A 55,884-nucleotide genomic window follows, 5' to 3' on the forward strand; every position below is an offset into this window, starting at 1 on the left:
CGCGAGTGCTTCGGCGTAGCGGGGTGAGGTATTGGGGTCGCCATGGCCGTCGATCATGACGTACTGCAGGTCGGGCACATCGACGATCCGCAGGCTGTCGCGTCTCGCCCGGTAGGCGTCGACGGTCTTCTTGAAGTCGGTCTTCGTGGAGCCGGTCTGCTCGGAGTCGCTCTTCGCTGTCATCGGGCACCTGGACTCGGTGGACGAGCCGCGACCTTTCTGTTCCGTTGCCGTGGGAGCCGCCTCAGAGGGTCCCGAGTGTACGAACCTTCGATCTGAGAGTTGACTCTCACATATTGTGAGAGGACACTCTCACGCCATGGGCTCCCCTAATCGCCTGGGCGATATCGAGATCACCGATCCGCAAGCGATGCGCGCGCTGGCGCATCCGGTGCGGCTCGCGATCCTTGACCATCTGATGCGCCAAGGCCCCTCGACGGCGACGAAGCTCGCGCCCGATGTCGGTGCGACGCCGTCGGTGACCAGCTGGCATCTGCGGCATCTGGCCGGGTTCGGACTGGTGAGGGACAGTGAGCCCGGCGCGGACCGGCGTCAGCGGACGTGGGAGGCGGTGGGGCGGGGCTTCCGGTTCGAGGCGCCGGAGGACCCGGCGGACGAGGCGGGGGCGTCCGCGGCGCGGCTGCTCTCGCAGCAGATGTTTCTGCGGTACGCGGACCGGCCGAGCCGGTGGGCCGCCGAGGTGGAGCCCCAACTCGACGCGCAGTGGCGTCAGTTGTCCGGGCTGGCACACACCCGGCTGGTCCTCTCCGCCGAGGAGCTCGCCGCCGTCGAGGACGGGATCGAGCGCCTTCTCGCGCCGTACGTCACCCGCGCCCCGGCCGAACGGCCGGCCGACGGCCGAGGCGTCCAGTTGATGCGTTACGTCCTGCCGGAAGCCACCGCGGAGCATGCGCAAGACGCCCAGGACCAGGCCGAGAACAGGAACCGGGCGGAAGACGCCCACGAGCAGGCCGGGGAGTCGGCGTGAAGGACATGGGCGGAACCGCGGAGATATCGCTGTGGCGGGATCGGAGGTTCCGTCGCTTCTGGGCCGGCAACACCGTCTCGCAGTTCGGCGACCGGATCACCGAGCTGGCCCTCCCCCTGATCGCCGTCAGCGCCCTGAACGCCTCGGCCAACCAGGTGGCCTGGCTGACGGCCCTCATCTGGACCCCGAACCTGCTCGCCATCCTCCTCGGGGCCTGGGTCGACCAGCGGGCCCGTAAACGCCGTCTGATGATCCTCGCCGACCTGGTGCGCGCCGCGGTACTGCTGAGCGTCCCGGTGGCCTTCCTGTTAGGGGCGGTGACGCTCGGTCAGCTGTATGTGGTGGCGGTGCTGACGGGTGCGGCGGGGGTGCTGTTCAACACCGCCTACCCGCCGTTCTTCGTGGGCCTCGTGCCCCGCGCCTCCTATGTCGACGCGAACAGCAAACTCAGCGCCAGCCGATCCGTCTCGTACGTCGCCGGGCCGGCCGTCGGCGGCGCGCTGATCCAGGCGCTGACCGCTCCCGTCACCCTGGTCCTCGATGCCCTGAGCTTCCTGGCGTCGGCGGTCCTGATCAGCCGGGTGTCGGTCGACGAGGCGCCGGTCGCGGCCGACACCGCCGCTCCCCCGCTGTTGCGGCGGGCCGGGGAAGGGCTGGCGCTCGTCGTGCGGCATCCGGTGCTGCGGGCCAGTCTCGGCTGCTGTGCGACCGTCAACTTCTTCACCTTCCTGGCGGGCAGTGGGCTGCTGGTCCTGTTCGCCAGCCGGGACCTCGGTCTGTCCGCCGGGGTGATCGGTGTCGCGTTCGGCATCGGCGCGACGGGTTCCCTCCTCGGCGCCGTGGTCGCGCCACGCCTCTCCCGGCGGTTCGGAGTGGGGCGCAGCATCATGGTGGGTGCGGTGCTCTTCCCCGCGCCGATCGCCATCGCCGCGGCGGCGGACGGTCCGTTGTGGCTCCGGGCCGGGGCTCTGGCCGCGTGCGAGTTCTTCTCAGGCTTCGGGGTCATGCTGTTCGACGTCAACCTCAACGCCCTTCAGGCCGCGGTGATCCCGGACGGGCTGCGCAGTCGGGTGGCGGGCGCCTACAGCACGATCAACTACGGGGTACGGCCCATCGGCGCCGTCGTCGGCGGCCTGCTGGCCACTGCCGTCGGGCTGCGGGCCACTCTCGTCGTCGCCGCCGTGGGCGGGGTCCTCTCACTGCTCTGGCTGCTGCCGTCGCCGATACCTCGCATCCGCACCCTGACGCCGGATCAGGAGGCGAAGGACGCGGAGGCGGAGGCGGAGAGGGTTACGGAGAAGGCCGGTTGAGCAAGGCCGGTTGAGCCCCTCACTCCTTCAGCAAGGCAACCCCCGGCCCCGCGAGTTCGCCCAGTACGGCGTGCCGCCCGGAGACCGCGAGCAGCAGGGCGAGTGCCGGGCCGGTGACCTCCGGGCCCGATCCGATCGCAACGTCGGCGTCCGTCGCGGCCAGGCGGACCCGGGAGGTCAGTTCCTTGGCGCCGCCGAAGGAGGCCGAGGTACGGGTCTGCAGCCGGAGCGCCCTGGTCACGGCCTCCTGCGGGTAGGCGCGGGTGAGGCCCAGCGGGCGACGGATGTCCTCGCCGTGCACGACCTCCTCGACGAACCGGGTGTCCAGCGGAGCCGGGGGCGCCGATGTGCGCGGGGCCACCTCGCGGAGCCGCTCCAGCGTCTGTGCCGGGGTGGCCCCGCGTTCGCGCCGTACCCCGTCCTCGTTCTGCCGGTCGAAGTCGAAGCGTGCCCGCACCATGCCGACGACGAATCCGGTGCGGGTCGTGCGGGCGCTGTCGACCAGGTGGGCGACCACGTCGTGCACGGTCCAGCCGTCGCACAGGGACGGCTCGTCCCACTGCTCGGCCTGGAGGTGTGTGAGGTCCTCGATCAGCGCCGCACGCTCCGTGTGCACCCTCGCCCAGACGTCGTCCGTCATGTCCGTTCCCTTCGCTCGACCGCTCGTTCACAGTGTCGTCGGGTAGGACTCGCCCGGCGCCCGGAACTCATCGCCGCGCCGGCTCCACCCGCCGTGGCGTCGCCCCCGCCCGGTGGGTAGGCTGCGCGGCTATGACTACCGGGACGGCCTCGCGCCACACACGGTTTGGTGACCCGGTGCTCTGCTGAGCGCCGTACGGGCCGGAGCGGGCCCGCTGGTCGAACGGGGATCCGACGCTGTCGCGCGGGCTCCGCCTCCGTCGTGAGGGATCACAGGTGTGGCTGTTCGCCTCGGCCCACCCCGATCCACCTCAACTCACGCATTCGCGAACTCACGACGGAGACCATCCATGCTCACCACGACACTGCTGATTCCCACCGAGGACGGCCGGGCCGACGCCTTCGCCGCCTTCCCCGACGACGGCGCGCCGCACCCCGGGATCCTCATGTACCCGGACGGCTTCGGCATCCGGCCCGTAATCCGGGAGATGGCCCGCGAGTTGGCGGGGCACGGGTACTACGTGCTCGTGCCGAACATCTTCTACCGGCACGGCCCCGCACCGGTGATCGCTCTTCCCGAACACATCGGGGAAGAGGCGCGGCCCGCGCTCATGACCCGGTTGATGGCATTGATCAAGGAGCACACACCCGAACGGTTCCTGCGGGACGCCGACGCCTACCTCGGGTACCTCACCACCCGGCCCGAGGTGGCAGGCGGACCGGTGGCGGTGACCGGTTACTGCATAGGCGGGATGCTGGCGCTGCACACCGCCGCGGCCCACCCCGGCCAAGTGGCCGCCGTCGCCGGATTCCACAGCCCCGTGGGCGCCGAGGGGGACGAGCGGCACCGTCTGCTCTCCCGGCTCACCGCCCGGGTCCACCTCGGGCACGCCGCATCCGACCTCACCCCCGAGGCGCTCGGCGAACTCAACGAGGCCCTGGACGCCGCCGGCGTCGACCACACCTCCGAGATCTACCCCGGCACCGTCCACGGTTTCACCATGTCCGACACCGGTGCCTTCGCCCCCGACGGCCTCAGGCGCCACTGGGAGCGTCTGCTTCCGCTGCTGGCCGGCACCCTGGCCAACGGCTAGCGCGTACACGGGTGGGGGCAGGACTCCCTCAGCCCAGCCGGCGCAGCGAGGAGTCGACGGTCGCGGCAATGGCCTTGCTGTAGCGCTCGATTCCCGGTGAGGGTGCCGGGCAAGGCTGTGGCTTCGGAGTGGTCGGGGCGCGGCAGAAGTGCAGCGGATCGTCCTCGCGGTGCATCAGGGCCAGTCCGTTGTCGCAGGCCTGCCGCACCGCGCGTTCCTCCGCGTTGCAGGGCAGTCGCTGCTGCCAGACGTACCGTTCGCCCGGTGCGCTCACCGCGCGTCCCGCGTCGGCGACCGTGTCGCCCGCGGCCGACGCCTGAGCCCGGTAGAGGTCGTTGACCCGGCTCGTGCGGTCCGTCGAGAACGCGTCCGGCCCCTGGAGCACCCAGACGATCCGTGGCCGGGGGATCCGGGCCGCCCGCGCCGCGGCCGCGATCTGCGCGGTGAGGGTGCGGGCGTCCTGGATGTACCGCTCGTAGTACTCCGCGCTGCCCTGGACGATGTTCTTCATGCACGGGGTGTAGCCCCAGGAGTTGCCCCAGAACTGGAGGACGACGACGCGTGGCCGCTGTGCCCCGACCAGGGCCGCCGCCTTGTCCTGCGGCGGTACGAGGGAGCGGACGGCCGGAGCGGTCAGGTAGTCGCAGAGGGTCGTGCCCGAGTACGGCGCACTGTGCACGGTCGCCCGGCCGGACTCCTCGATCCGCCTGCCGAGCACCTTCTGGTTCTCCATCGCGAGCGAATCCCCGAGATAGAGCACCGGCGACTTCTCGCGTGGCTCGGACGGTGCTGCGGGTGAGGTCCGAGGTGCCCGGTTGGGCCGTGGTACGTCGGTCGGGCGGGCAGGCGCCGAGGTCCGGGGCGGCGCCCCGCCGGGTTGGGCTGCTCCCACCACCTCGGGGACCGGCGGCAGATTGCCCGGCTCGTCCTCCGGGTTCGCGCAGCCGGTGGCCCACAGCAGGGTCAGTACGCCGACCACGGCGACGTATCGAAAGCTTCCCGGCCGCCCGGCCGCACCCCGGAAACCCCCGGAGCGACGGCCACGCCGGAGCTGTCGTCTTCTTCCCACTGCCGGGCCGCCTTCCGCACGAGCACGAGGAGGAGCGACCACCCTGACCGCAACGGGCCGCGATATCCAGTGACCTGAGTGACAAAAACGGGGGCAATGTGCCTGGGACCGCGTCACCGGCCACCGGGGCGTGGCGCTCGGCGCGACCTGTCGGGTGCCGGTCCGGCGGCCTGGCATCCTGAGTTTCATGAAGATCGCAACCGCCCAGTTCACCTGTGTCCCCGCCGACGTGTCCGCGAACGTGGAGCAGATGGCCGCACTGATAGCCGAAGCACGTACGCAGGGCGCCGAGTTGGTGGTGTTTCCCGAGCTCGCGGTGACCGGCTACGAGCTCGAAGCCGTGATCGCCCGGCGTGATCTCTGGGTGCGGGCCGACGATGTGCGGCTGGACCCGATCCGGGCGAGTGGTGTCGCCTGCGTCGTCAACTGCGCGGTGGCCGCCGACGAACAGCGGCCCGCCATCGAGACGCTGGTCTTCGGGGCCGACGGCGAACTGATCACCACGTATCGCAAGCAGCATCTGTTCGAGCACGAGAAGGAGGTATTCGCGGCAGGGCGGCGCGACGGGCGATTCGAGCTCGGAGGGCTTCGTTTCGCGCTGGCCACCTGCTTCGACAACCACTTCACCGAACTGGTCTCCCGTGGCGCCGCCGAGGGATGTGAAGTGCACCTGGCCAGCTCGCTGTACGGCACGGGCGGCGGCGTAAAGGAGCTGGCGACGGTGTATCCGGGCATCGCCGCGGACTTCGGCCTGCATGTCGTCGTGGCCAACCATGTCGGTCCGGCCGGCCCGTGGACCGGCTGCGGCCGCTCCGCGGTGTGGGCCCCGGGCGGAGCCCTGCTCGCGGAGGCCGATGCTGACACGCCCATGGTGGTCACCGCCGAGGTCGGACAGCCGGCGGTCGACTGGTCGGCGACCGGCCGGCCGGCGGCGGGCTAGTCGGCCACGTCGGTCACGGCGAGGGCCTTGGCGACCTTGACGCGGACCAGTAGCTCGCCGGGAACTCCGTTGCGTGCGCCGTAGCGTTCGGCCTGGTCAGCGCCCATGTAGCGGGCCGCGATGCGTGTCGCCCAGTCCCGTACCCGCGGCAGATCGTCCTCCAGGTGGGCCACACCGGTCAGGACCACGAAGCCGAACGGCGGCCGTTCGTCGTCCACACAGAGGGAGACCCTGCCGTCGCGCGCGAGGTTGCGCCCCTTGACGGTGTCCGCCCCCGTGTTGAACACGAGGTCGTCCCCGTCCAGCAGGAACCACACCGGCGCCACGTGCGGGCTGCCGTCCGCACGCACCGTGGAAAGCTTGGCGGTCCGGGTGCCCTCGGACAGGAAGGCCTGCCACTCGTCCTTCGTCATCTTGCGCATGCGGGAATCGTGCCAGACCACCGGTGGTTTTCGGGGGCGGTGGGGATCATCAGCGGCGTGCCGCTTTCCGGGTCCTCGATGATGCGGCAGGGGGAGGCCGGAGACTTCCTCGACCGGTTCGGCGGAGATGACGGTGGCGGGTGGGCCTCGGCGGCGATGGTGCCGCCGGGGCGCATCACGACGAGGTGGGTGGCGTGGCGGCAGGCCCGGTCGAGGTCGTGGAGGACGGCGACGACGGTGTGGCCCCGGCCACGAGGACGGCGGCGAGCCGGTCGAGGAGGGCGGCCGCCCGGGGATGGGGGTCCCGGCGCGGGGTGAGGGCGTGGATGCCGCGGGTCGGAGGGTCGACCAGGGACACCGTGGTGACGTCGGCCCGCAGGGCGCGCGTCAGGATGCGGGGGATCAGCGCGATGGCGTGGCCGGTGGCCACCAGCGCCAGCTTGCCGTGCAGATCGGCGGCGGGGAGGTCGACACGGACGGCGACGCCGGCTCGGGCGGCGTGCCGGCGCAGGAGTGCGGCGGAGCCGTCGTTGTCCTCGGCCCAGGTCTGATCGGCCAGGGCGCGGATGTGCACCGGGTCGTCCCCGGCCAGCGGGTGGCCGAGGGGCAGGACGACGACCATGTCGTCCAGGCCGAGGAAGTGCTGCTCGACCCTTGGGTCGTGGGGCAGCCCGGGAGGTGCGTCGGTGACGACGGCGACATCCAGTTCGCCGGTGGTCACGCGCTGGTGCAGCGGGGCGCTGAGGTCCGGGAGCAGGTTCCAGCGGAGGTCGTCGTCCTCTTCCAGCAGGCCCCGGATCGCCTCGGGGACGATCCCCGCGGCCAGCGAGGGCGTGGCTCCGACGGACAGCGGGCGGCTGAACGCCCCGTCGTGTACGTCCCGAGCGGCGCGTACCGCCCGGTCGGCCTCGTGGAGCGTCACCAGCGCGTGGTGCCGGAACGCCTCGCCCGCGGGTGTCGGACGCACCCCTCGCGCGTGACGCTCCATCAGCGGCACGCCGAGCTCCCGCTCCAGCCCGGCGATCTGCCGGGAGACCGCCGATTGGGTGTGGTGGGGTTCGGCGGCCGCCGCCGACAGCGAGCCGAGACGGCACACGGTGACGAAGGTCTGCCACACGGTCAGTTCCACGACGTCAGTATGACCGGCAGATATGCGTGACTCGCAGGGGTGGCCTGCGAAATATGCGCTTGTCGCAGCTGTCCGGGCGCACCATCGTGGTGCGCATGACCGCAGCAGATCTCTCGCACACACTCGCCGTCCTCGGCCTGGGGCGCATGGGCGACGCGCTGGCCGCCCGACTGGCCGGCCGGGGCTGGGACGTCGTCGGCTGGACCCGGTCCGGGCGGGGATCCACCGCCGTGGAGGTGGCCGGGGATGCCGGCACCGCCGTGGCGAAGGCCGATGTCGTCCTTCTGTCCCTGTTCGACGGGGCCGCTTGCCGGCAGGTACTCGACGAGGTCCGTGGCGCGCTGCGCGCGGGCACGGTCCTGGTGAACACCAGCACCGTCAGCCCCCGCGAAGCGGAGGAGCTGGCAGCGGAGTTCGGCTCTTCCTATGTGCACGCGCCAGTACTCGGATCCGTGCCCGCGGTGACCGCGGGCGCCTTGCAGGTCCTCGCCGCCGCCGACCAGGACGTGCTCGATCGGGTGCGGCCGGTTCTGGAGGCGCTGGGTACGGTACGGCCTGTCGACGGCGCCCGCACCGCTGCCTCGCTCAAGCTGATCGCCGACAACGGCCTCTCCGGAGCCGTCCTCGCCCTGCGCGACACACTTTGGCAGGCCGACGCCCTCGGCCTGCCCCGCGCCCAGGTGCTGGACATCCTGGAACTCGGCCAGCTCGGCACCCTCGTGGCCCGCAAGCGGCGCTTCCTCGACGGTCAACCACCGTCGGGCGACGCCGAGTTCACCATCGGCGCCTTGGCCAAGGACATGGCCCTGCTGGCCGCCACGTCGAGCGTCCCCCTGCGCAGTGCGGCCCAGCTGGCCGACTCCCCCGCCGACCCCGGGGCCGACATCGCCGTTGCCGCCACCACCCCCGCCGTCCCGGCCGCCGTGCTCGCACCACTCCACGCCTATCTCCGGGGCCATGCCACCGGCGACCCCGCCCACTTCCGTGACGCGTTCCTGCCCTCCGCCCACATCGAGGGGATCCGGGACGGCGCCTTCGTCTCGTGGCCCCTGGACCAGTACTGCGCCCTCTTCCACGGGCGGCCCGCCTCAGACGAACCGTCCCGTTCCCGCCGTATCGACGCCATCGACGTCCACGGCACCGTCGCGACCGCCACCATGACACTCCGGCACGGCACGGACACCTTCACCGACGTCTTCCTGCTGACGCGTGTCGACGACCGGTGGCACATCGCCAACAAGGCCTATCACCGGCACGTCTGATGACGGGTACGTCTGATGACGGGTACGTCTGGCAACAGGTACGTCTGACAACACGTACGTCGGATCACCGGTACGGCGTCTCGTAACGCCCGTATGAAGGCGCGTTACGGCTGTTTGTCGTGAGGGGAGATGTCGTTGACTCGGCTTTCCGGGGCTGGCTACCTTGCAGCGAGGACAGGCCGGGGGCGTTGACGCGAAACCCCGGCTCGCAGGTGTGAGGCCCCTCGGGGGCGGAATGGTGACGGTGGACGCGATGTACGCAGCTGAGGGGATGACCGTCTGGCGGTCCCACGGCTGCGTTCCGCTGTGCGCGGACCGTGTCGTCGACCTGCTGCGGGTCAACAGCGCGATGTGTAGGGCTGCTTGACGCGCCACCGCCGGGCTTGACGCATCACCGTCGGGCCTGAAGCTCCACTGCCGGTGCGCGCGCCTTCCTCGCCCAGCCCTTCACCCGCTTCCCCGCTGGAGCCCTGCATGCCGTCTTCCCGTGAGTCCCCGGGCGCCACGGTGTCCCTCGCCGACGTACCCGAACCCCAGACCGCGCCACCCACGGACCCGACCGCCGAAGCGTCGAGACCCCGGCCCGCACAGCGGGTCCTGCCGCTGCGGCATCCCGGCCGTTGGATCGTCACGGCGGTGGTGCTCGTACTGGTCGCCCAGATCGTGCACGGCCTGGTGACGAACCCCTTCTACCAGTGGGACCGGTTCGGGTACTGGTTCCTGCGCCCGACCATTCTGGAAGGGCTGCTGGTCACGCTCCAAGTGGCTTTGTACAGCGCCCTGTTGGGACTTCTGGGCGGCGTCCTGCTGGCGTTGGCGCGGCTCTCGCCGAGTCCGGTGCTGCGGACGGTGAGCTGGGTGTACATCTGGCTGTTCCGGTCGGTGCCGTTGATCGTCGTGCTGTTGTTCCTCTACAACTTCAGTGCGCTGTACGCGACGTTGAGCCTCGGCATCCCGTTCGGCCCGGCCTTCTTCACCTTCGACGAGAGCCGGCTCGCCACCGACATGGCCGTCGCCGTCGTCGGCCTGAGCCTCAACGAGGCGGCGTACGCCTCCGAGGTGGTGCGCGGCGGGATCCTCTCGGTGGACCAGGGGCAGCACGAGGCGTCCGCCGCGCTCGGGCTGCCGAAGCGGTACCAGTTCGTGCGGATCGTGCTGCCGCAGGCGCTGCGTTCGATCGTGCCGAACTACGTCAACCAGCTGATCGGGCTGGTCAAGGCGACCTCGCTGGTCTTCTACGTCTCGCTGCTCGATCTCTTCGGGGCGGCGCAGAGCATGGGCAGCACCTACCCCGGCGACATCGTGCCGCTGCTGCTGGTCGCCACCGCCTGGTACCTGATCCTCACCAGCGTCGTCTCCGTCATCCAGTTCTACGTCGAGCGGCGCTACTCGCGGGGCGCGCTGCGCACCCTGCCGCCGACCCCGCTTCAGAAGCTGCGCACCGGTCTGGGCGAGTTGCGGGCCCGGGCCCGGAAGGAGATCGCGTGATGAGTCTCATGGGTACCCGGACCGGCGCGGAGCCCCGTACGGAGAGCTTGGAGGTACGCCCGGCCGCCGTCCAGGTGCACGGGGTGTCGAAGTGGTACGGGGTCCAGCGCATCCTGGATGACGTCGAGTTGACCGTACGTCCCGGTGAGGTCACCGTCATCGTCGGTCCTTCGGGGTCGGGCAAGTCCACTCTGCTGCGGGTGATCAACCATCTGGAGAAGCCGGAGGCCGGTCATGTCAGCCTGAACGGCGAGCCGATCGGTGTGCGTCGGCACGGTGAGCGTCTGAAGGAGCTGGGCGAGCGGGCGATCCTCGCCCAGCGCAGCCGGATCGGGTTCGTCTTCCAGGACTTCCACCTCTTCCCGCATCTGACCGTGCTGGACAACGTGGCTGCCGCACCGGTGGCCACGGGCAAGCTGACAAAGCCTCAGGCACGGCTGCTCGCAAGGGAGTTGCTGGCCACGGTGGGTCTCGGTGACCGCGCTGGAGCGTATCCGCGGCAGTTGTCGGGCGGTCAGCAGCAACGGGTGGCCATCGCCCGCGCCCTCGCACTGCGGCCGGGCGTGATTCTTTTCGACGAGCCGACGTCCGCGCTCGACCCCGAGCTGGTCGGTGAAGTCCTCGCGGTCATCAAGGACCTGGCCCGCAGCGGTACCACCCTCGTCATCGTCACCCACGAGATCGGCTTCGCCCGTGAGGTGGCCGACCGGGTGGTCTTCCTGGACGAGGGCCGGATCGTCGAACAGGGGCCGCCCGCACAGGTGCTGGACCGCCCGGAGCATCCCCGCACCCGGGACTTCCTCAGCAAGGTGCTCTGACCGCACGGCCCGCCGCATCGCCCCGCGCCACCTCTCTCCCTCTGTGTCACCACATCTGACAAGGACAGCCATGCGCACCCTCAGCCAGCAGAGCCCTCGCGGTCACCGCGGCACCCGCAGCCGTCGTCGCCTCCTCGCGCTCGCCGCCGCCGTCACCCTCACCTCCTCGCTCGCCGCGTGCGGCGGTGACAGCAGCGCCGCGACCGGCAGCGCCCCCGACGGCACGGTCGTCGTCGGGGCGGTCTCCAACGGCGCCGCCAAGGAGACCCCGCTCAAGGTGTCCGAGGTGAAGGCCCTCAGTGACCGGTTGCCCAAGAGGGTCGCCGAGCGCGGCACGCTGGTGATCGGCGTGGGCGCACTGCCCGCCGGGGCCGCGCCCCTTTCGTACGTCGGCGGGGACCAGAAGACCCTCACCGGCGCGGAACCCGATCTCGGCCGGCTGGTCGCCGCGGTCCTCGGCCTGAAGCCCGAGGTGAAGAACTCCACCTGGGAGAACATGTTCGTCAGCCTCGACAGCGGCCGGACCGATGTGCTGTTCTCCAACGTCACGGTGACCGAGGAGCGCAAGAAGAAGTACGAGTTCGGCTCCTACCGGCAGGACAATCTGGCCTTCGAGACGGCGAAGAAGAGCACCTGGGAGTTCGGCGGCGACTACCGGAACCTGGCAGGCCGCACCATCGCCGTCGGCGCGGGCACCAACCAGGAGCGGATTCTCCTGGAGTGGAAGGCGAAGCTGGCGAAGGAGGGCAAGCCCCTCACCGTCAAGTACTTCCAGGACTACAACGCCACCGCGCTGGCCCTCTCCAGCGGCAAGATCGACATCTATCTGGGCCCCAACCCCGCCGTCGCCTACCACGTCGCCCAGACCGCCAAGTCACCCAGGCCTACGCGCAACGCGGGCACCTTCTCCGGCGCGGGCACCTCGCTCCAGGGCCTGATCGCGGCCACCTCGAAGAAGGACAGCGGACTCGCCGAACCGGTCGCCGCAGCAATCAACCACCTTATCAAGAGCGGGAGTTACGCCAAGTGGCTCGCGGCCTGGAACCTCTCCAACGAGGCCGTACCCAGCTCGCAGATCAACCCGCCGGGCCTGCCGCTCGACAACTCCTGAGGTCCCCACTCCGCCGGTTCCCGCACCACACGCACTCGCGAAACCACGGCTACTCCCGCCACCTCCGCCACCTCCGCCATCTTCGCTACTCCCGCCACTCCCGCTACGGAGACAGAGCCCCACCATGGCCCTCACCGTTCCGCCCACCCCCGCCCCCGCCCCACCCCCGGCCCGCACCCCCGCCGCGCCGCACCTCCTCGACAACGCCGCCTGGGCCGCGCTGACCGGCCCGCACGCGCACTTCGCCGAGCGCATCGGCCGGGCGGCCCGCTATCCGGCCGACATCTCCCCGTTCACCGCACTCGAAGACCCGTCGGACCCCCGCGCCTGGGCCGATCTGGCCCGGCTGATCGGTCCCGGTGACACCACGGCGGTCACCGGGGTCCGCGAGGTGCCCGAGGGGTGGGAGATCGTCGAGAGCGGGGAAGGCGTCCAGTTCACCGACACCGCGCTGCGTGCGGAACCCGCCCCGGAGGCGGTACGGATCGGGCCCGCCGATGTGCCGGAGGTGCTCGAACTGGTCGGGCTCACCCAGCCGGGCCCCTTCCGCCCGCGCACCGTCGAACTCGGCACCTACCTCGGCATCCGGGAGAACGGCGGCCGCGGCCGCCTGATCGCACTGGCCGGTGAGCGGCTGCACCCACCGGGCTGGACCGAGATCAGCGCCGTCTGCACCCACCCCGACCACCGGGGGCGCGGACTGGCCACCCGCTTGGTGCGCGCGGTGGCGGCGGGCATCCGCGAGCGCGGGGAGACCCCCTTCCTCCACACGGGTGCGCACAACACCTCGGCGATCCGGCTGTACGAGTCGATCGGATTCACCCTGCGCCGCCACAGCCGGTTCCTCCTGGTGCGGGCTCCCGGCCTCGCCTGACGCAGCACTCCCCTGCCCCGACTCCTGGTGGGCGGTACGTCGTGCCCCTCAGGACCTCCTCAGGAAGGCCCCCCGTGTCCCCTTCGCACCTGCATCTCGCCGTCGCCCTGGACGGCGCCGGCTGGCACCCGGCCGCCTGGCGCGAGCCGGTCTCCCGCCCCGGCGAACTGTTCACCGCCGCCTACTGGGCCGATCTGGTCGCCGAGGCCGAGCGCGGTCTGCTCGACTTCGTGACCATCGAGGACGGTCTCGGGCTCCAGTCCGCGCCCACCCACCCGTACGACGCCGGACCCGATGACCGGGTCGACCAGGTGCGCGGGCGGCTGGACGCCGTACTCATCGCCGCCAGGATCGCGCCGCTGACCCGGCACATCGGCATCGTGCCGACGGTGGTCGCCACCCACACCGAACCGTTCCACCTCTCCAAGGCGATCGCCACCCTCGACTATGTGAGCTCCGGCCGCGCGGGGCTGCGGGTGCAGGTCAGCGCACGGCCGGGCGTGGCCGCGCACTTCGGCCGCCGTACCTTCCCGGCCCTCGGCGACGAGGGCTTCGACTCGCCCGCCGGGCAGGAGCTCGCCCACGAGCTGCTGGACGAGGCCGCCGACTACGTCGAAGCGGTGCGCAGGCTCTGGGACAGCTGGGAGGACGACGCGGAGATCCGCGACGTCGCCACGGGGCGGTTCATCGACCGCGAGAAGCTGCACTACGTCGACTTCTCGGGCGAGCGCTTCAGTGTGAAGGGGCCTTCGATCACGCCCCGGCCGCCGCAGGGGCAGCCGATCGTCAGCGCCCTGACCCACGGGAGTCTCGCGAACCGGCTGGTGGGGCGGGCCGCCGACATCGGTTACGTCACGGTGGGCGACCAGGACCGCGCCCGTGCCGCCGTCGCGGAGATCCGCGAGGAACAGGCGGTGGCGGGCCGGGCGAAGGAGACCCTGCACATCTTCGGCGACCTGGTGGTCTTCCTGGACGACGAGCCGGGCGCGGCGCAGGCCCGGCGGGAGCGGCTGGACGCGCTCGCGGGCACCCCGTACACGAGCGACGCCCCGGTCTTCGCCGGAACCCCGGCACAACTGGCCAGCCTGCTGGAGAAGTTGAGCACCGCCGGGCTGACCGGATTCCGGCTGCGGCCCGCCGTCCTCGGCCATGACCTGCCCGCCCTCACCCGGCGGCTGGTGCCGGAACTCCAGCGCCGGGGCGTCTTCCGGAAGGCGTACGAGGCCGACACCTTGCGCGCTCTGCTCGGGCTCCCCCGGCCCGCAAGTCGTTACGCGGCCACCGCCGCCTCCCCCACCCGCTGAGCCGGAAGGACCCCGACCATGAGCAAGCCACTCAAGCAAGTCCACCTCGCGGCGCACTTCCCCGGCGTCAACAACACCACCGTGTGGAGCGATCCCGAGGCCGGCAGCCATATCGACTTCGGTTCCTTCGCGCACTTCGCCCGCACGGCGGAGCGCGCCAAGTTCGACTTCCTGTTTCTCGCCGAGGGGCTGCGGCTGCGTGAACAGGGGGGCCAGATCTACGACTTGGACGTCGTCGGGCGCCCCGACACCTTCACCGTCCTGAGCGCGCTCGCCGCCGTCACCGACCGTCTCGGCCTGACCGGCACCATCAACTCCACCTTCAACGAGCCCTATGAGGTGGCCCGCCAGTTCGCCAGCCTCGACCACCTCTCCGACGGGCGCGCCGCCTGGAACGTGGTCACCTCCTGGGACGCCTTCACCGGGGAGAACTTCCGCCGGGGCGGCTTCCTGCCGCAGGAGGAGCGCTATTCGCGGGCCAAGGAGTTCCTGGCCACGGCGAACGAGCTGTTCGACTCCTGGCGCGGCGACGAGATCGCCGCTGACCCGGAGGCGGGTGTCTTCCTGCGGGACGCGAAGGCGGGAAGCTTCGAGCACCGGGGGCAGCACTTCGACGTCCACGGGCAGTTCAACGTTCCGCGCAGCCCGCAGGGCCGACCGGTGATCTTCCAGGCGGGTGACTCGGAGGAGGGCCGGGAGTTCGCGGCCGCGCAGGCGGACGCGATCTTCAGCCGGTACGCGACCCTGGACGAGGGCCGGGCGTTCTACGCCGACGTCAAGGGGCGGCTCGGCCGTTACCGGCGTACCCCCGACGAGCTGCTGATCCTGCCCGCCGCGACCTTCGTCCTCGGCGACACGGACGCGGAGGCCCAGGAGCTGGCCCGGGAGGTACGCCGCCGCCAGGTCAGCGGCGCCACCGCCCTCAAGCATCTGGAGTTCGTCTGGAACCGCGACCTCTCCGGCTACGACCCGGATGGGCCGCTCCCCGACATCGACCCCGACCTGGGCGAACACACCGTGGCCCGGGGCCGCGCCCAGGTCCGGATGTACCGCGACCCGCTCGCCGTCGCCCGGGAGTGGCGGGAGCGCGCGGCCGCCAACAACTGGTCGATCCGGGACCTGGTCATCGAGACCGGCAACCGCCAGTCCTTCGTCGGCTCCCCCGGCACGGTCGCCGAGAAGATCAACGCACTCGTCCAGGCGGACGCCTCCGACGGCTTCATCCTGGTCCCGCACCTCACCCCGGGCGGCCTGGACGTCTTCGCCGACACCGTCGTCCCGCTGCTCCAGGAGCGCGGCGTGCACCGCACCGAGTACGAGGGCACCACACTGCGCGATCACCTCGGGCTCTCCCACCCCGACGTGAGGGAGCAACAGGCTTATGCAGAGGGCCAGTTGCCGGTATCCGCCCACTCCTGAAACGCGCACTCCTGAAACGCACACTCCTAAACGCATACTCCTGAACCGCACCGAGGAGACCTGCCCCATGTCCGACATCCCCCTCTCCGTCCTGGACCTGATACCGATCTCGTCCGGATCCACGGCCAGCGAGGCGCTGCACCGCTCCATCGATCTTGCCCAGCAGGCCGAACGCTTCGGATACGCCCGCTACTGGTTCGCCGAGCACCACCTCAACCCGGGGGTGGCCGGAACCTCGCCCGCCGTGGTGCTCGCCCTGACGGCCTCCGCGACCTCCACCATCCGGCTCGGGTCCGGCGCCGTACAACTCGGCCACCGCACCGCCCTGTCCACGGTCGAGGAGTTCGGGCTGATCGACGCGCTGCACCCCGGGCGCATCGACCTGGGGCTCGGCCGTTCCGGGGGGCGCCCGCCCGGCAGCACTCCTGCCGCGCCGGTGCCGTCGGCGACCCCGGTGGTCGACGGGTTCACCCCGGGCGGCCTGCACATCCCGCCCCGCTTCACCTTCGAGCACCTCCTCGGCTCGCCCCGCGTCGCCCTCCAGCGCACCCTCCTCCAGCAGCCGCACGCCGAATCCCAGGACTACGGCGAGCAGGTCGACGACATCCTGGCCCTCCTCGCCGGTACCTACCGCAGCGCGGACGGCATCGCGGCACGCGCCGTGCCGGGTGAGGGCGCCGACCTGGAACTGTGGATCCTGGGCAGCAGCGGCGGCCTGAGCGCGGAAGTCGCCGGGCGCAACGGGCTGCGTTTCGCAGCGAACTACCACGTCAGTCCCGGCTCGGTACTGGAGGCGGCGGAGGGCTACCGGGCGGCGTTCCAGCCCTCCGACGTACTCGAAAAACCGCATGTCATCGTGTCCGCGGACGTAGTCGTCGCCGAGACCGACGAGGAGGCCCGCGAACTCGCCACCGGCTACGGCCTGTGGGTGCGCAGCATCCGCAATGCCGAGGGGGCGATCGAGTTCCCCACCCCGGACGAGGCACGGGCGCACGCCTGGTCGGACGCGGACCGCGCGCTGGTGCGGGACAGGGTCGACACCCAGTTCGTCGGCTCCCCAGGCCGGGTGGCCGACCAGCTGTCCCGGCTCCAGGAGGCCACCGGAGCCGACGAGTTGCTGATCACCACGATCACCCACGGGCACGCGGAGCGGGTGCGGTCGTACGAGCTGCTGGCGAAGGAGTGGGGCGGGCGCGGGTGAGGGCGTGGGGATACGGGGCGGGTGCGGGTGGCCCTCTTGCAGGTGCGGGGCGGGTGCGGGTGACGCTCGTGCGGGTACGCGGTGGGCGCGTCGGTGTTGTGAGGCGCGTCACCGTCCGGGGCTGCCGGCTCGGGCGTGCGTGATCATGACCGGATGAACTCTCGTTTCCTCGGCATCCCCGAGTTGGCCGAAGTCCCCTCCGTCGCGGTCGTGGTCGATGTGATGCGCGCTTTCACGGTGGCGGCCTGGGCCTTCGGCCAGGGGGCGGAGAGGATCGTTCTCGCCGAGTCGCTGGACGAGGCGCTGGCACTCAAGACCCGCCACCCGGACTGGGTGGCACTCAAGGACGGCCCGCCCGCGCCCGGCTTCGACACCGTGAACTCACCGGGGATGCTGCGGTCCATGGACCTGGGCGGACGGACCGTGGTGCAGAAGACCACGGCGGGGACGGTCGGCGCCCTCGCGGTCAAGGAGGCGTCGCTGGTGCTGTGCGCGGGCTTCGTGGTGGCCGGGGCCACGGCTCGGGTGCTGCGCGCACGCGCGTGCCCGGACGTCACGTTCGTGGTCACCGGCGAGGACGGACGCGCCGACGAGGATCTGGCGTGTGCCCAGTACATCGCCCGGAGGGCTACAGGTACCGGGGCCGATGCGACCGATTTCCTTCGCCGCGCGGGCGAGTCACGCGCCGCCGCCGAACTGGCGGAGGGGGTACGCAAGGGGGTCCACCCCGACGACATCGCGCTCTGCCTCGAACTCGACCGGTTCCCCTTCGCCATGGTGGCGGCCTTGGAGGACTCGCTCATGGTGCTCCGCCGGTACACCGGGCCCTCGTCGGCCGGGCCGTCGCCGTCCGAGGGTGCTTCGGTCTGAGGGCGGCTCCGGTCTGAGGGCGGCTTCGGTCTGAGGGCGGTTTCGGTCCAAGGGATTAGCGGACCGCGTATCCCAGATACGTCACCACCGGGCTGCCCTCCGGTTCGAGCACCATGCCGACCAGCTCCGGCAGTTGCTCGTCGGTGAGGGTGCCGCGCCTGCGGCCTCGGGTCGCGCTGACCAGGCTGCGTACGCTGCGCGGCTTGAAGGACGAGACGTCCTGCGGGGACAGCCCCGCCCGGTCGAGGGCCCTGGCCAGGTCCGCCGGGCGGCGCAAACGTGGGGCGGCGTAGCGGCCGCGGGGCATGATCCGGGTGCCGGGGAAGACCTGGAAGGCGCCCAGGTAGATCAGCCGGGAGACCGGGGTGCGGTTCACCGTGTCGTAGACGAAGGCGCCGCCGGGACGCAGCACGCGCGCCGCCTCGCTGAGCACCGCGTCCGGGCGGCCGGTGATTTCCAGGGTGTCGGCGCAGTACACCAGGTCGAAAGAGGCGTCGGGCAGGGCGAGTTGCTCGGGAGGCGTCGTCAGGTAGGTGATGCCGAGGCCGTCGTCCGCGTCCCGGGCCAGGGCGGTCGCGGCGGGCGAGGGGTCCGCGGCGACGACCGCGAGCCCGAGCCGGGTGAGTGCGCGCGCCAGCAGTCCGCGCCCGCTGCCGAGGACGAGCGCGCGGCCGGCCGGTTTCAGGTCCTGGAGCACGGGACGCAGGTACTCCAGCCGTACGGACTGGAAGGTCAGGGCCCGGATCTGGCGGCCGTCGACGGCGGCGGGGCCGGCCGTGTCGAGTGCGATGCGCGGGGCGGCGGTCATGGCGGGACTCCCTCGACGTACCGGTCAGGTTCCCTGAGTAAACCTAGCATCGGCCAGTTCCCTGAGGGAACCCTTCATCGATACGCTGTGCCGGTGACCCGTACCCCGCTCTCCGACGTCGCCTGCTCGATCGCCCGCGCCACCGACCTGTTCGGCGACGCCTGGACCGCACTGATCATGCGCGACGTCCTGGTCGGCATCCGCCGCTTCGACGAACTGGCCCAGGACCTCGGCCTGTCCCGCAAGGTCCTGGCCGCCCGACTGGCACGCCTGGTCGAGGAGGGCGTCCTGACCCGCGAGCAGTACCGGACCAGACCGCCGCGCGAGGAGTACGTCGCCACGGAGAAGGGCCGCGAGCTCTACCCCGTACTCCTGGCCCTGATGGCCTGGGGCGACAAGTGGTACGCCGAGCCTGCGGGGCCGCCCGCCCGGGTCCGCCACGACACCTGCGGGCACCTCGCCACCCCGGTCGTCGCCTGCGACGCCTGCCGGGAGCCGCTCACGGTGGCCGGCACGACGCAGCTGCCGGGGCCCGGGGGGCGGGTGGGGCCGGGCACGCGTTTGCTGGGGCCGTTGATCGCGGCGCGCGCGGAGTCAGGTGCGGAACCGGGTGCGGAATCGGATTCTTCCGGTTCCGCTCCTTCGTGATCCGTCGTGGTGCGTGTCGCCGCCGGTGGGCCGTCTCCACGGATGGTGGGGTGGGTGCCCGGGCGGTGGAGGTTGTCCGGAGGGGCATTGACCCTGCTCACCGGGTGCCGTGATGCTCGTTGGTGAACATGATCCACATGAATTGGGAGTACCACCCTTGAGGACGAAACTCTTCGCGCTCGGCGGGGCCGCGCTCCTCGCGACGCTGCCGCTGACCGTCAGTGCCGGATCCGCATCGGCCTCGTCCGTGTGCCGGGCCGGTTCGGTGTGCACCTGGACGGGAAACAACTTCGGCGGCACGAAGGCGACCAGCCGTGTGAACCCCTCGCCCGGCTGCAACCCGTGGAGCGGCAAGACCGTTTCCAACCAGACCAAGCGGACGATCCGGGTCTACAGCGACGTGTCGTGCTACGGCCAGTACGTCGACATCAAGCCCAAGAACTGGGCCCAGACCAAGCCGACGTCGAAGATCAAGTCGATCGCGGTGATGGGGCCGTGACCCGGCCTTGACCTGCTGAGTCGCTGACCTTTCGGCGCCTGCCGTCGCGGCCGGTTCCGCACCTCCCGGGGTGCGGCGCCGGCCGTTGTGCGTTCCGGGCTGGGCAGGGTCCGACCGGACGGCCCGGGTGGGGCAGTTGGGGCGGGGCGAAGTGTGGCATACCCCATTTTCGGTGCTGACGGTTCGTCAACAGGTGGTTGTGGGCAGGGAGATACCCGGCACAGTGACAGCATCCCCGCGATAGCCGAACATGCCCCTGACAGGAGTGGTAACGCACCGCTCCCGCACACCGCACCACACCCTGAAGGGGGTGACCAGCGCATGACCAAGCCCGAGAGCGCCGGGGACCAGTACGACGTCGTCATCGGCGGGGCCAGCCTCGCCGGCTGCGCCGCGGCGATCCTGCTCGCCCGGCGCGGTGTCCGCGTCGCACTGCTGGAGCGCAGGTCGGATCCCGAGGCGTACAAGGCGCTGTGCACCCACTCCTTACAGGCACACGCCTATCCGGTGCTGCACGAACTCGGCCTGGTGACCGCTCTCGAAAAGGCCGGCGCGGTGCGCAACGCGGCACGCTGGCACACCCGTTGGGGGTGGATCGAACCGAAGGCGGCGCCGGGGGGACCCGTGCTGCCGTACGGGTACAACATCCGGCGCAGCGTGCTCGATCCGCTGATCAGGAGGCGGGCGGCGGACACCCCGGGAGTGGAACTGCTGCTGGGGCACCAGGTAACGGGGCTGGTCAAGGAGGGCGGGCGCATCGCGGGGGTGCGCGCGTGGACGCCGGAAGGTGAGCGGGAGATCCGGGCCCGGCTGGTGGTCGGTGCCGATGGCAAGGACTCGGCGGTGGCGAAGTTCGCGGGGGTGGCGGCGACGACGTACGAGAACGGGCGGTTCGGCTACCTCGCGCACTACCGCGATCTCCCGCTGCCCCGCGGGATCAGCCACACCTGGTTCCTCGAACCGGACATGGCGTACGCCTTCGTGAACGACGACGGGGTGACGGTGATGGCCGTACTCCCCGACAAGAAGCGCCTGCCGGACTTCCGGGAGGACCTGGAGGGAAGTTTCCTCGACTTCGTCCGGCGGCTTCCCGAGGCACCGCCCATCGAGTCGGCCGAGCGCATCACACAGTTCACAGGCTCGGTCAACTACCCCCTGGTCACCCGCGAGGCGACCGCGCCGGGCCTCGCGCTGATCGGCGACGCGGCACTGACCGGCGACCCGCTGTGGGGCGTGGGATGCGGGTGGGCCCTGGAGTCCGCGAAATGGCTGGCGCAGGCGGTCGCTCCGGCGGTGCGGGCACGCGGGGATGTCGACAAGTCGCTGCTGGTGTACGCGCGCAGACACCGGCGGCAACTGCGCGGTCACCAGGCGATGGCCGTCGACTTCGCCAAGTCCCGTCGGTTCAACCCCATGGAACAGCTGATCTTCTCGGCTGCGGCTCGCGATGCCCGGATGGCACGGCACACGCACCGATTCGCCTCCCGGCTGATCGGGCCGCTGCGCTTTGTGAACCCGGTGGTCCTGGCCAGGGCCTCGGCCATCAACCTGAGGCACCGCAGGAACCGGAGGACGATCGGGGCCTCGGGGCGACTGTCGCGCGCGAAACCGTGAGCGGGTCCACCAGGGAGCCGTCCGCGCGCCCGCCCGCCTGTCCACCCGCCCGTTCGGGAAGCCCGCGCGGAAGCCTCCCGTCCGCAGCTGCGGCGCGCCTATGGTGACCCGCATGACCATGGGGGACGAACTGCTTCTGCTCGCGGTGGGGACCGGCAAACGGCATCCACGGATACGGTCCGACGACCGGTTGCGCATCGCCCTGCGCACCGCGGAGCTGGCCGAACTTGCTCTGGCCGGCCGGATCGACTTCGGCAGCCGCACGATCGAGATCCTCGACTCCGGACCCGTCGAGGACCGCCGTCTCAACAACGTACTGAGTGAACTGGTGCGGACCGTCCCGACTCCGACGCTCCACGACTGGGTGCGGGCGACCCCGCCCTCCCTCACCACCGCGTACCTCTCCCGGTTGCAGGACCAGAAGGCGGTGAAGGCCCGGCGCTGGCGCGACGCGGTCGGACACACGCGGCACGACATCCTCTCCGTCGACGTGAGGCGCCGCCGCACCGTGCTGGACCGGCTCGATGCCGTGGTGCGCTCCGGCCCCGAGGCACCCGCCGCACCGTACGACCACGCCCTGGCGGTGCTCGTCCAGGTGGCGGACGTCGCGTCCGCCGTGTACCCCGGTGTACGGGGCGCCTCGGCGCGCCGTCGCCTGGCCGCCCGTACGGTCGCGACCGGCACCGCCCTCGGAGTTCCCGCGCAGGACGCCGCGTCGTCCGCCGCAGCAGGCGCGGACGTGCCGACCGTCCACATCTACCTGCCCGGGGGAAAGCTCGGGAAGCAGCTCGTCAAGCTGTACCGCGACATCGCCGAAGGCGACCACGGCGGCCAGGGGGCCGACCTGGTGTCGGGCGTGGGCGGCTCATCGGACGACGGTGGTGGCGGGGGCGGGAGCAGCGGCGGGGGCAACGACTGACAGCCTCGGACGGTGTCCCTCGGCGGCGTCCCGTTCCAGGTGCGGGCCTCGGCTTCGGGCGTCGTCAGATCGCCTTGGGCAGGAGGGGTGCCTGGTCCGCCGGTGTCCTGGTGTCGATGCCCCGGCGCTTGGCGCTGCGGGCGATCAACAGGCAGTAGGCGGGGGCGAAGAGGAGTTCCAGGACGAGGGCCTGCCAGGGGGCGTCGGCGGCCGTTCCGGTGTCGGAGAGTTCACCGAGGGCGGCGGCGATGGTGAAGGTCAGGACGTTGTTGGCGGTGTGGATGGCGATGGTCGCTTCGATGCCTCCGGTACGGAGGACCAGCCAGCCCCACCACATCGCGGAGTAGAAGAGCAGCGCGAAACCGGTGCTCTCGCCGAAGCCGTGGGCCAGCGCGAAGAGGAGCGAGGCGACCACGATGCCGGGCCAGGGGTTGCGCAGCCAGGCGCCGAAGGCCTGCACCAGCCAGCCCCGGAAGACGTACTCCTCGGCCGCCGCCTGGAACGGCACCAGCAGCCACAGCACGGCGAGGCTCAGCAGCAGCACCGGCCAGGCCTCGAACTCGACGGCCTCCTCCGCGGCGCCGGCCGGATCTTCGGTCAGGGTGGACCACAGGATCAGCAGCCCCAGCTGAAGCGCCATCAGCGGGAACGCGATCAGGGCACAACGCCCCAGCCAGCCCAGCCGCAGCCTGCCGGTGACCGAGGAGACCGTGCCCGCCGGCCGGTGCCCGAACCAGCGGACGGCGAGCAGCACGGCCGGGATGGCGACCGCGAGCCCGAGCAGGGTGACCGCCTGGTCCGCCAGGGGATTCGCGAACAGCTGCTCGGCGTCCGGGTCGGCGGACTCCAGGCCGAATACGAGCGCCAGGATCCCGCCGACCATGACGACCCCGAGGGACCCGCAGATCACGAAGAGCAGCACCATCAGAATCTCGACGACTCTGCCGCCCGCGCCCTGCCTGCCGTTCCGCGCCTGCTCGTCGTAGCGGGAGCCCGGCGGGGCCGCGGTCACGCCGGGGACGGGCGGCGGTACGGGAGCGGCGGCCCAGCCGTGAGGGGGCGGCGGCCAGCCGGAAGGGGGCGGGGGCGGGGGCCAGCCGGGGGGTGCGTCGGACATGAGGGCCTTCCCGTGGTTCGTGGCTCGGGCGCGTGCTCGTGGCTCGTGGCTCGTGGCTCGTGGCTCGTGGCTCGTGGCTCGAAAGGTGATCATCGGAATTGTGCCCGATGTGGGCTCCGGGCCCGTGCCTCACCCCGGGCCGGAAGCCCGCCCGGACGCCGGGAAGGCGGCGTGGAAGTCGGCGTGGAAGTCGGCTGGGAAGCAGAGCCGGTGGTCAGAGTCGGCGCAGGCGTACCGAGGTGTGGCTGTGGTCGGGGTCCTTGGCGGCGGTGAGCAGCGTGCAAGGGCCCTTCGGCGCGAGTTCCCGCAGGTGGGTGAGGGCTTCGGCGGGGGTTGGCGTGGCGAGTTCGGCTTCGTAGCGCCGGGCGAATTCGTCGTAGTCGTCGCGGTGGCCGTGGAACCACTTGCGCAGTTCGGTCGACGGGGTGACGTCCTTGATCCATGCGTCCAGGTGGGCGTCGTCCTTGGAAATGCCCCGGGGCCACAGGCGGTCGACGAGGATGCGCTGCCCGTCGTCGGGCGCGGGGGCGTCGTAGATCCGGCGCACTCGGACGGGGTGGGAGCGGGAACGGTACGGCGTCACGGGTGCCTCCGATGCGGTACGAGGGCAGGGGGAGTGAGGCCCCCACTGCCCGAGGTTAGGCAGCTAGGCACACATGCGCTTGACGGCGGTCGCTCCCGGCCGGGCTCGGAACTCCACCTCGTGCCCCGCATCGTCGGTGAAGACGGCCTCCGCCTCCGACTTCAGGGTCATCGTGCCGCGCTGAGTGGGGTTGCCCCATCCCTCGGGCGGGTTGCCCGAACCGTCGGAGAGCGGAGTCACGGCTTCGAAGTAGGCCGAGCCGATGACGGCCTCGTCGATTCCGCAGTGCGTGAGGAGGTCGAAGGGCATCACCCGGCCGGGCACTGCCGACGGGGCGGCCCCGCCCTCCGCACCGGCCCTGGCACAGCCGGTGAGTGCGCCTGCGGCCAGTACGGCGACGAGGAAGAACGTCCCAGCTCTCACGGTCATGGCGCTGTGACGCCCCGGACGAGTACGGGGTTTCCTCGGCCGCCGCCGCGGGCACGCCACCCACCGCAAAGGGGCCACCATGGGCAGGAGCCCGGTGCGCTGTCATCGTGGGGGCATGTTGAAGCCCGCTTCCGTCACTCCTGACGCGCCCGTTTCCATCCGTAGCCCGTTGCTGACGCAGCAGTGGCTCGATCTGGCCTTTGTGCACTGGGCGGTGGCGCCGGAGCTGGTGGCAGGGCTGTTGCCACGCGGGACCGTTCCCGATACGCACGAGGGCCTGACGTACGTCGGGCTCGTCGCGTTTCGGATGCATCGGGTGGGGTGGCTGGGGCTGCCCGGGGTGCCGTACCTCGGGACCTTCCCGGAGACCAATGTGCGGCTGTACTCGGTGGACGCGCACGGGCGGCGTGGGGTGGTCTTCCGGTCCATGGACGCTTCGCGGCTGATTCCGGTGGTGATGGGGCGGGTGGGGTTCCGGTTGCCGTATCTGTGGTCCCGGATGGCGGTCCGGAGGGAGGGCGACACGGTGACGTACACCAGCTCCCGTCGCTGGCCGGGTCCGCGCGGCGCCCGCACCCGGATCGGCCTGCGGATCGGTGACGTCATCGAGGAACCAACGGAGTTGGAGCACTTTCTCACCGCCCGGTGGGGGATGCACAACGCGTTCTTCGGCGGGGCCGCGTATCTGCCCAACCACCATCCACGCTGGCCGCTGCACCGGGCCGAACTGCTGGCCTGCGAGGAGAACCTGATCGCGGCGGCGGGCCTGCCCGAACCGGCCGGGGCCCCGGTGAGCGTGCTGTATTCGCCAGGAGTGCCGGTACGGCTCGGACGGCCGGCACGACCGGCGGGCATTCCGACGCCTTGAGAGCCGCCCCCCTCAACCGAACTCCCCGCGACCCCGGGGCCTGCCCGAAGGCAGCAACAGTGCGGGCAGCAGGCCGAGGGCGGCGAGTGCGGCCAGGGCAGGGAGGGCGGGGCCCATCGTCGCGCCCGGGGCGGGGGTGATGGCCGGGGTGAGGCCGGCGGCGACGGCGATGCCGAGGGTGGGGCCGATGTTCATGGCGGTCTGCTTGAGGCCGCCGACGACTCCGGCGTACTCGGGCGGTGCGTCGCCGACGACGGTTCCGGTGGCGGTGACCATCACGGTGGTGAATCCGGCGCCGAGGGCGGCGAAGGCGATGCCGGTGGCCGGCCAGGGGCTGTCCCGGCCGAGCTGCGAGAGGCCCAACAGGGCGAGTACGACGAGGATTTGACCCGTGAGTGCGGTACGTCGCGCCCCGTACCGACGCAGCATCGAGCCCGCGACGGGCGCACCGAGGACCATCAGCGCGGTCAACGGCAGGACCCGCAGACCGGTGGCGAGCGGGTCGAGCCCGAGGCCGTCCTTGTCCTGGAGGAAGAAGGTGGCCACGAAGAGCGCACCGAACAGCCCGCCCGCGGTGGCCAGCAGGATGCCCATCGACGCCATGACCGGTACCGAACGCGCCACGGCGGGCGGCACGATCGGCTGTGCGGTACGGCGTTCGAACCCCACCAGCGCCGCTCCGAGCACCGCGACGAGCAGGAATCCGAGCAGGGTCGGCGCACCGCCCCAGCCGTACTCCGGTACGCCGGACAGGGTGTGCACCAGCGCGGCGAGCGTGCCCGCGCACAGGGCCGCGGCACCGAGGCCGAACGGCCGGAAGGCGGCCCGTGCGGACTCGGCGCCCGTGTCCGGGACCCGGACCGCGAGGGTGAGCCCGGCGATGGCGAGCGCGACCGGGACATTGATCAGGAACACGGCCCGCCAGCCGAATTGCGCGACGAGCACTCCCCCGAGCACCGGCCCGGTCCCCGCGGCCACTCCGATCGCACTGGTACGCAGCGCGATCGCCTTCCCCAGCCGCTCGGCCGGATACACCAGCCGCAGCAGCGCGAGGGTGGCCGGTTGCAGCAGCGCACCGCACACCCCTTGTGCGATGCGCAGCCCGATCACCCAGCCGATGCCGGGCGCCAGCGCGATGCCCGCCGAGGTCGCCCCGAAGCCGAGCACCCCGACGAACAGCAGCCGCTTGTGCCCGTACCGGTCCCCCAGCCGTCCGGCGATGACCAGGAACGCGGCCACCGCCAGCAGATAGCCGGTACTCGTCCACTGCACCTGGGTCACGCTCGCCCGCAGGTCCCGCCGCAGATCGGGCTGCGCGACGAGCAGGACCGTTCCGTCGAGCGCGACGATCATCGCCCCGGTCACACTGGCGAGCAGGGCGGTGCGGGGGCGGGCGGGCGCGGTCGGCGGGGATACGGTCACGGGCTCACCGGCCCGAGGTGGGCGTCCAGTACTGCCCCGACGAGCCGGTCGAGCTGCTCCTCCTCGCTCGCCTTCCCCAAGTCGGCCGATCCCAGGGCGAGTTGCAGGCTCCCCCAGGCCCACAGCTGGGCCATGCCGTGCAGATTGGCCCACAGGGCCAGGGCGGTCACGGCAGCGGGCGGTGCACCCTTCCTCCCGGAATCCGCCGAGTCTCCCGACTCCGCAGACCCCTCCAGCTCCGCAGACCCCTCCGACGTACCCGTGACGAGCCCGACCAGCTCCACCAGGTACGCGAACATCGGCAGCGTCGACTCACGCAGCCGTGGCAGCGGGGAGCCGTGCGCCTCACTGTCGAGCAGGTCGTGGCGGAACATCAGCTCGAACATCCCGCGGTGCTCCAGCGCATGGCGGAGATACGTCCGTGAAAGCAGCCGCACCTGTTCACGCGGCGAGACCACCCCACTCAGCGCGGCTTCGCACCGGGCTTCCAGATCGGCGAACCCCCGGCGCGCGATCGCGGCGAGCAGCGAATGGTGCGTGGGGAAGTACCGGCGCGGCGCCCCGTGCGAGACACCCGCCCGCCGGGCGATTTCCCGGAGCCCGAGCGAGGCGGCCCCCTCGGTCATGACGAGGTCCACCCCGGCGTCGACGAGGCGCTCCCGGAGGGAGTTCTCACTAGCCATAGACAGTGTCTACCAGAACACCGTAGACACCGTCTACCACATCTACGACCCATCTTGTTGCATCTAGATGGTTACCGATATATCGTTACGACAGTCGGTAACGAAATACCGGCGATTACCTGAACACCATCGAAGGAGTTCGATCATGAACAGCACACAGTGGAATCACGAGTCAGGTCCCGAGCGGCACCGTCACTCCATGGGAGGGCCGCGCGAGCGCGGCGGTTTCGAGCCCGGCGCCGGCTTCCCGGAAGGGCCGGGGCGTCCCGGCGAGCGGCGCGGCAGGGGCCACCACGGCATGGAGCGCGGCATGGGCGGCGGCCCGTATGCGATGAGGGGTGGCGGCGGCCCGCATGGTCGCGGTCGGGCGCGGCGCGGTGATGTCCGTGCGGCGGCCCTGGCCCTGTTGTCCGAGCGGCCGATGCACGGTTACGAGATGATCCAGGAACTGGAGTCCAGGACGGGTGGCGTGTGGCGCCCCAGCCCCGGTTCCCTCTACCCCGCACTGCAATTGCTTCAGGACGAGGGCCTGGTCACCGCCGACGACTCCAGCGGCAAGCGCCTGCTGACCCTCACCGAGGCCGGCCGGGAAGCCCGTGCCGCAGCCGGTGAGCAGCGCCCCTGGGAGCAGATCACCGCGGGCGTCCCCCCGGTGCACAAGGCCCTCCGGGACGGCATCGAGCAGATCGCCACCGCCACCCGCCAGGTCGCCGCGGTGGGCACCGACGAGGACAAGGCCAAGGCGGCCCAGATCCTCACCGACACCCGTAAGGCGCTGTACAAGCTGCTCGCCGACAGTGAGTGAGGTTGCGCAGCACCCTGGCAGAGAGAAGTAGGGCCCGGCCTCTTGGCCGGGCCCTACTTCTCTATGCGGGGTGCACCACGGGACTTCTCTGTGCGGGGTGCACCACGAGCCGGTTGCGTTTGCCGTCGAAGGTGTCGGCGAGCGCCTCGGCCGACGGCACCTCCCCCTGGAACAGCCCGCGTCGGTCCACGTGCACGACCAGGGAGTCGTAGCCGTCGATGACCTGCGAGATGCCGCGTGTCCCGATGGTGTCCGCCCACGCGTCCAGGTTCCGGCCGAACCACTCCGGCAGCCCGCACGGTTCGGCGACCGCGTCCCAGAAGTCGTCGAGGTTCCCGATGAGCTGACCGCGCAGGTCGACGGTGAGTTCGGTGTACGTCATGGCTGAACCGTAGCGGTGAGGTCCGGCGCTCACTTCGGGATGCGCCCCCACTCGTGTCACAGGGCATCGGGCTGCCTCGTCCCAAGGGGTGTAGCCACCGATCAGCACCACGACCACGCGGGAGCGCCTCATGGAAGCACGACTGAACTACTTCGCCGACCCGACCGCGACCAAGGTCCTCAAGCACTTCATGACGGCCGGCCAGGCACTCAGGGAGTCGTCGCTGCCGCGCGCCACGCAGGAGTTGATTTCGTTGCGGGTGAGCCAGATCAACGGGTGCGGCATGTGCACCGACATGCACACGAAGGACGCGGCGGCCGCCGGTGAGAGCCCGGTGCGGCTGAACCTGGTGGCAGCATGGCGGGAGGCCACGGTCTTCACCGAGGCTGAGCGGGCCGCGCTGGCGCTGGCCGAAGAGGGAACCCGGATCGCGGACGGGGCCGGTGGGGTCGGCGACCAGGTGTGGGCCAATGCCGCCACGCACTTCGACGAGGAGCAGCTCACCGCCCTGGTCCTGCTGATCGCCTTCATGAACACGGCGAACCGGATGGGCGTCATCGGCCGGATGCCGGCCGGTGACTACGCAGGGGAAGTGGGTTCGGCGTGAGCAAGGTCGAGGAGTTCGAGGAGTTGCGGGCGCTGCTGTTCTCGATCGCGTACCGGATTCTGGGCAGTGTGGGCGAGGCCGAGGACGCGGTGCAGGAGACCTGGCTGCGCTTCGACGGTTCGTCGGCCGTGCCCACGTCGACGAAGGCGTATCTGTCGTCGGTGGTGACGCGGCTGTCGATCGATGTGCTGCGTTCGGCGCGGGTGCGGCGGGAGTCGTATGTGGGGCCGTGGTTCCCGGAGCCGTTGCTGAGTGATCCGTACGAAGATCCGGCGCGGGCCGCGGAGTTGGCGGACTCGGTGTCGATGGCCTCGCTGTTGCTGCTGGAGCGGCTGAGTCCGCTGGAACGGGCGGCTTTCGTGCTGCGGGAGGTGTTCGGCTTCGGGTTCGACGAGGTGGCCAAGTCGGTGGGGCGTTCGGAGGCGGCCTGCCGGCAGTTGGTCGTACGGGCCCGTCGGCACATGCGGGAGGGGCGGCCCCGGTTCGAGGCGGTGCGGGCGGAGCGGGAGGAGTTGGCGTCGCGGTTCTTCGACGCCTTGCGGGAGGGCGAGGTGGCCGGTCTCCAGGAGTTGCTGGCGGCCGATGTGACGATGGCGGGCGACGGCGGCGGCAAGGCTCCGCAGCTGGCCAGGACCATTGTGGGGGCGGAGAAGGTGGCCCGGTTGCTGGCCTCCGTCTTTCCGTTGCTGTCCCTGGTCGAGGTGAGTTGCGAACGCCGCGAGATCAATGGGCAGCCGGGGGCGATCTTCCGTGACCGGGACGGCGGGGTGCTCTACGCGCTCGTACTGGAGGTGCTGGACGGGCAGATCCAGGCGGTGCGTTCGGTGCTCAACCCCGACAAGCTCGGCCACGTGGGGCCGGTCGGGGATGTGTGGGCGCTCGATCGTGAGGTGCGGGAGGCGCGGAGGTCCGTGGAGTAGGGGGCGGGGCGAGGGCGAGGGCCGGGAGCCCGTGTCCGGCCCCCGGCACCCCTGGAGCCAGTCCGGCCCCCGGCACCCCTGGAGCCAGGGGTCCTGCGCGGGGGCCGCGTGGCACGATGGACGGATGGGGTCATTACCGGAGTTCGGGGACGGGTTGCGGACGGTGCTGGGGACGCCGGGACGCTCGCGCAGGCTGAGCAGCAGTCCGCGTTCACGGGTGTGGCGGGTGGAGTTGGCGGATCCCCCGGCCGGCTTCGGCGCCGGGGCGGGGTTTGGGGCCGGGCTCGCGCCAGAGCCTGCGCCCAGGCCCGTTCCTGGACCCGTGCCCGGACCCGTGTCCCGGCCCGTTTACGTCGTCGTGAAGCAGATCGTCGGCGGTACGGACGCCGAGCGGCGTTACGTCCGCGAGGTGACGGCACTCCGCCTGGCCGCCCGCCCCCGACTCCCCCTCGTCCCCGCACTGTTGGCAACCGATCCGGCACAGCGGCTCCTCGTCCTGGAGCACCTGGAGGAACGCCCCCCACCCCGCGACTGGATCGTCGACTACGCCACCGCACTCGCCCGGCTGCACGCCACCGGACTTCCCGGGGACGCGGGCACACTCCCCCGCTGGCAGGGCCCCGGCCGGGCCGACATCGCCTCCTTCCTGCGGCTCGCCCGGACGCTCGGAGCGTCCGTGGCGCCCGGCGCCGACGACGAACTCGCCGCACTCGTGGACCGCTTGGCGGCGGCGCCCGGACACGCGCTGCTGCACGGCGACCCCTGCCCCGGCAACGACCTCCATACCGGCGCCGGTGTCAGATTCATCGACTTCGAGCAGGCGTCCCTGGGCAGCGGCCTGATGGAACTCGCCTATCTGCGCATCGGCTTCCCGACCTGCTGGTGCGTCACCTCGGCACCCGAACCACTCCTGGAGCGGGCCGAGCAGGCGTACCGCACCACCTGGCGCGCCGAGACCGGCACCGAGACGGGAGGCGGACTCACCGACGCCTGCACCGGCTGGCTGCTGCGGGGGGACGCCCTGGTCGAGCGGGCACACCGGGGGACCGTCGATCACCTGGCCGAGATCCCCGACCGGGACTGGAAGTGGGGCACCGCGACGGCCCGGCAGCGGCTGGTGCACCGGCTCGGCGTGGTGAGCCGGCTGACCGCCGAAGACACTTCCCTCGGGCGCGTGAGCGGCCTGACCGCCCAGATGCGGCAGAACATGCTCAAGCACTGGCCCGCACTGCGCCCCGTACCGGCGAAACGACCGTAGGAGCGGCGAGGCAAGCGGGCGGGCCGGCCCGGATGAACCGGGGTTCAGAAACAGGCTCTCGGGGCGAGCATGGAGCGCCCGGTCCGTACGGGGTGGGATGAACTCCCGTGCGGACCGGGCGGGTTGAGGTGCGGCCCGCGCGAGGGCGGAGCCGGTGTGGGTTACGGCAGGCCAGGGGGTTACGGCAGGCCGTGGACGTGCGGTCCGACCGCGTTGGACCAGGCATTGCCCGCCGTGGCGTCCCAGTTGGTGGACCAGGTCATCGCGCCGCGCAGTGCCGGGTAGGTCTTGGTGGGCTTGAAGTTGCCGCAGCCGTTGCCCTTGGTGAGGCAGTCCAGGGCGTTGTTGACGATGGCCGGGGAGACGTAACCGCTGCCCGCGCCGCGGGTGGAGGCGGGGACTCCGATGCCCACCTGGGAGGGGTCGAGGCCGCCTTCGAGCTGGATGCAGGCCAGCGCGGTGAGGAAGTCGACCGAGCCCTGGCTGTAGACCTTGCCGTCGCAGCCGAGCATCGAACCGCTGTTGTAGTACTGCATGTTGACGACCGTGAGGATGTCCTTCACGGCGAGCGCCGTCTTGAAGTACTCGGTGCCGGTCGACTGCATGTCGATGGTCTGCGGGGCCATGGTGAGGACCATGTTGGCGCCCGCCTTGGCGGACAGCTGGCGCAGGGCCTTGGTCAGATACGTCGAGTTGACGCCGTGTTCGAGGTCGATGTCGACGCCGTTGAAGCCGTACTCCTGCATCAGCTGGTACGCGCTGTTGGCGAAGGCGGTCGCGGAGGCGTCACTGTTGAGGGTGACGTTGCCCTTCTCGCCGCCCACCGAGATGATCACGGACTTTCCGGCCTGCTTCTTCGCGGCGATGTCCGCCTTGAAGTCGGCGACATTGGTGTAGCCCACTGCCGGGTCGAGGTTGAAGACGATCTGGCCTGGCGTGGTGGTGGAGTCCGCGAAGGAGACCGCGATGATGTCGTACTGGGCCTGGACGTCGCGCAGCTTCTGGACGGTGGCGCCGTTGTTGAAGTTCTGCCAGTAGCCGGTCAGGGCGTGCTTGGGCACGTTCGGGTTGGGGCCGGGGCCCGTGTCGCCGGGGTTCGTACGGCCGCTGACCGTCGCCGACTTGGGGGATTCGCCCGCCGCGTTCGCGGCGCTGACCTGGAAGTCGTACGAGGTGTTGGCGCTCAGCCCGGTGACGGTGGCCGAGGTTCCGGTGACCGTCTGGACCTTCGTACCGCCGCGGTAGACGTGGTACGAGGACGCGCCCGTGACTGCCGACCAGGAGAGGTTGAGCGAGGACGCGGTGGGGCCGGAGACGGTGAGGCCGGCCGGGGCGGTGGGGATGCCCGGCTCGGGGTCGGTGCCGCCACCGCCGTCGGGGCCGAAGACGGAGAGGTCGTCGACGTAGTAGGCACTCTGCCCGTACCAGCCGTGGGTGTAGACGGTCACGGACTTGGTGCTGGGGCCGGCCTTGAAGGTGGTGGTGAGCTGCTTCCACTCGGTGGAGCCCGGCGACCAGGTCGATACGTCGGTGGTGCCGGTGCCACTGGCGCCGAGGTAGGCGTAGCTGCCCTGGGTCCAGGCGGACAGGGTGTACGTCGCACCGGGCTTGACGGCGACGGTCTGCGAGCAGCGGGCGTTGTCCTGGCCGGCGGGGGTCGCCTTGAGGGCAGCGGTGCCGCCGTGGACCGGGGTGGAGACCGAAGTCCCCGCAGTACAGGTCCAGTTGGCGAGCCCGGACTCGAACCCGGCGTTCTTGGCCACATTGAGGTCGGCGGCCTGGGCGTTGGGGGCGGCGGTCATGCCGACGGCGACGAGCGCGGCGGCCGTCAGGACGGCGGAGACGGCGACGCGGCGTCTGGAGATCGATTGCTGGCGGTCCACGGGAAAGCCTCCGGGGAAAGAGGTGTGGGGAGTGCGTGGGTCACGGTGGCCACCGTTGGTGCAGCAATCTGGTCCAGACCATTGAGGTTGTCAAGACCTCTGGCAGAGAAGAGGAGTAGAGGGTTCAGCGGATCACCCCCGGGAGTTCGGGCACAGGCTCTCAGAGGTTCGTCTCCAGGAAGGCGCGGAGAGCGGCGGCGTCGAGGGGTCCGGCCTCGGCCGCCACCTGCTCCCCGTCGCGGATCAGCAGCAGGGTGGGCGCGGAGGTGACGCCGTACCGCTTCACCGGTGCCTGGCAGCGGGCGATGTCGGCCCTGATGACGGTCAGCCGGCCGTCGTACTCCTCGGCGACGTCCCGCACGACGGCGTCCGTCTCCTTGCACGCGGCGACCGCCTTGGGCCAGGTTCCGATGAAGTGGGCGAGCACGGGGGTGGCAGCCCTGGCCAGGATGAAGTCGAATTCTTCGCTCTCCATCGGCTGGTGGATCCTGCTGGCCATGGGTGTTCCTCCTGGGGTTTGGACCTGCGTACGCACACCCATCATGAGGCCCCGGGGGGTGTCGGCTCGACGTCAGCTCCAGGTCAGGCCGTCCTCTGGCACTGCGGCCTCCGGGTCGCCGAGCCAGTCGGCCGGTACCGCGCCCGCCACCGCCAGGCCCCGCGCGACCATCCTGGCCACCTCGATCGCGCCGCGCGGCCGGAAGTGGGTGTTGTCGCGGGTCTCCCCGGCCCACAGGAAGCACTCCTTGGAAGCTTCCGGGCCGAGTTCCTGCCAGCGGGCCAGCGACAGCGTCGATACGTCGACCAGGGGCACCTCCTGCTGCTGGGCCAGGGCGCGCATCGCGGCCGGGAAGTCACCGTGGGTGGGGAGCGCACGGCCGACGGCGTCGAACTCGCGGCGCTCCACCGGGGTGAGCAGGACCGGGACCGCGCCCCGGGCCCTGGCTCCCTTCACGCCGTGCATCAGGTACTCGGGGTAGGAGGTCCATGGATCGGTGCGGCGGTCCGGTTCCTCCTTCTGGTCGTTGTGGCCGAACTGGAGGAGGAGGCGATCACCGGGGCGGATCGCGTCGAGGATCGCGTCGAGCCGCCCCTCCTCGACGAAGGAGCGTGAACTGCGGCCGTTCATAGCATGGTTGGAGAGCCGGACCCCGTCGGCGAGGAAGAATGCGAGGGCCATGCCCCAGCCGGTTTCGGGGGCTGCGGCGAGGTCCTTCTGGGAGGCCGTGGAGTCCCCGGCGAGGTAGAGAGTGGGCGCGGTGGTCAACTGGTACTGCCTTTCGTGGAGTTGATGCGGGGGGCGTCGGGGGGTGCCCCCTGGGCGGTGCCCCGTGGTGTCCCTCACGACTACGACGCGAGCGCCTCGCGTACGTACGCGGCCACCGCCTCCTCCCCCAGCCGTCCGTCCGCGACCACCGTCACCACCCGCCGCTCCACGCTCTCCCCCGCCGCCACCGGCACCCGCTCCTCCCAGGCCAGCGACGACCCGACCCCCGGGTACTCCGTCGTGCGGACGAACCACGGGTCACCTCGCGTTTCCTCGGTGCCGCCCGCGAAGGCGAGCGTCCAGCCCTCGCCGGACAGGGCCACCCAGTCGGCCCGGGCGCCGTGCACGGTGTCCTCGCCGTGCTTGGTCGCGGTGAACGTGTCCGGCACGGTGGCCTCCTTGGGGGCGCGCCAGAAGTAGCCGCCGTATCCGGCGCCGGGCCGGCCGTTGGTGGCGGGGCTGCCGAGCGACAGCGGGCGGCCCGTGGTGTTGGTGAGGGTGAAGGAGAGGTCCAGCGCCCAGGCGGTGGCGTCGAGCGGGCGGGCGGCGACGGTGCGCCGCTCGCGCAGGAGCTCCTGCGCGTCGTGGCCTGCGTGGGCCCGCCAGCTCAGCTCCTCCACGAAGCCGTCGGGCTCGCACCGCTGCCACCCCAGGTGCGTCTGTACGCCGTGGTTGTCGAGGTAGCGGGGCCCTTCGCCGCGTACATAGGTGCTGCCGCCCCAGAAGCTGCGCCCGTCCACGTCGGGGACCGCGACGCCCGCACCCAGGTGGTGGCGGTGGTCCTCGGGGAGTTCCTCGGTGACGCGCAGGCCGCCGAGGGTGGTGACCGGGTGGAGGTACGGGCGCGGGGAGAGGCCTGGTTCGACGGTGGGGTGAGGGAGGTACGAGGCGACAGGGCGGCCCGCACAGGTCAGGGTGAGCGGGGTGTTCATCGGGGGTCCTTCGCTTCGGTGGCGGCCCAGGGGGTGCCCAGTTCGGAGAAGAGGGAGAGGGTGTCGGCGCTCCTGGCGACCAGGAGTTCCACCCCGGGCACAATCCGGCGGGCGGCCGGGTCGTCCCGGGAGCCCGGGTTGATGCCGGGGCCGGTGCGCCAGACGGCGGGCGGCAGCGGCACCGGGTCCGCAGCGGTCCGTACCGCTTCCACCACCCTCATGAACGCACCGGTCTGCTCCGGAGGCACCAGCAGCGGTTCGCCCGAGGTGAGGTGCGCGGCCAGGTTCTCCAGGAGGTCGGTGCGGCCGTGGTGGACCTCCTCGGGCCGGTGGCCCTCGCGTTCCAGCAGGACCCGGTCCTCGGTGTACCAGAGGGTGATCCGGCCCCGGCTGCCGTGCACGACGAGGTACGGGGCGGAGGGTTCGGCGGCGCAGAGGGTGGCCGCGACGGTCACCGGCAGCCCGGAGCGGGTGCTGACGCGGACGCAGGAGGTGTCGTCGGATTCGATGTCGTGGGCGTGGAAGAGCTCGGTCTCGATGGTTCGTACGTCCTCGGCCCGTGCGCTGTCCGCCAGGGCGAGGGAGGTGGCGACCGCGTGGGCGAGGGGGTTGGTGAGGGCGCCGTCGACGACGTCGGCACCGCCCAGGGTGCGATGGCCCGACCAGGGGGCGCGGGTGAAGTAGGCGGCGTCACGCGCCCAGGCTCCGGCCGCGCCGATGCCGCGCAGGGTGCCGATCGCGCCGTCCGCGAGCAGTTGGCGTACGGCGGGCAGGGCGTGCGAGCCCAGCGACTGGAAGCCGATCTGGCAGGCGACGCCCGCCTCCCGTACCCCGTCGGCCATCCGCGTGAACTCCGCGTAGGACGGTGCGGGCGGCTTCTCCAGCAGGATGTGCACCCCGTGCGCGGCGGCGGTCAGGGCGAGGTCGGTGTGGGTGTGCAGGGGGGTGCACAGGATGGCGATGCGGGCGCCGGTGCTCTTCAGGAGTGCGGCGAAGTCGCAGGACTGTTCCGGGTCGCCGTGGCCGGTCAGTTCCTCGGCGGTGAGGGGGGTCAGTTCGCAGACTCCGGCGAGCCGGATCCGGCTGTCGGGGTCCTGCGACAGGCGGCGGATGTTTTCCAGGTGCCAGCGGCCGTGGCCCCTGGCTCCGGCGAGTACGACCGGCACGTCCGCCGGGTGGGCGTCGCTGCTCACAGGTCCTCCGTGGATGCTCACAGGTCCTCCGTGGAGAAGAAGGTGAAGGTGAACTCTGTTGGTTCGGCGTGAAGTTGATGGGCGGGCAGGACTCCGGGTCCGCAGGACTGGGAGCCGAGGCCGTGCAGCCGGTGGTCGAGGTGGACCCAGAGGATGTCCGGGGAGGGGTGCAGGTCGGTGCGGTGTGCGGCGGCGTCCAGCTGTTCGGTGGTCCAGCGGCGGACGGTGAGCGAGAAGGGTTCGCCGCCCTCGATCCTCAACCCTGCCTCGCCCGAGCCGAGTTCGGCCCATCGGACGTCGCTGCGGGCACCGTTCTCCTGGGGCCGGAGGTAGGGGGTGTGGAGGTCGTCGACGTCGGCGGTGTGGCGGCCCAGCATCGCTGCCGCGCGGGAGTCGGGATAGGACTCGCCCGGCCCGGCGCCGTACCAGCGCACCTGGCTGTACGTCGCGGGCAGTGTGAGCCGGAGCCCGAGCCGGGGCAGCGGCACCTCCCAGCGCCCCTCGGGGACAACCGTCACGGTGAGGTGCAGGCGGCTGCCGGTGCTGTCGGAGGTCCAGCGGTACGTCGTACCGAGTCCGAGGTCACTGGCCGCGGGCGCCACCCGGGTACGCACGGTCAGGGCTTCGTCCGTCAACTCGACCGCGTGCACCCGGTGTTGCATGCGGTGGAGGCCCAGGTCGCGCCAGAGCGGGCCGTAGCGGGTGTCCGGTTGCCAGGGGGCGCCGTTGTCGTTGTCGGTGGGCGCCCGCCAGAGGTCGAGGCGCAGGGCGCCGAGGGGGGTGCGGCCGAGGGAGTGCGGGGCGCCGGTGGGGGCGTCGAAGGTGGCCGGGCCGAGGGTGATCCGGTCGCCTTCGCGGCGCGGGCGGACGCCGGGGGAACCGGAGGGAGCGGGCGGGGGCGCGGGCGCGGCGGGGGTGCTGAACTGGCCCCAGGCGACCAGGTGTTCGGCGGGTGCCCAGGCGGTGGGTTCGGCCAGCAGGGCGCGTACCGTCCAGGTGGTCTCCGTGCCGTTCGCTTCGACGGGGGGCTTGGGGAGGTGTACTTCGGTGGACTCGCCCGGGGCGAGCGGGGGCACCAGGAGGGGGCCGGTGGCGACGGTCTCGCCCTCGACCCGGAACGACCAGTCGTAGGTGAGGTGGGAGAGGTCGGTGAAGTCGTGGAGGTTGGTGATGCGCACCGAGCCAAGGGGGTCAGGAGCGCCGGGGCCCGCCCCGGTACGTACGGCCTCGATGCGGACCGGTTCGATGACCTTCTTGTACTCGGTCAGGCCGGGTGACGGGGTCCGGTCGGGGAAGAGGAGACCGTCGCAGACGAAGTTGCCGTCGTGGAGTTCCTCGCCGTAGTCGCCGCCGTACCCGTAGCCGTGCTCCGGGTGGGTGAGACCGTGGTCGATCCACTCCCAGACGAAGCCGCCCTGGAGGCGGTCGTACTTCTCGAAGAGGCGCTGGTACTCGGTGAGGCCGCCGGGGCCGTTGCCCATGGCGTGGGCGTACTCGCAGAGGATCAGCGGGAGTTGGCGTCGGCGGGCGGGGCCGCCGTCGACGCCCCGGCCGATGCGTTCGACCTCGTCGTGCGGCGGATACATGAGTGAGTACATGTCCGTGTCGCGGCAGCCGCGGTCGCCCTCGTAGTGGATCAGGCGCGAGGGGTCGCGGTCGCGTATCCACTGCGCCATCGCGGTCAGGCCGCGGCCGGTGCCGGCCTCGTTGCCGAGCGACCAGATGATCACCGAGGGGTGGTTCTTGTCGCGTTCGACCATGCGCCGGGCGCGGTCGAGGAGGGCGGGGGTCCAGCGTGCGTCGTCGGTGGGGTTGTCGCGCCAGGCCTGCTCCTCGAAACCGTGGGTCTCCAGGTCGCACTCGTCGATCACCCAGAGGCCGAGTTCGTCGCAGAGCGCGAGGAAGGCGGGGTGCGGCGGGTAGTGGGAGGTGCGTACCGCGTTGATGTTGTGCTGTTTCATCAGCTCGATGTCGCGGCGCGTGGTGGCCAGGTCGAGGGTGCGGCCGGTGTCCGGGTGGAACTCGTGGCGGTTGACGCCGCGGAAGAGGAGCGGGCGGCCGTTGACCGTGATGAGGCCGTCGGTGAGGGCTACGGTGCGGAAGCCGATGCGCAGGGGCACGCGTTCGCCGGGGGTGGCGAGTTCGGCGTCGTACAGGTGCGGGGTCTCGGCGGTCCACGGGGTGACGGGCAGCGCGGCGCTCTCGCCGGTGGGCAGGTCGATGCCCAGGGCGGGGACGGTGACCCGGCCGGGGACGTCGGAGTCGACGCGCAGGGTGCCGGTGCCGGTGAGGTGGTCGTACGCGGCGTGGACGGTGAAGTCGCCCGCGCTGCCGGCCGGGCGGTGCAGGAGGGTGACGTCGCGGAAGATGCCGGGCAGCCACCACTGGTCCTGGTCCTCCAGATAGGACCCGGCGGACCACTGGTGGACCCGCACGGCGAGGACGTTCCCGGTACGGCGCAGGAGGTGGCCGACGGCGAACTCGTGGGCCAGCCGGCTGCCCTGGAAGGTGCCCAGCTCCTGGCCGTTGAGCCATACGCGGGCGCAGGATTCGACGCCGTCGAAGCGGATGACGGCGTCCGCGCCCGTCCCGTTCGTGGTGCCGGCCGCGGTCCCGTCGGCGGCGGCGTCCCCTCCCGGCCAGCCGTCCGGCAGGTCGAAGGTGCGCAGGTGGTCGCCGGTCGGGTTGGCGGTCGGGACGTGCGGCGGGTCGACGGGGAAGGGGTAGCGGACGTTGGTGTATGCGGGGGCACCGTGGCCCTGGAGGACCCAGTGGCCCGGTACCTCCAGACGGTCCCAGCCGGCGGCGTCGTAGCCGGGGGCGGCGAAGGAGTCGTCGTGGGTGGTGGCCGTGGGGGCCTGACGGAAGCCCCAACTGCCGTTCAGGGAGAGGGCGCGGGCGTCGGAGTTCGTATACCAGGCGCGCGGGGGGAGGGATCCGTGGCCGGGGGACGGGTCTTCGACGTACGGGAGGGACATCGTTCTCCTAGGTCGGGGGCGGACGAGTGCGGACGGGCCGGACGGAGGCGGGCGGAAAGGGCCGGAAGCCGACGGGTCAGGAGCGGGGGCGGGCCGTCGGTGATCAGCCTCCGTCCCAGCGGGGACTTGGACAAGAGGGTTGGGTAAAGTCCGTTCGAACTGTGGGCAGTTGGTCGATATTTCGAACAACCGCCATACGGGTACACCGCATCGAATCGTTTCAACTGGGCCTGCGCAAACCGTTGACGGGTCCTGGGGCCGCCCATACATTTCCCCGGCAAGCGCTTTCCTAAAACGATTCAATCATGTGGCGAAAGGTTCAACCATGGGCGGGAACAGGCAAGTCGAGAGGCGCACCTTCCTGAAGGCCACCGGCGCCACCCTGGCGACCGCGGCCGTCGGGGCGACCGCCGCCGGCTGTGGGGGCGGCAGCGGCTCGGGCGGGAGCGGCGGCGGGACGGTCACCCTCCGGTACTCCTGGTGGGGTGCCGACGACCGCGCCAAGAAGATCAACCAGGCCATCGCGCTCTTCGAGAAGAAGCACCCGAAGATCAAGATCAAGACGGACTTCCAGCCCTACGCGGATTTCTGGAAGAAGTTCAACACCCAGGCGGCGGGCGGCAATCCGCCGGATGTGATCCAGAACGCCGTCACCTTCCTGCGCAAGTACGACGCCCGCAATGTGCTCCTGGACCTGAACCCGCAGGTCAAGGCCGGCAACCTGAGCACCGAGGGGTTTCGCGCCGGACTGGAGAAGTTCGCCGAGGTCGACGGCAAGCTGCTCGGGATACCGGTCGGCTCCAACTCGATGGGCTACCTCATCGACGAGAAGCTGTACGAGAAGGCCGGAGTGAGCCCCCAGCACGGCTGGACCTGGTCCGACTGGCTGGCCGGCATGGAGAAGATCAAGGAGAAGACCGGCGTCGCGGGCGACTCCGGGCCCTCCGGGATCATGTACTACTACGACCTGGTGCTCCGCCAGAAGGGCAAGGCCTTCTTCACCGACACGGGCCTCGGCTTCGAAGAGGCCGACCTCGTCGCCGAGTGGACCGAGGCCAAGAAGCGCACCAAGGACGGCCTGTACGCCGCGCCCAAGCGGGTCGAGCAGCTCAAGCCCAAGTCGGCCACGGCGGGCGGGATCTCGGCGGGCGAGTTCACCTGGGACAACTTCGCCGTCCGCTACAGCGCCGAGGGCAGGAGCTCGTACGGCATCGCGCCGATCCCGACCACCGACGGCAGGAAGACCGGCCAGTACCTCGGCTCGCTGATGCTCAGCGGCACCCGGCGCACCAAGCACCCCAAGGAGGTCGCCGCCTTCATCAGCTTCATGGTCCACGACCCCGAGGTCGGCCGGATCATGGGCTACGACCGGGGCGTGCTGTCCACCGAGGCGCAGTTCGAGGCGTTCCGGCCGACCGACAGGGTGAGCAAGCAGATCGCCGCGTACGAGACACAGATCGCCTCGTCCGGTGTGCTGGAGCCGATCACCCCGCACCCGGCGGGTTCCGATGTCGTGGAGACGGCGTTCATGCGGCTCGCCACCGATCTGAGCCTGGACAAGGCGTCGCCCGGAGAGGCCGCGCAGAAGTTCTTCGCCGAGGCGAAGGCGGCACTGTCCACCCACGGGTGAGGCGCGCCCACCCGCATCGGACCTCACCGGCCGCCGCCCGAACCACCCCCTCCGGCGCGGCCGAGCTCCCCCTTGGAACCCCCGGAAGGCACGCAGTGACGCACACCCTGGCGGACCCGAAGGCCCGCTCCGCTCCTCCCCCACCCGGTGCCGCCACGGCCGACGGCGACGCACCCCGCAAGCACCGCCGACGGGAGAACCTGGCGGGCTACCTCTTCATGTCGCCCTGGCTCGCCGGGTTCCTGCTGCTGACGGCCGGCCCCATGGTGGCCTCGCTGTACTACGCCTTCACGGACTACAACCTCTTCGACGCCCCGCAGTGGATCGGCCTGGCCAACTTCCAGGACATGTTCGCCGATCCCCGCTGGCAGAAGTCGGTGGCGGTGACGGCCGAGTACGTCGTCATCGGTACGCCGCTGAAGCTGGCGGCCGCGCTCGGGGTGGCCCTGCTGCTCGCCCGGAGCCGGCGCGGCCAGGCGTTCTACCGGGCGGCCTTCTACGCCCCGTCGCTGATCGGCGCGAGCGTCTCCATCGCCATCGTGTGGCGGGCGCTGTTCACCGACGACGCGATCGTGGACCGGACCCAGCAGCTGTTCGGCCTGAACGTGGGCGGCTGGGTCGGTGACCCCGACTGGACGCTGTACGCCCTGGTGGCGCTCACCGTCTGGCAGTTCGGTGCCCCGATGGTGATCTTCCTGGCCGGGCTCAAGCAGGTACCGCGCGAACTGTACGAGGCCGCGGAGGTCGACGGGGCGGGTCCGCTGCGCCGGTTCTGGTCCATCACGCTGCCGATGATCTCCCCGGTGCTCTTCTTCAACGTACTGCTGGAAACCATCCATTCCTTCCAGGTGTTCGGCTCCGCGTACATCCTCGGCGGGCAGGGCAATCCCTGCGGTCCCGCCGACGCCACGCTCGTCTACACCTGTTACCTCTACCAACAGGGCTTCGAGAACAGCCGGATGGGCTTCGCCTCCGCCATGGCCTGGATGCTGCTGATCGCAGTCGGCCTGGTGACCGCGGTGCTGTTCCGGTCGCAGAAGCGCTGGGTGCACTACGAGGAGACCGCACGGTGACCGTTTCCCTCACTCCCGCCGCTCCCGAGGCCCCGCCGCGCGGCCCGGCCTCCCCCGCCCGCCCTCCGCGCAAGCGGGCCGGCTCCCTGATCTGGCACCTGGGGGCGCTCGCCGTCCTCGCCGTCGTCCTGTATCCGGTGGTGTGGGTGGTCGGTGGCTCGCTCAAACCGGGCGACCAGATCATCGGCAGCCTCCAGCTCCTGCCGACCGAGCCGATCCTCGACAACTACACCCGGCTCTCCGAGGGCATCGCCGACATCCCCATCTCCACCTTCTTCCTCAACTCGACCGTGCTGGCGGTCGGTTCGGTGGTCGGTGTCCTGATCTCCTGCTCGCTCGCCGCGTACGCCTTCACCAAGATCCGCTTCGCCGGGCGGAACCTGATGTTCACGCTGATGATCGGCACCCTGCTGCTGCCGTTCCACGTGCTGATGATTCCGCAGTACGTGCTCTTCCAGAAGCTCGAACTCATCAACACGATGGTGCCGCTGCTGCTCGGCAAGTATCTGGCGGTCGAGGCGTTCTTCGTCTTCCTGATGGTCCAGTTCATGCGCGGGCTGCCCAAGGAGCTCGACGAGGCCGCCCGCCTGGACGGTTGCGGCCATCTGCGGATCTACTGGTCGATCGTGCTGCCGCTGTGCCGCCCCGCGCTCATCACCAGCGCCATCTTCACCTTCATCAACGCCTGGAACGACTTCATGGGCCCGCTGCTCTACCTCAACGAGCCGGAGCAGTACACCGTCTCGCTGGGCCTGAAGATGTTCGTCGACCAGGACGCGGTGGCCGACTACGGCGGCATGATCGCGATGTCGCTGGTGGCTCTGCTGCCGGTGCTGGCCTTCTTCCTCGCCTTCCAGCGCTATCTGATCGACGGCATGGCGACGTCGGGCCTGAAGGGATGAGCCGCGGCCGGGCGGTGGGAACGGCACGGGTGGCCGCGCCGCGTTTCCCCGGGTTCGCGTCCCGGTTCGCGCTCTTCGCGGAATGCCTGCTGACGGGGGTGTGGGTGGTGCTGGCCTCGCTCCCCCTGGTGACGTATCCGGCGGCGCTCGCGGCGGGGGCGCGGCACCTGCGCCGCCACCTGGACCACCAGGCGGGCGGAGTCGGGAAGTTCGCGGACGACTTCCGGTCGGCACTGCGGCACGGCTGGGCGGTCGGCCTGGCCGGGTGGGTAGCCCTGTGGCTCCTGTGGGTCGATGTGTCGGCGGTACGGGCGGGGCTCCCCGGGGGTGGTGCGGTCGCCGCGATCGGGGTCGCCGCCTTCCTGGTGGCGGTGGTCGCGGGAATGCGGGCCGCTGCCGCCTGGGGCCCGGGGGCGTCCTGGCGGACGCTGCTGGCAGCCGCGGTACCGCGCACCCTGCGCGACCCCGCCGGATCGCTGCTGCTGGTCGGCGGGCTGGTGGTCGTCGCGGTCTCCTGGCGGATGGCTCCCCCGCTGGCGGTACCGGTGGTGGGGGCGGTGGTCGCGGGTGCGGTCGCGGTCGAAGCCCGCCTGCGCACCCGGCCCGGGGCCGAGTAGCGCCGGCGCAGCACCCCCATCCGACCCGGGCCCGGGCAACACCCCGCACCCCCGGAACACCCCCGCACCCGGGAGCCCCCCGCCCCGGGGCCCGCTCAGCACCACCGCACCTGCGGAACACCCCACCCGCCTCAACCGAAAGGCACCCCCATGTCCCCGCTCCCCAGGAGAACCGTCCTGCGCGCCGCCGCGCTCGCCGGCGCCGCCACTCAGGTCGGGCCCCTGCTCGCCGCCGCCCCCGCCCAGGCCGCCGGGTCCGCCGCCGCCCCGGACCCCGCCGACACCGCCCCGGTCCCGCTCAAGTGGCTGGAAGCGGGCGGACTCGGCGCCGCCCCCGGCTCGACCGTCGGCGTCCCGTGGCCCCGGGGCGCACACCCCAAGGAGCAGACCTTCGCCCTCACCGCCGCCGACGGCAGACCCGTCCCGGTGCAGAGCTGGCCCCTCGCCCAGTGGCCCGACGGGTCGCTCAAGTGGACCGCGCACGCCGTCGGCGCGGAGGCCGCCAGTGAGACGTACAGCCTCGGCCCCGGCACCCCGGCGGCGCCCGCCCGGAAGATCACCGTCACCGCCGGCGGTGGCACCGTCGAGGTGTCCACCGGTGTCATCACCGCCCGCATCGGCACCACCGGAAGCGCCCTGGTGAAGTCCGTCGTCCGGGGTCGCACCGAGATCGCACGGAACGGCCGCCTGGTCCTGCTGCGACAGGGCGAGATCGAGGACGGCGACCAGGGCTCGGAGAAGTACGAGCGCTTCGAGAGCGTGATCGACCACACCGAGGTGGAGCAGAACGGGCCGGTGCGGGCCGTCGTGCGGGTGGACGGCAAGCACCGCAAGGGCAACCGGAGCTGGATGCCGTTCTCGGTGCGGCTGTACTTCTACGCGGGCGGCGAGTCCTTCCGGATGGTGCACACCCTCACGTACGACGGGAAGCAGGAGCCCGGCAGGGCGAGCGGTGATTTCGTGCGGGGGCTCGGGGTGCGGTTCACCGTGCCGCTGCGCGATCCCTCGTACGACCGTCACGTCCGTCTCGGCGGCGATGGTACGGGGCTGCTGCGCGAGGCCGTGAAGGGGATCACGGGGCTGCGCCGCGACCCGGGGATCACCGTGCAGAACGCCCAGTTCGAGGGACAGAAGCTGGCCGATCCGGCGACCTGGGACCAGCGGGTGACCAGCCGGCTGCACCTGATCCCCGAGTGGGGGGACTACACGCTCAGCCAGCTGTCCGCCGACGGGTTCACGGTGCGCAAGCGGACCAAGAAGGGCCACGGGTGGATCGCGGCAGGTGGTGGCCGGCGGGCCTCCGGATACGGGTACGTGGGCGGGCCGAGCGGCGGGCTGTCGTTCGGGCTGCGGGACTTCTGGCAGAAGCATCCGGCCGGCATCGACGTACGCGACGCGCACACCGACGCGGCGGAGGTGACGCTGTGGCTGTGGTCGCCGGAGGCCCAGCCGATGGACCTGCGCTTCTACCACGACGGCCTCGGCCAGGACACCTACGCCGAGCAGCTCGAAGGCCTCAACATCACCTACGAGGACTACGAGCCCGGCTTCGGCACCCCGTACGGCATCGCCCGCACCAGCGAACTCCTCTTCTGGGCCCACGACTCCACCCCGAGCGCCGCCGCCCACGCACGCGAGAGCGAAGCGGTCCGGACGCTGCCCCAACTGGCTGCTCCTCCCGCCCAGTTGGTGAAGGCGAAGGTCTTCGGCGGGCTGTTCTCGGAGCCCGACCGCTCCGTCCCGGCGAAGGCGAAGATCGAGGATCACCTCGACTTCCTCTTCACCTACTACCGCGACCAGGTGGAGATGCGCCGCTGGTACGGGTTCTGGGACTACGGCGACATCATGCACAGCTACGACCCGGTGCGTCACCAGTGGCGTTACGACGTCGGCGGCTACGCCTGGGACAACTCCGAGCTCTCCCCCGACATCTGGCTCTGGTACGCGTATCTGCGGTCGGGCCGCGCCGACATCTTCCGGTTCGCGGAGGCGATGACCCGGCACACCGGCGAGGTCGACGTCTACCACCTGGGGCAGTGGGCGGGGCTCGGCACCCGGCACGGCATCCAGCACTACGCGGACTCCGCGAAGCAGCAGCGGATCGCCAATACGACGTACCGCCGGTTCTACTACTTCCTCACCGGCGACGAACGCACCGGTGATCTGATGCACGCCAACGTCGACTCCGACGAGACGTTCCTGGCGCTGGACCCCCTCCGCAAGATCCGGACCGAGCCGTACACCCCGGACCGGCACGCGCTGTCCGTCGGGTTCGGGACGGACTGGTCGGGGCTGGTCTCGGCGTGGCTGACCGAGTGGGAGCGGGGCGGCCCGAAGGCCGGGAAGGCGAAGGCGCGGGTGCTGTCGACCATGGAGACGATCGCCGCGCAGCCGAACGGTTTCGTGCAGGGCTCCGGGCTGTACGACCTGGACACGGGCCGCTTCGCGATCGATCAGGAGGCCAAGGTCGGTGTCTCGCACCTGTCGGCGGTCTTCGGGCTGGGCGAACTGTGCGCGGAGCTGATCCTGCTGGTGGACATGCCGGCCTTCAAGGCGGCCTATCTCGACTACTGCCGCTACTTCAACGCGACCAAGGCCGAGCAACGGGCCCGCTACGGAAAGGACTTCGGCTCCCTGATCCTCTTCCAGGGCCACTCCCGGCTCGACGCGTACGCGGCCGTGCAGAGCGGTGACGAGAAGCTCGCCAAGCGGGCGTGGGAGAAGTTCTACAAGAGCGACGGCTACCAGGAGTCGTCCCCCTGGGTCACCGAGAAGGTGACCGGGCCGGCCGCCCTGGTCCCCGGTTCCGAGGCCAACTGGGTCTACACCAACGACACCTCCCTCTACGGGCTCGCCGCCATCGAGATCCTGGCGCTGCTCGGTGACCGGATGCCGTAGCCCGGCAGTCCTTCCCCTCCCTCACCGCCACCCACCAGTACGATTCCGGGTGACCGCGCGCCAGTCCCGGCAGGGCGACGCGGTCACCGGCACCCAGCGCCCCAGGAGTACGGACCCCATGTCACACACGGCACATCCGGCAGGCCAGGTCGGCATCAAGGACGTGGCCCGCGCCGCCAAGGTGTCCGTCGGGACGGTCTCCAATGTCATCAACCGCCCCGACTCGGTGGCCGAGGCCACCCGTAACCGGGTCCAGGCGGCCATCGAGCGGCTCGGCTATGTGCGCAGCGAGTCGGCACGGCAGTTGCGGGCCGGCCGCAGCCGGATGATCTCGCTGCTGGTTCTCGACATGGGCAACCCGTTCTTCGTGGACATGGCCCGTGGCGCCGAGCGGGCGGTGCGCGCGGCGGGCCTGGGCGTGATGGTCTGCAACAGTGCGCAGGATCCCGCCGAGGAGGCCGACTACCTGGCGCTCTTCGCCGAGCAGCGGGTCCGGGGGGTGCTGCTGACCCCGGCCGACGCGACGGGCCGCACCATCGACGGGTTTCGCCGGCACGGCATTCCGTTCGTGCTGGTCGACCGGGTGGCGGAGGGCGGCACCGAGTGCTCGGTTTCGGTGGACGACGTCACCGGGGGGACCCTCGCGGTGCGTCATCTGCTGGAGGCGGGGCACCGGGAGGTGGCCTTCGTGGGCGGGCCCGCCAGGCTCCGTCAGGTGCAGGACCGGCGCGAGGGCGCGCTGGCCGCGCTCGCCGCCGCCGGGCTGCCGCCCGAGGCGCTGCGCGAGATCCCGACCGAGCGTCTGGACGTGGCGGCCGGACGGGACGCGGGCGCCCGGCTGCTCGGGCTCGCCCGGCGGCCGACCGCCGTGTTCTGTGCGAACGACCTGCTCGCGCTCGGGCTGCTCCAGTCGATGTACGCGGCCGGGGTACGGGTGCCGGAGGAACTGGCGCTCGTCGGGTACGACGACATCGAGTTCGCGTCCGCCGCTGCCGTACCGCTGACCTCGGTACGGCAGCCGGCCGCACGAATGGGGGCGCTGGCGGCGGAACTGCTCCTTGAGGAACTGGCGGTGGACGCGGGGGCCGCGCAGGTGAAGCACTCCCATCGGAGTGTGGTGCTCCAGCCTGAACTGGTCGTACGGCGCTCGACCTTGACGGTGGGTCACCGCTGAGAGCGGGCTTTTCGCTCGCCCCCGGGAGTTGGTGACGGGGGGCCTGGCGGCCCCTGCGTCGCGCAGGCCACCGCGGATCGCCACTCGGTGACAGGGGCCCCTGTTACCGCCGTCCGCCGGGCTCCCAGGGGTGGACCTCGATGGCCGCGTACCGGTCCGGGGAGCTCAGGACCGCGCGTGCGGTGTCCTCGTCCGGGGCCCTGACCAGGGCCGCCGTGCCCAGCCAGGTGTCGCCGTCGTCGCCCAGCAGCGGTCCGTAGGCGAACAGATCGTCCTGTACGTGTGCGGGGACGACGGTGTCGGCGGGTTCGCCCTCGCCCAGGCCGAGCACCAGGTAGCGGTTGCCGACGCTCTCGTCGCCGGGGAACTCCCACATGGTGCGGCCCAGCAGGTTGCGCCAGCGGCGCAGCAGGACGTCACGGTACGCACCCGCTTGATAGTTGGGCTCGTCGAAGGCGAAGGCGCGGGCGGCGGCGGTGTCCGGGAGGTCGACCATGTGGACGCTGCCGGTGGGGGTTTCGCCGTCGGCGGCGAAGGTGGGGCCGCGGGCGATGAGTTCCTTGGCGTACTGGTCCATGTAGGACCAGTGGGCTTCGATGAGTTGTTCGCGGAGGCGGAGGGAGTCGGGACGGTCGCGGTGGTAGGCCAGGAATTCCATGATCGGAGGGTGCCTGATGGGCGGGGCGGGTGTCGAGGGCAGGGCGGCGGTCCAAGAGGCCGCCCGGGTCACCCCGTTCTCGGCGCGGCTGTCGGTGCGGCTGTCGGTGCGGTTCTCGGCGCGGCTGTCGGTGCGGCTGTCGGGGCGGTTCTCGCTGCGCCCGTCGGTGTGGTTCTCGGTGCGGACAGGTGACTGCGGATCGGTGGTTGACGCGCCTCAGGGGTGTGGCCGCCTCGGTATGGAAGCTTTGGGCCCCGCTCCATTCTTCCTTCAGGAGGTCCATCCGCATGGTTCCAGGTGTTTCGCGGAGAGATGCGCTGCGTGGGCTCGGGGGCGCACTGCTCGCCGCCACGGCCGGTGGGGTGCCCATGGCCGTCGCCGCTGACCGGGGGCGTCCGGGTGGGGCGGACGGGGGCCGGTTCTCGGCGCGGGTCGAGGGGCTGCTGGCCCGGCTGACCCGGGCGGAGAAGCTGATGCTGGTGCACGGCAGCACCGACCCGACCGGCGCCAGGCCGATCGGCTTCACCGCCGGGGTGGAGCGGTTGGGAATTCCGCCGCTGCGTTTCACCGACGGGCCGGCCGGTGTCCGACTGCGTCGCGGGCGGGCCTCCACCGCACTGCCCGCACCGGTGATGCTGGCGGCCTCCTTCGATCCCCGCCTGGCCGACGCGTACGGGACCGTGCTCGGGCAGGAGGGGCGGGCGTTCGGGGCGGATGTGGTGCTCGCTCCGATGGTGAACCTGATGCGCACCCCGTATGCGGGCCGCAATTTCGAGACCTTCTCCGAGGACCCCTTGCTGACCGCTCAGATCGCGGCGGCCGAGATCCAGGGCATCCAGGCGCAGGGGGCGGTCGCGGCGGTGAAGCACCTCGCCCTGAACAACCAGGAGGCGGACCGGCTGACGGTCGATGTCGAGATCGAGGAACAGCCGCTGCGAGAAATGGAGTTGCGCGGCTTCGAGGCTGCCGTGGCGGCGGGGGTGGGTGTCGTGATGGGCTCCTACAACAAGGTGCGCGGCAGCTACGCCTGTGAGAACCGTCCGCTGCTCACCGACCTGCTGCGCGGTGAATGGGGCTTCACCGGCTGGGTGGTGAGCGACTGGGGGGCCACCCACTCCACCGCACAGGCGATCACCGCCGGCCTGGACATGGAGATGCCGGGCAGTACCCACTTCGGCGCCGCGCTCGGGCGGGCGATCGCCGACGGCTCCGTACCGGAAGCCGCCCTGGACACGGCAGTCGGCCGGATCCTGAGCGTCCAGGAACGCTTCCACCTCCTCGACGAGTGGCCCCCGGGCCGCCCCGACCACGACGCCGCATCCGGTGCCCGCACCGCACTCGACGTCGCCCGCGCGGGCGCGACCCTGCTCCACAATCCGCACGCCACCCTTCCGCTGAGCGACGAGCGGGCCACCTCGCTGGCGCTGATCGGGCCCACCGCGCTCAGACCCTTCGTCTCCGGTGGTGGCAGCGCCTATGTGGATCCCGCCCACGCGGACAGCCCGGAGACGGTGTTCCGCGAGCGCGGCGCCCAGGTACGTACCGCACTCGGCGAGAACATCTACGGCCACCCGCTCGTCGCCCCCTCGACCAGCCTCGACGACCTCCGTGTCCCGGCCCGCGAGACGCGCACCATGCACGCCCTGATCACCGTCCCGCAGGCGGGCACCTGGACCTGGGTCCTGCACCACTCGGGTGCGGCGCCGCACCTGCTCGTGGACGGTGTGGACCCGTTCCGGCCGGTGCCCGGGTCCGAGTTCGCCGTTGGCGGGCTGCTGCGCACCGCCCCGGGCGGTTTCGTCCTGCGCCGCTGCACCACCGAACTGACCGCGGGAACCCACCGCATCGACCTCACCGCGAACGGCGGCGCCCAGGGCCAGCAGGTGCGGCTGCGGCACCTCAGCGAGTCGACCCGGGCGGCCGACCTCGCCGAAGCCGTGTCGGCGGCCCGCGCGGCGAGCACCGCCGTGGTGTTCGCCTACGAGGACGCCACCGAGGGCCACGACCGCACCACCCTGAACCTGCCGGGCAACCAGAACACCCTGATCAGCGCGGTCGCCGCGACCGGCACCCCCACCGTCGTCGTGCTCAACGCCTCCGGCGCGGTCGCGATGCCCTGGCTGGACGAGGTCGCGGCGGCCCTGCACATGTACTACCCCGGCCAGGAAGGCGCCCGGGCCACCGCCGAAGTGCTGTGCGGCGACATCGATCCCGGCGGCCGCCTCACACAGAGCTTCCCCACCGACGACGACTCGCACGCCACGGCCCAGGATCCCGGCCGCTACCCCGGCACCGGCTCCACCGTCACCTACTCCGAGGGGATCCTGGCCGGCCACCGCTGGCACACCGCGACCGGCACCGCCCCGCTCTTCCCCTTCGGCCACGGCCTGTCGTACACCACCTTCGAGCACGCCGACCTCACCGCGGAGGCCGAACGCGACGGCTCGCTCACCGTGCGGTTCACCGTCACCAACACCGGTGACCGGCCCGGCGTCACCGTCCCGCAGGTCTACCTGGGCCCGTCACCCGACCTCACCGCCAACCAGATCGGCCAGCCACCCCGGATCCTGGCCGGCTACCGGCGCGTTTCCCTCCGCCCCGGCCGGTCCAAGAACGTCACGGTCAAGGTCGCCCCCCGGCAGCTGTCCTCGTGGAGCACCGCCCGCCGCGCCTGGGTGCTGGGCACCGGCAGCCGTTCGCTCTGGATCGCCGACTCCGCGGAGGACCTGCGCCTGGCGGGGACCGTCGTGCTGGGCGCTGCGGGCGGTCCGGCGCAGGGAGGGCGCGGCCTCGGTTTCGGCGGCAGCCAAGGGTCTTCGGGTGCCGAACCGAAAGTGACTCTCAACCTTCACTAGAGGGTTACTCTTCGCATGCCCACGGCCCCCGCCCCGCGCATCCCCCACGTCACGGCTATGGGAAACCCATGCTCGCGGCGCTACCCTCCGCCGCATGATTTCCACGGTTGTCTGGGGAACAGGCAATGTGGGACGCGCGGCGATCCGTGCCGTCGACGCCCATCCGGAGCTCGATCTGACGTCCGTCCTGGTGCACAACCCCGCCAAGGTGGGCCGCGACGCGGCCGACCTGGCCGGGCTGGACGGCAAGCTGGGAGTCACCGCCACCGACGACATCGATGCGGTGCTCGCCACCAACCCCCGCGCGGTCGTGTACGCCGCCTCCGGCGACATCCGCCCTGACGAGGCGCACGCCGATGTCCTACGGGCACTGCGCGCGGGCGCGGTGGTGGTCACTCCCGCCCTGTACGCCCTCTACGACCAGCGCAGCGCCCCGCCCGAACTGCGCGAGCCGCTGCTCGCCGCCGCCACCGAGGGCGGCGGCGCCCTCTTCGTCTCCGGCATCGACCCCGGCTGGGGCAACGACTCGCTCCCCCTCCTGCTCAGCGGTCTCGGCAGCATCGTCGACGTGATCCGCTGCCAGGAGGTCTTCGACTACTCGACGTACGACCAGCCGGACTCGGTGCGCGACCTCATCGGCATGGGCCACCCCATGGCGTACCAGCCCCTGATGCTCGCCGAAGGCATCCCCACCATGGTGTGGGGTGGCCAACTCCGGCTGATGGCAAGGGCGTTGGGCGCCGAACTGGACGAGATCCGGGAGACCCTGGAGCGCCGCCCGCTGGAGAGTACGCTGCACACCCGGACCATGGGCGAGTTCGCGGCGGGCACCCAGGGTGCGGTCCGGTTCGAGGTGCAGGGCATCGTCGGGGGCGTACCGCGCCTGGTGATCGAGCACGTCACCCGCATCCACCCGTCCTGCGCTCCGGACTGGCCGCAGCCACCGGACGGGGCCGGGGCGCACCGGGTGATCGTCGAGGGACGCCCGCGCATGGAGCTGACGCTCACCGCCGACGACGAGGACGAGAACCGTTCGGCGGGCGGCAACGCGGTCGCCGTCGGGCGGCTGGTCGGTGCGATCGACTGGCTCGCCGGAGCGAAGCCCGGGCTGTACGACGCACTGGACGTGCCGCTGCGACCGGCGGTCGGGCGACTGGGCGCGGGCCGCCCGAGCGCGAGCCCGAGCCCGAATCCAGGCCCGAACCAGAGCCAGAATCCACGCCCGAACCAGAGCCCGAGCCCAGGAAAGGGCAGCTCATGACCTACATCGACATTCCCGAGGGCAAGGAACCCATTTCCTACGTCTGGGGCGAGCTGGTCCCGGGCATCGGCCCCGCCGCCGCCGACCTGGCGCTCGCGGTGTACACGCACACCACGCTCGGACTGCGCGAGTTCGAGGCCGCGCGGCTGCGGATCGCGCAGATCAACGGCTGCCTGTTCTGCCTGGACTGGCGCACCGACCGCGATGGCGAGAAGGTCGAGCAGGAGTTCGCGGGCGCGGTGACCGAGTGGCGCACCACGGACGCGTTCGACACCAGGACCCGGCTCGCCGCCGAGTACGCCGAGCGGTACGCACTCGACCACCACGGCATCGACGAGGACTTCTGGAAGCGGATGTCCGGCAGCTACAGCCAGGCGGAGGTCGTGGAGCTGACGATGTGCCTGGGCTCCTGGCTGGCCTTCGGCCGGCTCAACCGGGTGCTGGGCCTGGACACCGTCTGCGTACTGCCCGGACATTGACGGTACGTCAGCCCCGCCCCGCAAAATCGCTGTTCACGACCCCCTTCCCGGAGAAGAATGGAGGCACATAAACAGGAGTAGACCTATGAATCCTTCCCGCATCGCCCTCGACACCCTCTTCTCCCCCGCCGATCTCGCCAAGGCGGTCGAGACCGGTCATGTGACACGCCGCCAGCACCCCTCGCTGCCGCTGTCCATCTACGCGTACACCCGCACCTGCCAGTTCGAGCAGGCCTGGTCGGATGCGACGCTGCGGTGCCGGGGGCTGGTCGTGGACGACGAGTGCGGGGACGTGGTGGCGCTGCCGCTGCCCAAGTTCTTCAATGTGGCGGAGCACGCGGCGGGCCGCCCGTACGCGGCCGCGCTCCCCGAGGAGCCCTTCGAGGTGTACGACAAGGTCGACGGCAGCCTCGGCATCGTCTTCCACTACGGCGGCCGCTGGCACGTCGCCTCCAAGGGCTCCTTCACCAGCGAGCAGGCGACCTGGGCACAGCGCCGCCTCGCCGCCCTCGACACCTCCGCGCTCGTCCCGGGGACGACGTACCTCGCCGAGATCCTCTACCCGGAGAACCGGATCGTCGTGGACTACGGCGACCGCCGCGACCTCGTCCTGCTCGCCGCCTTCGGCGCGGACGGGGCCGAGGTCCCGCTGGCGCGGGCAGCCGAGGGGTGGGGCCCGATCGGGTCCGTGGTGCGGGTGTGGCCCGCGATGCCGCTCGCCGACCTCCTCGCCCTGACCGGTTCCAGCACCCACATCGGCGGTGCCGCGGCGACCGGCACCGACGCCGAGGGCTTCGTGCTGCGGTTCACGTCCGGGCTGCGCGCGAAGGCGAAGATCGCCGAGTACGTACGGCTGCACAAGGTGCTGACCGGCGTCACCGAACGCGACATCTGGACCCGGTACGGCATCCAGCGCTTCGCCGACACGGGCCGGCCGCCCCAGCAGATCGCCCAGGCCGTGGCCTGCTCCGTGGCGGAAGCGGGGGCGGGGCGTCCGCTGGACGACCTCCTTGAGCAGGTACCGGACGAGTTCGACGCCTGGGTGCGCCGGGTGGTCGACGGCCTCGAAGCGCGGGCGGCCGACCGGGAGCGGGCCATCGACGCGGCGTATGCGAAGATCGCCCCGCTCGCGGGCGACCGGGCCGCTTTCGCCCGCGCGGCGCAGGAGATGACGGAACGCGAGCTGCGGTCCGCGATGTTCCTGCGGCTGGAGGGGCGGCCCACCGATCTGATGGTGTGGCGGTCGCTGAAGCCGGTGACCGCCGACCCGTTCACGAACGATGAGGACAGCTGAACCATGACCGACACCGAGGCCTCCACGGCAGCAGCCGTGGAGCCCACTCCCCCGCCCGCCCTGCCTCCCCTGCCCACCGTGCACGTCATGACCGGCCTCCCCGCCTCCGGCAAGACCACCGCCGCGCGCCACCTCCAGGCCGCATCCGGCGGCCGGATGCGCCGGGTCAACCTCGACGACCTGCGCGCGATGCTCGACATTCCGGCCGCCGAGGGCGAGGAGCGCACTCGTTCCTTCGCCCACGAGCAGACCGTCCTGACCACCCAGGACGCGGCGGTCCGGGCGGCCGTCGACGGCGGCTTCGACGTGGTCGTCGACAACACCCACCTCACCCAGCACATCCCCAAGCGCCTCAAGGCGGCCGTCGCGGGGCAGGCCCGCTTCGTCGTCCACGACTTCACCGACGTCCCCGTCGAGGAGTGCGTTCGCCGTGACGCCGCACGAGAGCGCCCGGTCGGCGAGGAGATCATCCGCATCCTCGCGCAGAAGCACACCAACGCGAAGAAGGGCGGCTGGCGCCTCACCGCCGACTGGCTCAACGACCAGCCCCCGGTGGTTCCCTACGTCGCCGACCCCACCCTCCCCTCCGCCGTGATGTGCGACATCGACGGCACCCTCGCCCTGACCGGCGACCGCGGCCCCTACGACTTCTCCCGCTGCGGCACCGACCTCCTCAACCCCTCCGTCCGCGACGCCCTGCACGCCTTCCGGTCCGCCCACGGCGACACCCTGGTCCTGCTCTCCGGCCGCAGCGAGGACTTCCGCGAGCAGACCGAGGAGTGGCTGACCCGCCACGAAGTCCCGTACGACGAACTGTGGATGCGCCCCTCCGGCGACCAGCGCCGCGACGACCTCGTCAAGGCCGAATTGTTCGACAAGCACGTCCGCGAGCGCTTCGCGGTACGGGTCTCGCTGGACGACCGCGACCGGGTGGTGGAGCTCTGGCGGCGGATGGGACTGCCGACCTGGCAGGTCAACTACGGCGCTTTCTAGGGGCGTTGACTGGGGCGGGCCAAGGGGGTCGCGGGGGGCGGCTCAGGGGTGCGGGAGGGGGCGGGCCGCCTCCCTCCGGTCCAGTACCCGCAGGGCCATCCGGCTCCAGCGGAGGTTCTCCCGCTCGAAGGCCATGCCGCGCTGGAGGGTGAGGTAGGGGCCGATGCGCTCGGCGTCGGTGAGGTAGTCGTCCTCGCTGCGGCCGTCCAGCAAGCGGTCCCGCAGCCTCTCGTAGCGGGCGAGCTTGTCCTTGGCCCAGTCCTGGCGCTCAGCGATGGCCGCGCGCACCGCCTCGGC

The 55,884-nt window shown here is 71.3% G+C and carries 52 protein-coding genes and 1 pseudogene (2 of these 53 cut by a window edge); 33 read left to right on the forward strand and 20 right to left on the reverse strand.

Translation table 11 applies throughout. The features are described 5' to 3' along the window. Window positions 1-183, reverse strand: partial view of a GyrI-like domain-containing protein gene (locus ACIA73_RS00960; protein ID WP_399436085.1) — the start only. The gene continues 480 nt to the left of window position 1, outside the view; only the first 183 of its 663 coding nucleotides appear in the window; the start codon lies at window positions 181-183; its stop codon lies off the left edge, out of view. 136 nt (window positions 184-319) lie between these two features. Between ACIA73_RS00960 and ACIA73_RS00965 the strand changes: the two genes are divergently transcribed. Together ACIA73_RS00965 and ACIA73_RS00970 are read left to right on the forward strand one after the other, a co-directional pair. Further along, on the forward strand, window positions 320-988 hold the full coding sequence (locus ACIA73_RS00965) for an ArsR/SmtB family transcription factor (RefSeq protein ID WP_399436086.1): 669 nt from the start codon (window positions 320-322) through the stop codon (window positions 986-988). Window positions 989-993: 5 nt separating this feature from the next. Further along, window positions 994-2,298, forward strand: a complete 1,305-nt coding sequence (locus tag ACIA73_RS00970; RefSeq protein ID WP_399436732.1) for an MFS transporter — start codon at window positions 994-996, stop codon at window positions 2,296-2,298. Between the two features lie 19 nt (window positions 2,299-2,317). On the opposite strand, the gene ACIA73_RS00975 is transcribed toward ACIA73_RS00970, so the two are convergent. Continuing rightward, window positions 2,318-2,938, reverse strand: coding sequence for a maleylpyruvate isomerase family mycothiol-dependent enzyme (locus tag ACIA73_RS00975; RefSeq protein ID WP_399436087.1), 621 nt, complete (start codon window positions 2,936-2,938; stop codon window positions 2,318-2,320). 349 nt (window positions 2,939-3,287) lie between these two features. Between ACIA73_RS00975 and ACIA73_RS00980 the strand changes: the two genes are divergently transcribed. Beyond that, window positions 3,288-4,031, forward strand: a complete 744-nt coding sequence (locus tag ACIA73_RS00980; protein WP_399436088.1) for a dienelactone hydrolase family protein — start codon at window positions 3,288-3,290, stop codon at window positions 4,029-4,031. Between the two features lie 28 nt (window positions 4,032-4,059). Here ACIA73_RS00980 and ACIA73_RS00985 read toward each other — a convergent pair whose 3' ends face one another. Then, window positions 4,060-5,010: an SGNH/GDSL hydrolase family protein gene (locus tag ACIA73_RS00985; RefSeq protein ID WP_399436089.1), complete on the reverse strand. Its 951-nt coding sequence runs from the start codon at window positions 5,008-5,010 to the stop codon at window positions 4,060-4,062. Between the two features lie 277 nt (window positions 5,011-5,287). Here ACIA73_RS00985 and ACIA73_RS00990 point away from each other — a divergent pair, with 277 nt between their 5' ends. After that, entirely contained in the window at window positions 5,288-6,040 is a 753-nt protein-coding gene (locus ACIA73_RS00990) for a carbon-nitrogen hydrolase family protein (protein ID WP_399436090.1), read from the forward strand. On the opposite strand, the gene ACIA73_RS00995 is transcribed toward ACIA73_RS00990, so the two are convergent. Next, window positions 6,037-6,453 carry a PPOX class F420-dependent oxidoreductase gene (locus ACIA73_RS00995; protein ID WP_399436733.1) on the reverse strand — a complete coding sequence of 139 codons (417 nt, stop codon included), beginning with the start codon at window positions 6,451-6,453 and terminating at the stop codon, window positions 6,037-6,039. The genes ACIA73_RS00990 and ACIA73_RS00995 overlap by 4 nt on opposite strands. A gap of 184 nt (window positions 6,454-6,637) precedes the next feature. After that, window positions 6,638-7,591 carry a LysR family transcriptional regulator gene (locus ACIA73_RS01000; protein WP_399436091.1) on the reverse strand — a complete coding sequence of 318 codons (954 nt, stop codon included), beginning with the start codon at window positions 7,589-7,591 and terminating at the stop codon, window positions 6,638-6,640. 95 nt (window positions 7,592-7,686) lie between these two features. On the opposite strand from ACIA73_RS01000, the gene ACIA73_RS01005 reads away from it, so the two are divergent. From ACIA73_RS01005 to ACIA73_RS01045, 9 genes are all read left to right on the forward strand, one after another. Next, on the forward strand, window positions 7,687-8,853 hold the full coding sequence (locus tag ACIA73_RS01005) for a nuclear transport factor 2 family protein (RefSeq protein WP_399436092.1): 1,167 nt from the start codon (window positions 7,687-7,689) through the stop codon (window positions 8,851-8,853). 474 nt (window positions 8,854-9,327) lie between these two features. Further along, complete coding sequence (locus ACIA73_RS01010; protein ID WP_399436093.1) at window positions 9,328-10,341, forward strand: amino acid ABC transporter permease; 1,014 nt, start codon at window positions 9,328-9,330, stop codon at window positions 10,339-10,341. 8 nt (window positions 10,342-10,349) lie between these two features. Next, the gene (locus tag ACIA73_RS01015; protein WP_399436734.1) at window positions 10,350-11,159 is read left to right on the forward strand and encodes an amino acid ABC transporter ATP-binding protein; all 810 of its coding nucleotides are present in this window, start codon (window positions 10,350-10,352) and stop codon (window positions 11,157-11,159) included. A 70-nt stretch (window positions 11,160-11,229) separates the two neighbouring features. Beyond that, a complete protein-coding gene (locus ACIA73_RS01020) occupies window positions 11,230-12,270 on the forward strand; it encodes an ABC transporter substrate-binding protein (RefSeq protein ID WP_399436094.1) in 1,041 nt (346 codons plus the stop codon). Window positions 12,271-12,394: 124 nt separating this feature from the next. Continuing rightward, complete coding sequence (locus ACIA73_RS01025) at window positions 12,395-13,144, forward strand: GNAT family N-acetyltransferase (protein ID WP_399436095.1); 750 nt, start codon at window positions 12,395-12,397, stop codon at window positions 13,142-13,144. A gap of 74 nt (window positions 13,145-13,218) precedes the next feature. Continuing rightward, complete coding sequence (locus tag ACIA73_RS01030; RefSeq protein WP_399436096.1) at window positions 13,219-14,448, forward strand: LLM class flavin-dependent oxidoreductase; 1,230 nt, start codon at window positions 13,219-13,221, stop codon at window positions 14,446-14,448. Window positions 14,449-14,466: 18 nt separating this feature from the next. Beyond that, window positions 14,467-15,867 (forward strand): NtaA/DmoA family FMN-dependent monooxygenase, encoded by a 1,401-nt coding sequence (locus tag ACIA73_RS01035; protein WP_399436097.1) that lies wholly within the window; start codon window positions 14,467-14,469, stop codon window positions 15,865-15,867. Window positions 15,868-15,934: 67 nt separating this feature from the next. After that, window positions 15,935-17,068, forward strand: coding sequence for an LLM class flavin-dependent oxidoreductase (locus ACIA73_RS01040; RefSeq protein WP_399436098.1), 1,134 nt, complete (start codon window positions 15,935-15,937; stop codon window positions 17,066-17,068). Between the two features lie 153 nt (window positions 17,069-17,221). Further along, the gene (locus ACIA73_RS01045) at window positions 17,222-17,938 is read left to right on the forward strand and encodes a 2-phosphosulfolactate phosphatase (RefSeq protein WP_399436099.1); all 717 of its coding nucleotides are present in this window, start codon (window positions 17,222-17,224) and stop codon (window positions 17,936-17,938) included. A gap of 55 nt (window positions 17,939-17,993) precedes the next feature. Here the strand turns inward: ACIA73_RS01045 and ACIA73_RS01050 are convergent, their stop codons facing one another. Further along, complete coding sequence (locus ACIA73_RS01050; RefSeq protein WP_399436100.1) at window positions 17,994-18,746, reverse strand: class I SAM-dependent methyltransferase; 753 nt, start codon at window positions 18,744-18,746, stop codon at window positions 17,994-17,996. 93 nt (window positions 18,747-18,839) lie between these two features. Between ACIA73_RS01050 and ACIA73_RS01055 the strand changes: the two genes are divergently transcribed. The 4 genes from ACIA73_RS01055 (at window position 18,840) to ACIA73_RS01070 (ending at window position 22,426) form a co-directional block, all read left to right on the forward strand. After that, on the forward strand, window positions 18,840-19,394 hold the full coding sequence (locus ACIA73_RS01055; RefSeq protein WP_399436101.1) for a winged helix-turn-helix transcriptional regulator: 555 nt from the start codon (window positions 18,840-18,842) through the stop codon (window positions 19,392-19,394). A gap of 157 nt (window positions 19,395-19,551) precedes the next feature. Continuing rightward, on the forward strand, window positions 19,552-19,893 hold the full coding sequence (locus tag ACIA73_RS01060; RefSeq protein WP_399436102.1) for a peptidase inhibitor family I36 protein: 342 nt from the start codon (window positions 19,552-19,554) through the stop codon (window positions 19,891-19,893). Between the two features lie 321 nt (window positions 19,894-20,214). Then, on the forward strand, window positions 20,215-21,507 hold the full coding sequence (locus ACIA73_RS01065) for an NAD(P)/FAD-dependent oxidoreductase (RefSeq protein ID WP_399436103.1): 1,293 nt from the start codon (window positions 20,215-20,217) through the stop codon (window positions 21,505-21,507). A gap of 112 nt (window positions 21,508-21,619) precedes the next feature. Then, window positions 21,620-22,426 (forward strand): GPP34 family phosphoprotein, encoded by an 807-nt coding sequence (locus ACIA73_RS01070; RefSeq protein ID WP_399436105.1) that lies wholly within the window; start codon window positions 21,620-21,622, stop codon window positions 22,424-22,426. A gap of 64 nt (window positions 22,427-22,490) precedes the next feature. On the opposite strand, the gene ACIA73_RS01075 is transcribed toward ACIA73_RS01070, so the two are convergent. The 3 genes from ACIA73_RS01075 to ACIA73_RS01085 all read right to left on the reverse strand — a co-directional run bounded on the left by ACIA73_RS01075 (window position 22,491) and on the right by ACIA73_RS01085 (window position 24,555). Next, window positions 22,491-23,543 (reverse strand): lysostaphin resistance A-like protein, encoded by a 1,053-nt coding sequence (locus ACIA73_RS01075; protein WP_399436106.1) that lies wholly within the window; start codon window positions 23,541-23,543, stop codon window positions 22,491-22,493. A gap of 214 nt (window positions 23,544-23,757) precedes the next feature. Beyond that, a complete protein-coding gene (locus tag ACIA73_RS01080) occupies window positions 23,758-24,126 on the reverse strand; it encodes a DUF488 domain-containing protein (protein ID WP_399436107.1) in 369 nt (122 codons plus the stop codon). 63 nt (window positions 24,127-24,189) lie between these two features. Then, a complete protein-coding gene (locus ACIA73_RS01085) occupies window positions 24,190-24,555 on the reverse strand; it encodes a hypothetical protein (protein ID WP_399436108.1) in 366 nt (121 codons plus the stop codon). A 115-nt stretch (window positions 24,556-24,670) separates the two neighbouring features. Between ACIA73_RS01085 and ACIA73_RS01090 the strand changes: the two genes are divergently transcribed. Then, entirely contained in the window at window positions 24,671-25,423 is a 753-nt protein-coding gene (locus ACIA73_RS01090) for a YqjF family protein (RefSeq protein ID WP_399436109.1), read from the forward strand. A 12-nt stretch (window positions 25,424-25,435) separates the two neighbouring features. On the opposite strand, the gene ACIA73_RS01095 is transcribed toward ACIA73_RS01090, so the two are convergent. After that, window positions 25,436-26,776 carry an MFS transporter gene (locus ACIA73_RS01095; protein ID WP_399436735.1) on the reverse strand — a complete coding sequence of 447 codons (1,341 nt, stop codon included), beginning with the start codon at window positions 26,774-26,776 and terminating at the stop codon, window positions 25,436-25,438. Window positions 26,777-26,841: 65 nt separating this feature from the next. Further along, a complete protein-coding gene (locus ACIA73_RS01100) occupies window positions 26,842-27,528 on the reverse strand; it encodes a TetR/AcrR family transcriptional regulator (RefSeq protein ID WP_399436110.1) in 687 nt (228 codons plus the stop codon). A gap of 145 nt (window positions 27,529-27,673) precedes the next feature. Here ACIA73_RS01100 and ACIA73_RS01105 point away from each other — a divergent pair, with 145 nt between their 5' ends. Continuing rightward, the gene (locus tag ACIA73_RS01105; RefSeq protein WP_399436111.1) at window positions 27,674-28,333 is read left to right on the forward strand and encodes a PadR family transcriptional regulator; all 660 of its coding nucleotides are present in this window, start codon (window positions 27,674-27,676) and stop codon (window positions 28,331-28,333) included. Between the two features lie 61 nt (window positions 28,334-28,394). On the opposite strand, the gene ACIA73_RS01110 is transcribed toward ACIA73_RS01105, so the two are convergent. After that, entirely contained in the window at window positions 28,395-28,715 is a 321-nt protein-coding gene (locus ACIA73_RS01110) for a barstar family protein (protein ID WP_399436112.1), read from the reverse strand. A 130-nt stretch (window positions 28,716-28,845) separates the two neighbouring features. On the opposite strand from ACIA73_RS01110, the gene ACIA73_RS01115 reads away from it, so the two are divergent. The 3 genes from ACIA73_RS01115 to ACIA73_RS01125 all read left to right on the forward strand — a co-directional run bounded on the left by ACIA73_RS01115 (window position 28,846) and on the right by ACIA73_RS01125 (window position 31,500). Next, window positions 28,846-29,322 (forward strand): carboxymuconolactone decarboxylase family protein, encoded by a 477-nt coding sequence (locus tag ACIA73_RS01115; RefSeq protein WP_399436113.1) that lies wholly within the window; start codon window positions 28,846-28,848, stop codon window positions 29,320-29,322. Next, window positions 29,319-30,242: an RNA polymerase sigma-70 factor gene (locus ACIA73_RS01120; RefSeq protein WP_399436114.1), complete on the forward strand. Its 924-nt coding sequence runs from the start codon at window positions 29,319-29,321 to the stop codon at window positions 30,240-30,242. Before ACIA73_RS01115 ends, ACIA73_RS01120 begins: the two co-directional genes overlap by 4 nt. 124 nt (window positions 30,243-30,366) lie before the next feature. Beyond that, window positions 30,367-31,500, forward strand: coding sequence for a phosphotransferase family protein (locus ACIA73_RS01125; protein WP_399436115.1), 1,134 nt, complete (start codon window positions 30,367-30,369; stop codon window positions 31,498-31,500). A 179-nt stretch (window positions 31,501-31,679) separates the two neighbouring features. On the opposite strand, the gene ACIA73_RS01130 is transcribed toward ACIA73_RS01125, so the two are convergent. The 6 genes from ACIA73_RS01130 to ACIA73_RS01155 form a co-directional block, all read right to left on the reverse strand. After that, window positions 31,680-33,383, reverse strand: coding sequence for a chitinase (locus tag ACIA73_RS01130; RefSeq protein ID WP_399436116.1), 1,704 nt, complete (start codon window positions 33,381-33,383; stop codon window positions 31,680-31,682). Between the two features lie 160 nt (window positions 33,384-33,543). Then, the gene (locus ACIA73_RS01135) at window positions 33,544-33,882 is read right to left on the reverse strand and encodes a thioredoxin family protein (RefSeq protein ID WP_399436117.1); all 339 of its coding nucleotides are present in this window, start codon (window positions 33,880-33,882) and stop codon (window positions 33,544-33,546) included. A 72-nt stretch (window positions 33,883-33,954) separates the two neighbouring features. Continuing rightward, window positions 33,955-34,650: a rhamnogalacturonan acetylesterase gene (locus ACIA73_RS01140; RefSeq protein ID WP_399436118.1), complete on the reverse strand. Its 696-nt coding sequence runs from the start codon at window positions 34,648-34,650 to the stop codon at window positions 33,955-33,957. An 80-nt stretch (window positions 34,651-34,730) separates the two neighbouring features. Then, a complete protein-coding gene (locus ACIA73_RS01145) occupies window positions 34,731-35,582 on the reverse strand; it encodes a PmoA family protein (protein WP_399436119.1) in 852 nt (283 codons plus the stop codon). After that, window positions 35,579-36,775, reverse strand: a complete 1,197-nt coding sequence (locus tag ACIA73_RS01150) for a Gfo/Idh/MocA family oxidoreductase (RefSeq protein ID WP_399436120.1) — start codon at window positions 36,773-36,775, stop codon at window positions 35,579-35,581. Before ACIA73_RS01150 ends, ACIA73_RS01145 begins: the two co-directional genes overlap by 4 nt. A 17-nt stretch (window positions 36,776-36,792) precedes the next feature. After that, the gene (locus ACIA73_RS01155) at window positions 36,793-39,753 is read right to left on the reverse strand and encodes a glycoside hydrolase family 2 TIM barrel-domain containing protein (RefSeq protein ID WP_399436121.1); all 2,961 of its coding nucleotides are present in this window, start codon (window positions 39,751-39,753) and stop codon (window positions 36,793-36,795) included. Window positions 39,754-40,078: 325 nt separating this feature from the next. On the opposite strand from ACIA73_RS01155, the gene ACIA73_RS01160 reads away from it, so the two are divergent. The 6 genes from ACIA73_RS01160 to ACIA73_RS01185 all read left to right on the forward strand — a co-directional run bounded on the left by ACIA73_RS01160 (window position 40,079) and on the right by ACIA73_RS01185 (window position 48,047). Next, window positions 40,079-41,383 (forward strand): ABC transporter substrate-binding protein, encoded by a 1,305-nt coding sequence (locus tag ACIA73_RS01160; RefSeq protein ID WP_399436122.1) that lies wholly within the window; start codon window positions 40,079-40,081, stop codon window positions 41,381-41,383. A 95-nt stretch (window positions 41,384-41,478) separates the two neighbouring features. Then, window positions 41,479-42,456, forward strand: coding sequence for a carbohydrate ABC transporter permease (locus ACIA73_RS01165; protein ID WP_399436123.1), 978 nt, complete (start codon window positions 41,479-41,481; stop codon window positions 42,454-42,456). An 86-nt stretch (window positions 42,457-42,542) separates the two neighbouring features. After that, entirely contained in the window at window positions 42,543-43,358 is an 816-nt protein-coding gene (locus ACIA73_RS01170) for a carbohydrate ABC transporter permease (RefSeq protein ID WP_399436736.1), read from the forward strand. Next, window positions 43,355-43,975, forward strand: coding sequence for a hypothetical protein (locus ACIA73_RS01175; RefSeq protein WP_399436124.1), 621 nt, complete (start codon window positions 43,355-43,357; stop codon window positions 43,973-43,975). The genes ACIA73_RS01170 and ACIA73_RS01175 overlap by 4 nt, the downstream gene beginning before the upstream one ends. Window positions 43,976-44,125: 150 nt before the next feature. Then, window positions 44,126-46,873 (forward strand): Tat pathway signal sequence domain protein, encoded by a 2,748-nt coding sequence (locus tag ACIA73_RS01180; RefSeq protein ID WP_399436125.1) that lies wholly within the window; start codon window positions 44,126-44,128, stop codon window positions 46,871-46,873. A gap of 118 nt (window positions 46,874-46,991) precedes the next feature. Further along, window positions 46,992-48,047 (forward strand): LacI family DNA-binding transcriptional regulator, encoded by a 1,056-nt coding sequence (locus tag ACIA73_RS01185; protein WP_399436126.1) that lies wholly within the window; start codon window positions 46,992-46,994, stop codon window positions 48,045-48,047. A gap of 103 nt (window positions 48,048-48,150) precedes the next feature. On the opposite strand, the gene ACIA73_RS01190 is transcribed toward ACIA73_RS01185, so the two are convergent. Next, window positions 48,151-48,705, reverse strand: coding sequence for a YciI family protein (locus ACIA73_RS01190; RefSeq protein WP_399436127.1), 555 nt, complete (start codon window positions 48,703-48,705; stop codon window positions 48,151-48,153). Window positions 48,706-48,992: 287 nt separating this feature from the next. Between ACIA73_RS01190 and ACIA73_RS01195 the strand changes: the two genes are divergently transcribed. The 5 genes and pseudogenes from ACIA73_RS01195 to ACIA73_RS01215 all read left to right on the forward strand — a co-directional run bounded on the left by ACIA73_RS01195 (window position 48,993) and on the right by ACIA73_RS01215 (window position 55,587). Beyond that, entirely contained in the window at window positions 48,993-51,560 is a 2,568-nt protein-coding gene (locus tag ACIA73_RS01195; RefSeq protein WP_399436128.1) for a glycoside hydrolase family 3 C-terminal domain-containing protein, read from the forward strand. Between the two features lie 94 nt (window positions 51,561-51,654). Further along, window positions 51,655-52,719, forward strand: a pseudogene (locus ACIA73_RS01200) (dihydrodipicolinate reductase); the annotation flags it as partial. Window positions 52,720-52,817: 98 nt separating this feature from the next. Continuing rightward, the gene (locus ACIA73_RS01205; protein WP_399436129.1) at window positions 52,818-53,300 is read left to right on the forward strand and encodes a carboxymuconolactone decarboxylase family protein; all 483 of its coding nucleotides are present in this window, start codon (window positions 52,818-52,820) and stop codon (window positions 53,298-53,300) included. Window positions 53,301-53,385: 85 nt separating this feature from the next. Continuing rightward, a complete protein-coding gene (locus ACIA73_RS01210) occupies window positions 53,386-54,594 on the forward strand; it encodes an RNA ligase (protein WP_399436130.1) in 1,209 nt (402 codons plus the stop codon). Between the two features lie 3 nt (window positions 54,595-54,597). Further along, window positions 54,598-55,587: an AAA family ATPase gene (locus ACIA73_RS01215; RefSeq protein WP_399436131.1), complete on the forward strand. Its 990-nt coding sequence runs from the start codon at window positions 54,598-54,600 to the stop codon at window positions 55,585-55,587. A gap of 42 nt (window positions 55,588-55,629) precedes the next feature. Here ACIA73_RS01215 and ACIA73_RS01220 read toward each other — a convergent pair whose 3' ends face one another. Then, window positions 55,630-55,884: the end of a PadR family transcriptional regulator gene (locus ACIA73_RS01220; protein WP_399436132.1), read on the reverse strand. The gene runs 324 nt beyond the window's last position; the window shows 255 of its 579 coding nt (coding positions 325-579); its start codon lies beyond the right edge, outside the window; it ends in the stop codon at window positions 55,630-55,632.

Source organism: Streptomyces sp. NPDC051561, assembly GCF_044454195.1.
Classification (GTDB): Bacteria; Actinomycetota; Actinomycetes; order Streptomycetales; family Streptomycetaceae; genus Streptomyces.

What these genes read in the sequence shown, in the direction of transcription:
- ACIA73_RS00975 (WP_399436087.1), bottom strand. Translation starts at nt 2,938, where the DNA reads ATGACGGACGACGTCTGGGCGAGGGTGCACACGGAGCGTGCGGCGCTG.
- ACIA73_RS01195 (WP_399436128.1), top strand. Translation starts at nt 48,993, where the DNA reads ATGGTTCCAGGTGTTTCGCGGAGAGATGCGCTGCGTGGGCTCGGGGGC.
- ACIA73_RS01215 (WP_399436131.1), top strand. Translation starts at nt 54,598, where the DNA reads ATGACCGACACCGAGGCCTCCACGGCAGCAGCCGTGGAGCCCACTCCC.
- ACIA73_RS01070 (WP_399436105.1), top strand. Translation starts at nt 21,620, where the DNA reads ATGACCATGGGGGACGAACTGCTTCTGCTCGCGGTGGGGACCGGCAAA.
- ACIA73_RS00995 (WP_399436733.1), bottom strand. Translation starts at nt 6,453, where the DNA reads ATGACGAAGGACGAGTGGCAGGCCTTCCTGTCCGAGGGCACCCGGACC.
- ACIA73_RS01020 (WP_399436094.1), top strand. Translation starts at nt 11,230, where the DNA reads ATGCGCACCCTCAGCCAGCAGAGCCCTCGCGGTCACCGCGGCACCCGC.
- ACIA73_RS01075 (WP_399436106.1), bottom strand. Translation starts at nt 23,543, where the DNA reads ATGTCCGACGCACCCCCCGGCTGGCCCCCGCCCCCGCCCCCTTCCGGC.
- ACIA73_RS00970 (WP_399436732.1), top strand. Translation starts at nt 994, where the DNA reads ATGGGCGGAACCGCGGAGATATCGCTGTGGCGGGATCGGAGGTTCCGT.
- ACIA73_RS01035 (WP_399436097.1), top strand. Translation starts at nt 14,467, where the DNA reads ATGAGCAAGCCACTCAAGCAAGTCCACCTCGCGGCGCACTTCCCCGGC.
- ACIA73_RS01050 (WP_399436100.1), bottom strand. Translation starts at nt 18,746, where the DNA reads ATGACCGCCGCCCCGCGCATCGCACTCGACACGGCCGGCCCCGCCGCC.
- ACIA73_RS01005 (WP_399436092.1), top strand. Translation starts at nt 7,687, where the DNA reads ATGACCGCAGCAGATCTCTCGCACACACTCGCCGTCCTCGGCCTGGGG.
- ACIA73_RS01045 (WP_399436099.1), top strand. Translation starts at nt 17,222, where the DNA reads ATGAACTCTCGTTTCCTCGGCATCCCCGAGTTGGCCGAAGTCCCCTCC.
- ACIA73_RS01155 (WP_399436121.1), bottom strand. Translation starts at nt 39,753, where the DNA reads ATGTCCCTCCCGTACGTCGAAGACCCGTCCCCCGGCCACGGATCCCTC.
- ACIA73_RS01175 (WP_399436124.1), top strand. Translation starts at nt 43,355, where the DNA reads ATGAGCCGCGGCCGGGCGGTGGGAACGGCACGGGTGGCCGCGCCGCGT.
- ACIA73_RS01190 (WP_399436127.1), bottom strand. Translation starts at nt 48,705, where the DNA reads ATGGAATTCCTGGCCTACCACCGCGACCGTCCCGACTCCCTCCGCCTC.
- ACIA73_RS01100 (WP_399436110.1), bottom strand. Translation starts at nt 27,528, where the DNA reads ATGGCTAGTGAGAACTCCCTCCGGGAGCGCCTCGTCGACGCCGGGGTG.
- ACIA73_RS01185 (WP_399436126.1), top strand. Translation starts at nt 46,992, where the DNA reads ATGTCACACACGGCACATCCGGCAGGCCAGGTCGGCATCAAGGACGTG.
- ACIA73_RS01090 (WP_399436109.1), top strand. Translation starts at nt 24,671, where the DNA reads ATGTTGAAGCCCGCTTCCGTCACTCCTGACGCGCCCGTTTCCATCCGT.
- ACIA73_RS01205 (WP_399436129.1), top strand. Translation starts at nt 52,818, where the DNA reads ATGACCTACATCGACATTCCCGAGGGCAAGGAACCCATTTCCTACGTC.
- ACIA73_RS01095 (WP_399436735.1), bottom strand. Translation starts at nt 26,776, where the DNA reads ATGATCGTCGCGCTCGACGGAACGGTCCTGCTCGTCGCGCAGCCCGAT.
- ACIA73_RS01110 (WP_399436112.1), bottom strand. Translation starts at nt 28,715, where the DNA reads ATGACGTACACCGAACTCACCGTCGACCTGCGCGGTCAGCTCATCGGG.
- ACIA73_RS01105 (WP_399436111.1), top strand. Translation starts at nt 27,674, where the DNA reads ATGAACAGCACACAGTGGAATCACGAGTCAGGTCCCGAGCGGCACCGT.
- ACIA73_RS01015 (WP_399436734.1), top strand. Translation starts at nt 10,350, where the DNA reads ATGGGTACCCGGACCGGCGCGGAGCCCCGTACGGAGAGCTTGGAGGTA.
- ACIA73_RS01180 (WP_399436125.1), top strand. Translation starts at nt 44,126, where the DNA reads ATGTCCCCGCTCCCCAGGAGAACCGTCCTGCGCGCCGCCGCGCTCGCC.
- ACIA73_RS01085 (WP_399436108.1), bottom strand. Translation starts at nt 24,555, where the DNA reads ATGACCGTGAGAGCTGGGACGTTCTTCCTCGTCGCCGTACTGGCCGCA.
- ACIA73_RS00965 (WP_399436086.1), top strand. Translation starts at nt 320, where the DNA reads ATGGGCTCCCCTAATCGCCTGGGCGATATCGAGATCACCGATCCGCAA.
- ACIA73_RS01065 (WP_399436103.1), top strand. Translation starts at nt 20,215, where the DNA reads ATGACCAAGCCCGAGAGCGCCGGGGACCAGTACGACGTCGTCATCGGC.
- ACIA73_RS01125 (WP_399436115.1), top strand. Translation starts at nt 30,367, where the DNA reads ATGGGGTCATTACCGGAGTTCGGGGACGGGTTGCGGACGGTGCTGGGG.
- ACIA73_RS01160 (WP_399436122.1), top strand. Translation starts at nt 40,079, where the DNA reads ATGGGCGGGAACAGGCAAGTCGAGAGGCGCACCTTCCTGAAGGCCACC.
- ACIA73_RS01115 (WP_399436113.1), top strand. Translation starts at nt 28,846, where the DNA reads ATGGAAGCACGACTGAACTACTTCGCCGACCCGACCGCGACCAAGGTC.
- ACIA73_RS00980 (WP_399436088.1), top strand. Translation starts at nt 3,288, where the DNA reads ATGCTCACCACGACACTGCTGATTCCCACCGAGGACGGCCGGGCCGAC.
- ACIA73_RS01010 (WP_399436093.1), top strand. Translation starts at nt 9,328, where the DNA reads ATGCCGTCTTCCCGTGAGTCCCCGGGCGCCACGGTGTCCCTCGCCGAC.
- ACIA73_RS01135 (WP_399436117.1), bottom strand. Translation starts at nt 33,882, where the DNA reads ATGGCCAGCAGGATCCACCAGCCGATGGAGAGCGAAGAATTCGACTTC.
- ACIA73_RS00990 (WP_399436090.1), top strand. Translation starts at nt 5,288, where the DNA reads ATGAAGATCGCAACCGCCCAGTTCACCTGTGTCCCCGCCGACGTGTCC.
- ACIA73_RS01145 (WP_399436119.1), bottom strand. Translation starts at nt 35,582, where the DNA reads ATGAACACCCCGCTCACCCTGACCTGTGCGGGCCGCCCTGTCGCCTCG.
- ACIA73_RS01025 (WP_399436095.1), top strand. Translation starts at nt 12,395, where the DNA reads ATGGCCCTCACCGTTCCGCCCACCCCCGCCCCCGCCCCACCCCCGGCC.
- ACIA73_RS01210 (WP_399436130.1), top strand. Translation starts at nt 53,386, where the DNA reads ATGAATCCTTCCCGCATCGCCCTCGACACCCTCTTCTCCCCCGCCGAT.
- ACIA73_RS01040 (WP_399436098.1), top strand. Translation starts at nt 15,935, where the DNA reads ATGTCCGACATCCCCCTCTCCGTCCTGGACCTGATACCGATCTCGTCC.